Source organism: Arthrobacter sp. ISL-72 (genome assembly GCF_018613755.1).
GTDB lineage: Bacteria > Actinomycetota > Actinomycetes > Actinomycetales > Micrococcaceae > Arthrobacter.
In genome coordinates this window covers 1-56,056 of record NZ_JAGGPP010000008.1, presented here as the reverse complement: position 1 = coordinate 56,056, position 56,056 = coordinate 1, and the positions used below count along the sequence as shown (strand labels likewise).

Below are 56,056 nucleotides of genomic sequence, written 5' to 3'. Positions count from 1 at the left end.
GTGGACCCCAAGCGCGTGGAACTCACGGCGTACGAAGGTGTCCCGCACCTGATCACGCCCATCATCACCAACCCCAAGAAAGCCGCCGAGGCCCTGCAGTGGGTGGTCCGCGAAATGGACGCCCGCTATGACGACCTCGCCAACTACGGCTTCAAGCACATTGACGACTTCAACAAAGCGGTCCGGGCCGGCAAGGTCCACCCGCCCGTTGATTCGAAGCGTGTCATCCGTCCGTACCCGTACCTGCTGGTGATCGTAGACGAACTCGCCGACCTCATGATGGTGGCGCCCCGCGACGTCGAAGATTCCATTGTCCGGATCACGCAGCTCGCCCGTGCCGCCGGCATCCACCTGGTCCTGGCCACCCAGCGGCCGTCCGTGGACGTTGTCACCGGCCTGATCAAGGCCAACGTCCCGTCCCGCATGGCCTTCGCGACCTCCTCGGTCACCGACTCCCGCGTGGTCCTGGACCAGCCCGGCGCCGAAAAGCTCATCGGCCAGGGTGACGCCCTCTTCCTGCCCATGGGCGCGTCCAAGGCCATGCGTGTCCAGGGTGCCTGGGTCACGGAATCGGAAATCCACAAGGTCGTCGAGCACGTCAAGGGCCAGCTGAAGGCCGTCTACCGCGACGACGTCGCCGCTGAGGCGCCGAAGAAGCAGATCGACGACGACATCGGGGACGACCTCGAAGTCCTCCTGCAGGCCACCGAACTCGTGGTCACCACACAGTTCGGCTCCACGTCGATGCTGCAGCGCAAGCTGCGGGTCGGGTTCGCCAAGGCCGGCCGCCTCATGGACCTGCTCGAATCCAGGGGAGTGGTGGGCCCGTCCGAGGGTTCGAAGGCGCGCGACGTCCTGGTGAAGCCGGACGACCTTGCCACGGTCCTCGCCGCCATGAAGGGCCAGGAAGCTCCGGCGTCGGCGGATTCGCAGACCGCCGCGCTGAGTGACAACGCCAACGCCAACATCGCCCAGGGCGGCTATGCCGAGGACCTGGTCGCCGCAGACCTGGACAACCGCGCGCAGAAGGCCGAATACTACGACGGCGCCGACGGCGGCTCCGGAGGCTACGGTGATGACGACGACGGCTCCGAGGACGCCTGGTCGCTCACCGGACGGTAGCCTAGGAGGGTGACTAGCACTGAAGCCAACAGCTCAGGCTCCGCCTCCGGGATCTGGAACCTTCCGAACATCCTGACAATGCTGCGGATTGTTATGGTGCCGTTCTTCGTCTGGTTCCTCCTGGCCGACGCCCCGGGCCTGGACAGCCAAAACGGCATCTGGCGCTGGGCCGCTGCCTTGACGTTCGCCGTCGCGATCTATACGGACAAGCTCGACGGCGACATCGCCCGCAGCAGAGGGCTCATCACCAACTTCGGCAAGATCGCCGATCCCATCGCGGACAAACTGCTGACCGGCTCCGCCTTGGTCATGCTCTCCCTCCTCAGCGAGCTGCCCTGGTGGATCACCCTCCTGATCCTGGTCCGGGAATGGGGCATCACGGCACTGCGGTTCTTCGTCATCCGCTATGGCGTCATCCCGGCGTCGCGGGGCGGGAAACTAAAGACCGTGGTGCAGACCGTGGCGATCATGCTGTACGTGGTCCCGCTCGCATCGCTGGCCCCGTGGCTTGGGGTGCTGGCCTTCGTGGTGATGCTGGCCGCCGTGGCCATTACCGTCTGGACCGGCGTCGAGTATGTAGTTGAAGCACTCAAACTGCGGGCGAGCGGACGTCGTGCCGCCAGCCAGCGTGTCCAGGGAGAAATGCCGTGAGCAATCTGCACCGCATCGCCGAACAGGCAGTTGCCGGCGCCATTTCGCGCGGACTGACCGTCGCCACCGCTGAGTCGCTGACAGCGGGCATGGTGACGGCCGTGCTTGCCGACACGCCCGGTGCCTCGGGGATGCTCCAGGGCGGCGTGGTTTCCTACCAGAACTCAGTCAAGGCAGACGTCCTGGACGTGCCCCGCGAACTGCTCGACGCCGTCGGATCGGTCGATGCGGACGTCGCCGCAGCCATGGCGGCGGGAGCACGGCGGGTCTGCGGGGCAGACATCGGGGTGGCCACCACCGGCGTCGCCGGACCGGAACCGCACGACGGCAAACCCGTGGGAACAGTCTTCGTCGGCCTCGCCACCGCGGAGGGCACGACGTCGTTCGGTTACGTTTTCGAGGGGAACCGCGCCGACATCCGTGGCCAGGCCTGCGCGGCCGCTTTGGAGCGGCTGCTGGAAGCCCTATCTTTCGAGGCTTACCCGGCGTAAAGTTGCCGGGAACAAAATTTGATTCCTAATAGTTGTTACATTGTGTCGCTTCCGAATCATGGAGGCGCCTAGGATGAGTAAATAATTATGGTTCGCCTGAATGAAGGCGCACCTGACGTACGAGGGAGCAAGGCGATACAGATGGTAAAGCAGCCCGTATCCGTAAACGGCGTTGTCCGCTGGAAGGATGTGGGCCTCGCCGATCAGGCAAAGAGCGAACAGAAGGAGCGCAAGATGGTAGTACTTCGTCACGAAATCGGTGATGTTCTGCGCGACGTTCGCCAGCGTCAAGGCCGAACCCTCCGCGAAGTTTCACACAGTGCCAGGGTTTCCCTGGGTTACCTCAGTGAAGTGGAGCGCGGCCAGAAGGAAGCCTCTTCGGAGCTGCTGTCTTCGATCTGCTCGGCCCTGGACGTTCCGTTGTCCAGCATGCTCCGCGAAGTCAGCGACCGCGTTGCCGTCGCTGAGGGCGTTGCTGTTCCGGACACCGTTCCGCAGGAATTCTCGCAGCGCTACGGCCGCGACCTTGACCGCGAACTCAATACTGAACTGTCTGACGAACTGACCAAGGGGATGCTCTCGGGCGCCCGCTGACCAACGTACGTCAGGACTACTGGGCTTTTCCAGACCCAAGCGAAGGGCCGCCGGCTACGCCGGCGGCCCTTCGTCGTTCCACGCTCAGGCCCTATTTGAGTTCGTCCTTTGGAAAGCCGTCCCGTTCGTAGGTCGCATTGAGCTTGGCCATGTAGGTGGCAAGGGTCTGCAGTTCCTCCACCGGCCATTCGCCCAGCCGCTCCCGGAAGACTTCGCGGCGGGCGTCCTGCACCTGGTGCATCTTCTCCTCGCCTTTGGCAGTCAGCCGGATGGTCTGGGCACGGCCGTCAAGGGGGTCGGCTTCCTTCGACACCAGGCCGATGCTCTCGAGGAAAGCAATCTGCCGGCTGACCGAGGGCTTGCCGACGCCGATGCAGGACGCCAGCTCCGTAAGCCTGATGGGGCCTTCCCGGCGGATGACTGTCAGGAGCCCGTAGGCGGCGGGCTCCATGTCAGGGTGGACTTCCCGCGACAGCTGCTGGGAAAGGGAGCGGCCGCGGCGCCAGAACAGACTGATCTGGTGCTCCACGGTCCTCAGGGCCGCGTCGACGCTGTTTTCGGTGGACCCGGAAGGATCGGGTTCCACAGTGGGGTTGCTCATGGCAACCATTCTATTGGCCGCAGGCGTGAGAGACTTTATCGGTGAGAATCAGCGACTTTTGGCGGCTAATGGACGATGAGTTCGGCGCGGGCTACTCCCGCGTCCTCAGCAGTTCTCTGGTGCTGGCAGGCGTCGGCGGCCGGACCGCGGACCAGGCGCTGGCAGCAGGAGTTCCGCCGCGGCAGGTCTGGCTGGCAGTGTGCGACGTGCAGGATGTCCCGGCGGAGCGCCGGCTGGGCAAGGACGTCAAGCCCACGCGAAACTGAACCGGCCTGCGGAACTTGCGCCGGCATCTGACACGCCGAGCGATTGTTCGAATATCTGTTCGGGTCGGGCTATGCTTTTTCCAGGCAGTTTTCCACATGCGCAATGTCATCCGGCAGGAATGTCGGTGGGTGCCGTTAGCGTCGGTGATGACAGATAAAGGGCCGCTGAGGCCACTCCACAGCGAGAAAATTAGAGGTGTGAACCATGGCGGCAGCCCCGGATCGTGAAAAAGCGCTGGAAGCAGCGCTTGCGCAGATTGACAAGCAGTTCGGCAAAGGCTCCGTTATGCGGCTGGGCGATGAAGTACGTGCGCCCATCGAAGTAATCCCGACAGGCTCCATCGCACTGGATGTCGCGCTCGGAATTGGCGGCCTGCCGCGTGGCCGCATAGTGGAAATCTACGGCCCGGAATCGTCGGGTAAGACCACCGTTGCGCTGCATGCCGTCGCAAACGCCCAGCGCCAAGGCGGCATTGCCGCCTTCATCGACGCCGAGCACGCCTTGGATCCGGAATACGCGGCCAAGCTGGGTGTCGATACCGACGCGCTGCTGGTGTCCCAGCCGGACACCGGCGAGCAGGCGCTGGAAATCATGGACATGCTGATCGGCTCGGGGTCCCTCGATGTCATCGTTATTGACTCCGTGGCAGCCCTTGTTCCCCGCGCTGAAATCGAAGGCGACATGGGCGACAGCCACGTTGGCCTTCAGGCCCGCCTGATGAGCCAGGCGCTGCGAAAGATCACCGGACGCCTGAGCCAGACCAAGACGACGGCCATCTTCATCAACCAGCTCCGCGAGAAGATCGGTGTGTTCTTCGGCTCACCCGAAACCACCACCGGTGGTAAGGCCCTGAAGTTCTACGCCTCCGTCCGCATTGACGTCCGCCGCATCCAGACGCTGAAGGAAGGCGCTGACTCGGTAGGCAACCGGACCAAGGCCAAGATCGTCAAGAACAAGATGGCCCCGCCCTTCAAGATCGCCGAATTCGACATCATCTACGGCCAAGGCATCTCCCGCGAGGGTGGCATCATCGACATGGGCGTGGAGCATGGCCTGATCAAGAAGTCCGGGTCGTGGTTCACCTACGACGGTGACCAGCTTGGCCAGGGCATGGAGAATTCCCGCCGGTTCCTGCGCGACAACCCGGAGCTGGCGGCCGAACTCGAACGCCTCATCAAGGAGAAGCTCGGCGTTGGCGTCAAGCCTGCCGCAGAAACCGAGGCATCGCCGAAGCTCAAGGCCGTTGACGGTTTCTAGGGGATCCCAGCGGCGGGGGCCAGGATTCCAGTCCCGGAATCCTGGCCCGCCTGCGTTCGGCGGCAGCGAGGAGGCCGTGGCCATTCCGGCCGGGGCCGCGTTTACCCCGCATCGGCAGACGGAACAGGACGCTGAACCGGATCCGGCCTCGGTGGCCCGGAGCATCGTTCTCCGGCAGCTGACCAGTTCGCCCAAAAGCAGGCTGCAGCTGGCCCGCAAGCTCGCCGAACGCAACGTCCCGGAGGAGGTGGCGGAGACCGTGCTGGACCGCTTCGAAGAAGTCCGGCTCGTGGATGACGCCGAGTTCGCCGACATGTGGGTGCGAAGCCGGTCGCAGAACCGGAAGCTCGCCAAGGGCGCGCTGCGGCGCGAGCTTGCGGACAAGGGCATCCAACCGGAAGTTGCCGCCAAGGCCCTGGAGCAGCTCAGTGACGAAGCGGAGGAATCCGCGGCCCGTGAGCTCGTCCAGCGCAAGCTAAAAGGCACAGTGGACCTCACCGACCGCGCCGAGCGGGACAAAGTCACCCGCAGGCTCGCGTCCATGCTGGCCCGGAAGGGATACCAGCCGTCACAGGCCTTCCGGATTGTGGGGGAGGTCCTCGAAAGCGCAACCGGGGAACGGGCGGAAGAATTCCTGTGAACCGGTACCCTTAACAGGTGAGTTTGACCATCCCCTCCCCAGAGTCCGGCCCTGATTCTTCCGCCAGCACGGACCCCGTGCCCGGTGCTGTGCCTGCAGCCGCAGAGCGCCGCACCTACCAGGTGCGGACCTTCGGCTGCCAGATGAACGTGCACGATTCCGAGCGCATGGCCGGCATGCTGGAAGGCGCCGGCTACGTCCCGGCTGCAGGCGAGCACGCCGACGTCGTGGTGTTCAACACCTGCGCTGTGCGTGAGAACGCCGACAACAAGCTCTATGGCAACCTCGGAATGCTGGCGCCGGTCAAGGCAGCGAACCCCGGCATGCAGATCGCTGTGGGCGGCTGCCTAGCCCAGAAGGACCGCGAAACCATCCTGAAAAAGGCGCCCTGGGTCGATGCGGTCTTTGGCACCCACAACGTTGGAGCGCTGCCGGCCCTCCTCGACCGGGCCCGGCACAACAACGAGGCCCAGCTGGAGATCCTCGAGTCCCTGGATGTGTTCCCGTCCACCCTTCCCACGAAGCGCGATTCCGTGTATTCGGGCTGGGTGTCGATTTCGGTGGGCTGCAACAACACCTGCACGTTCTGCATCGTTCCTGCCCTGCGCGGCAAGGAGAAGGACCGCCGGCCCGGCGACATCCTCGCCGAAATCCAGGCACTGGTAGACGACGGCGCCATCGAAGTGACCCTCCTGGGCCAGAACGTGAACTCCTACGGCGTCGAATTCGGCGACCGTCAGGCGTTCTCCAAGCTGCTGCGCGCCTGCGGAGAAATCGAAGGACTGGAGCGGGTCCGGTTCACCAGCCCGCACCCTGCAGCCTTTACTGACGACGTCATCGATGCCATGGCCGAAACCCCGAACGTGATGCCGCAGCTCCACATGCCGCTGCAATCGGGGTCGGACAAGGTCCTGAAGGACATGAGGCGCTCCTACCGCTCCACCAAGTTCCTCGGCATCCTGGACAAGGTCCGGGAGCGGATTCCGCACGCCGCCATCTCCACGGACATCATCGTCGGCTTCCCCGGCGAAACCGAAGAGGACTTCCAAGCCACCCTGGACGTCGTCGAGAAATCCCGCTTCGCCACGGCCTTCACCTTCCAGTACTCCAAACGCCCCGGCACCCCGGCGGCGGACCTGCCCGACCAGCTCCCGAAAGCCGTAGTCCAGGAACGCTTTGAGCGGCTGACTGCCCTGCAGGACCGGATCGCAGCGGAGGAGAACGCCCGTCAGCTGGGCCGCCGCGTTGAAGTCATGGTCACGGCCCAGTCGGGACGCAAAGCGGAAGAAACACACCGGCTGTCGGGCCGCTCGCAGGACCAGCGCCTGGTGCATTTCTCGGTCCCGGAGGGCGCGGAAACGCCCCGTCCCGGCGACCTTGTGACGGTCACCATCACCGAAGCCGCGGCGTTCCACCTGGTTGCCGACCCTGCCACTGCGGCCGACTACGTCCTGCGCCGCTCGCGTGCCGGAGACGCCTGGGACAGGTCCCAGGCGGACTCCTGCGGTGCACCGGGGCCGGGCACCACCGCCGGTAAGAGCGGGAGCGGAGTGTCCCTGGGCATGCCCGCACTCCCCGTCCGCCGCAGCTAGGCAATGCGCGACCCCCAGGGCAGCGGGCAGGAAAGCTCGCCCGAAAGCGGGCAGGAAAGCAGGCAGGACGACCGGCTGCCAACCGCCCGCGGAGCTGACGTTGGTCAGCCTCCCGTCATCGCCGTGGTTGGACCCACCGGGTCCGGCAAGTCGGACCTCGCCGTGGCCCTGGCGCTGGAACTCGACGGCGAAGTGATCAACGCAGATGCCATGCAGTTCTACCGGGGCATGGACATCGGTACGGCCAAGATCACCGCGGGGGAGCGCAGGGGAGTTCCGCATCACCTGCTGGACACCCTTGATGTCACCGAAGAAGCCAGCGTTTCCGATTTCCAACGGGAGGCACGGGCGGCCGTCGCGGAAATCCACGCCCGCGATAAGCGCGCCATCCTCGTTGGCGGCTCCGGACTGTACGTCCGGGCTGCCCTCGACGTTTTGGAGTTTCCCGGGACGGATCCCGAGATCCGCCGCCGCCTCGAAGCCGAGCTTGAGAAGGCCGGACTGGCCCCGCTGCGGGCAAGGCTCGAGGCCGAGGACCCGGTATCCGCCGCCCGCCTGGGTGACGCCCGCAGGGTCATCCGCGCGCTGGAGGTGTTCGAGCTGACGGGCCGCCCGTTCAGCTCCTTCATGCCGGTCAGGGAGTACTTCCAGCCGGCTGTGCAGATAGGGCTCGAGGTGGACCGCGAGCTCCTCAAGGACAGGCTGGCGCAGCGCGTCCACAGCATGGTCGCCCACGGCCTCCAGGAGGAAGTGCAGCGGCTGGACGCCACAGGCCTGCGTCAGGGCAAAACGGCGTCCCGGGCGCTGGGCTACTCCCAGTTCCTCAAAGTCCTCGACGGCGAGTGGGACGTTCAGCAAGCCGCGGAAGACACCATCGCCGCCACGCGGAAATTCGCCAGGCGGCAGCTCACGTGGTTCCGGGCGGATCCTCGCATCACCTGGCTGGACTGGCAGGATCCCGGACTCGTGGCCAAAGCCGTGGCACTCTGCCGCTGATCCACGTTTGCTGAGCCCGCCTGCGTGAACCAGCAGGCGGGGAGAACATCCCGCGGGGAGAACGCCCGCGGTTTTCCAGCCCGTCCTGCCATGACGGTAACCTTGGAGCATGGAAGAAACCCTTGCCCCGACCCCGGGCCACACACTCCAGAGTCTGAGCGGTCTGGCCTTCTCCAAGGGCCACGGCACCGGCAACGACTTTGTGCTCGTCGCGGACCCGTCGGGCGAATGGCCGATTGCCCCGGAGCAAGTCGCTGAACTCTGCGACCGACACCGGGGCATCGGCGGGGACGGACTCATCCGTGCCGTACCTTCGCGCTATCTCCCCGAAGGGCGGGAACTGCAGGCCGTCCATCCCGGCGCGGAGTGGTTCATGGACTACCGCAACGGCGACGGCTCGCTGTCCGAAATGTGCGGCAACGGGGTGCGCGTGTTCGTGCACTTCCTTATATCCGAAGGCCTGGTCCGGCTCGGCGCCGGCGAGTCATTGGTCATTGGCACCCGGGGCGGCGTCAAAACTGTGGTGCGGACCGAGACCGGCTACGCCGTGGACATGGGACCCTGGGAATTCATCTTCCCCGGTGAGGCCACCGCCCGGGCCATGGACTCGCTGGTGACCGTTGACGGCCTGGAAGTACCGCGCCCGGCGCTGTCCGTCAGCATGGGAAACCCGCACACGGTAGTGGCACTGGCAGAGCTGGCCGAGCTTGAGGCAACCCAGCTTTTCAAGGCGCCCCACGTGGACCCGAAGCCCGCCAACGGCACCAACGTGGAGTTCGTCGTCCCGTCCGAGCCGCTGGTTCACGCCGGCGTCGGAACGATTACCATGCGCGTCCACGAACGCGGCGTGGGGGAGACCCAGTCCTGCGGCACCGGTGCCTGCGCGGCGGCCGTAGCGATCCGTCACTGGGCCGGCCAGGGCGCGCCGGACACCTGGAACGTCAAGGTGCCCGGCGGCGTCGTCGGCGTGAAGTTTTTCGCGGGGCCGGAAGGCCACGAACATGTGGAGCTCAGCGGGCCGGCCGTGATCGTGGCTAGTGGGACGCTTTCCTGACGCGAAGGATCCTGAACGACTTCGACGTGCTCTCGCGGGTCACCGTAAAACTGCTGTCCAGTCCGGTCCCCAGCCAGCGCTGGAGGGAATCCGAACCCAGGTTTTTTTGAACCACCAGCCAGGCGGACCCGCCGGGGGCCAGGCGGGGCAGCCACAGGAGCAGCAGGGAGTGTAGCTCGTCCTTGCCGATCCGGATGGGGGGATTGGACCAGATCGTGTCGAACCGGAGGTCCGGGTCGACATCCTCGGGCCGGCGGGCCGTGACGTTCTTCAGCCCCAGCAGTACGGCGTTTTCGTTGGTCAGCGTCACGCACCGTTCGTTCACATCCACCGCGTAGACATGCGCGTGGGGCGCCCGGAGCGCCATCGTCAGGGCGATCGGGCCCCAGCCGCAGCCAATGTCCAGCAGGTTGCCCTGCGGTGAAGGGGCCGGGACGTCGGCCAGCAGCACGGCCGTTCCCTTGTCAATGCCGTCCGGGCTGAAGATGCCGGAGGAGGTCTGCAGCCGTCGGGTTTCACCGGCAAGTTCCACGGTAAGCGGCTTGCGGGTGAACGGCCCGGCAGGCTGGGCGCTGAAATAGTGTGCAGACTCCATAACTCGCCAGACTAGTTGCCCCGGGCACGGATGGGAAACGGGGTTGCGGACGGGAGCTTGCGACCGGTCTGCTACGATTTAATCCATGTTCTTGATCTTCGAGTAGCCGGCACGGGCCGTAGCCCGTCCCGCAGCGACGCAGGTATTCACCTTCCGCTCAGTGCGCCGTCCCGCCGTGATTGTCCGGCCGACGTGCCGCCCGTACTACTTGGAGTCCAGCAATGCTGATCATCTGAACCCTGTCATCCAAACCCGTGTCGTCTTGACCATGCCCGCCGTGGAATCTGCTCACACCAGTACCGCCGCCCGCTGCCCGGCAGCCGCCGGCACCCCAGGAGCCCGAATGACCAATAGTCGTCAGCCCAGCGCGAATACCGCCCCGCAGACAAGCAATCAGCATTATTCTGAAAGTGTCGAATCTTCAAAGGAGAACATGACCAACCAGCCCAATACCGGATCAGATTCAGCCTCCCAGGACATGAGCCCTGAGGAAATCCAGGCTGTCATCGACCGGATTCTGTCCAAGGATGTACCGGCCCGCCCCGTCAAATCAGCCTCCGAGGATTCGCGGGGAGTTTTGGGTTCGGCCCAGGCGATTTCACGCCAGGACAGCGAACACAGCATCTTCGACGGCGACCAGCAGGACCTCGAAGAACGCCGGGCCCTGCGCCGCACGGCAGGCCTCTCCACCGAACTTGAAGACGTCACCGAAGTTGAATACCGCCAGTTGCGCCTTGAGCGCGTGGTCCTGGCCGGTCTTTGGTCCGAAGGGACCCTGGCGGACGCCGAGAACTCGCTTCGTGAACTCGCCGCCCTTGCCGAAACGGCCGGCTCGGAAGTTCTCGACGGCCTGGTCCAGCGCCGGGCCAAGCCCGACCCCGGAACATTCCTCGGTGCCGGCAAGGCCTTGGAGCTCAAGGACATCGTGATGTCCACCGGGGCCGATACCGTGGTGGTGGATGCGGAACTGGCACCGTCACAGCGGCGTGGCCTGGAAGACATCGTGAAGGTCAAGGTTATTGACCGCACGGCCCTGATCCTGGACATCTTCGCCCAGCATGCCAAGAGCCGCGAGGGCAAGGCACAGGTTGAGCTGGCGCAGCTCGAGTACCTGCTTCCGCGACTGCGTGGCTGGGGCGAATCCATGTCCCGCCAGGCCGGTGGCCAGGTCGGCGGTGCCGGTGCCGGCATGGGTTCCCGTGGCCCCGGTGAAACCAAGATCGAACTGGACCGGCGCCGGATCCGGACCCGGATGGCCAAACTGCGGCGGGAAATCGCCGCGATGAAGCCGGCGCGGGAAACCAAACGGGCCAACCGCCGTCGTAATTCCGTGCCTTCGGTTGCCATTGCCGGGTACACCAACGCCGGAAAGTCCTCGCTGCTGAACCGGCTGACCGATGCGGGGGTCCTGGTGGAGAACGCCCTGTTCGCAACGCTGGACCCCACCGTCCGCAAGGCGGAAACCGCGGACGGCCTGGGCTACACCCTGGCCGACACCGTCGGCTTTGTCCGCTCCCTGCCCACCCAGCTGGTGGAAGCCTTCCGTTCCACCCTGGAGGAAGTGGCAGATTCGGACCTGATCCTGCACGTGGTGGACGTTTCGCATCCCGATCCGGAGGGCCAGATCGCCGCTGTCCGTTCCGTGTTCAGCGAAGTGGATGCACGCAAGGTGCCGGAAATCATCGTGCTGAACAAGGCCGACGCCGCCGACCCCTTCGTGGTGGAGCGCCTGAAGCAGCGCGAACCCCGCCACGTGGTGGTTTCTGCGCGGACTGGCCAGGGTATTGCTGAGCTCCTGAAAGCGATCAGCGATTCCATCCCGCGGCCGAGCGTCAAGATGGAACTGCTGATCCCGTACAACCGCGGAGACCTGATCAGCAAACTCCACGAAGCGGACGCCGAGATCCTTCGCCTGGAACATGAGGAGGAAGGCACCCGTGCCCTCGTCATGGTGCGCGAGGGGCTCGCCGCTGAACTGGAATCCTTCATCAGCGATGTCTAAATCCGGGGCTGGAGAGACCATCGGCTCGTCCGGCGAGCAGTTTGTCATCGAACTGCTCGACCGGGCAGTGTCCGGCATGGGCGGACAGAGCCGCAGTGGCCAGCACGAGATGGCCCGGCAGGTGGCGCGCGCTATTGACAGCGGCGACCACCTGCTGGTCCAGGCCGGAACCGGCACTGGAAAGTCCCTGGCGTACCTGATTCCGCTGATCGCGCATTCCCTGGTCAGCGACAAACCCACCCTGGTGTCGACCGCCACGTTGGCCTTGCAGACCCAGATCGTGGGCAGGGACCTCCCCAGGCTCCTGGAGACCATCACGCCGGCGCTGGACCGCCCCGTCAAGGTCGCCTTGGTGAAGGGCAGGGCCAACTACGTCTGCCGCCACAAGCTGGAAGGCGGCTTTCCTTCGGAGGAACCCTCGGAGGGCCAGCTCTTTTCCCTCGGCGAGGACACCAGCGTCCCGCATTTTGCCGCGTCATTGGGCGGCCCGGCGTCGCAGCTGGGCAAGGAAGTGGTCCGGCTCCGCGAGTGGGCAGAGAAGACGGCCACCGGGGACCGGGACGAGCTTATGCCGGGGGTGACGGACCGTGCCTGGCGGCAGGTCTCGGTCACCTCCATGGAATGCCTGGGCGCGCAAAAATGCCCCATGGCCGCGGAATGCTTCAGCGAACTCGCCCGGCATGACGCCGCAGAGGCCGATGTTGTGGTGACCAACCACGCCATGCTCGCCGTCAGTGCCTTCGAAGGACTGGCAGTCCTGCCGGAATACGACGTTGTGGTGGTGGACGAGGCCCACGAGCTTCAGGACAGGGTGACCGGAGCAGTCTCCGGCCAGCTGTCAGTCGCCATGGTCCACGCCGCCGCGTCGGGCGCACGCAAACACACGGGGATCACCGTTGATGCACTCACCAACGCCGCAGCGAACCTTGAACTGGCCATCGCCGGTGTCCCCAGCGGGCTGTTGCCGAATGGACTGAATGACGAACAGCTCGACTGTGTGGACCAGCTCCGCGAAGCCTGCCGTGCGGCATTGTCGGACTCCAAGGGGGACAGTTCGGGAACGGCCGACGGCGGCAGGCAGCTTGCGAGGTCGCGCCTCCTGGTCATCCTGGAGCTGTGTGAACGGCTCATCGCGGCACGGGACAACCGGGAAGTGGTCTGGTTCTCCCGCAACAGCACCTTTGATCCGCAGCAGGGCTACTCGCAGCCGGACGACGGGGCACCTGCACTGATCAACATCGCCCCGCTCAGCGTCGCCGGCAAACTCCGCGACGGACTTTTTGCCGGGCATACCGTGGTGCTTACCTCGGCAACGCTCGCAATAGGTTCCGCCTTCGAACCGGCCGCGGGAGGCCTGGGGCTGGTGGGGCCGGGTGCGCCCAGCTGGACGGGCGTGGACGTCGGATCCCCGTTCGACTATCCGAAGCAGGGGATCCTCTACGTAGCCAGCCACCTGCCGAAACCAGGCCGCGGGACATCCCCGCAAGCTCTGGACGAGCTGGAGAAACTTATTCGGGCATCGGGCGGCGGGGCACTGTGCCTCTTCTCCTCGCGGCGGGCCGCGGAGGAGGCGGCAGAGGCCATGCGGCCGCGCCTGGACGTGAACATTCTGTGCCAGGGTGAATCCACCATGACCGCCCTGGTGCGCCAGTTTGCGGACGAACCGGACACCTGCCTGTTCGGCACCATGTCCCTTTGGCAGGGCGTCGATGTTCCCGGCGGCTCATGCAGGCTGGTGGTGATCGACCGGATTCCGTTCCCCAGGCCGGATGATCCCCTGATGACTGCACGCTCCCGGGCCGTTGCCCAGGCGGGGGGCAACGGATTCATGTCGGTGTCGGCGACCCATGCCGCGATCCGGCTGGCCCAGGGTGCCGGGCGGCTGATCCGTTCCACGGCGGACAAGGGCGTTGTTGCGGTCCTAGACTCGCGGCTGTCCACGGAACGCTATGGAGGCTTCCTGCGGGCCGCCCTCCCGCCATTTTGGCCCACCACGGATCCTGCGATCGCGGTGGCGGCGCTGGCACGGTTGGCCAAGGAACCGGCGAAAGCTGCCGGCTGACGCTGACGCGTTTTCCGGCGGGCTTTCTGTGCCGGCGGGTATTAGAGTGAGCGCAGGACCGAAACGACCTTGCCCATGATGGTGGCATGATCGCCCAGGATGGGCTCGTACTGTGTGTTCTGCGGCAGCAGCCAGGTGTGGCCGTCCCGCTGACGGAACGTCTTAACCGTGGCTTCATCATCGAGCAGCGCCGCCACGATGTCGCCGTTGACGGCATCGTTCTGCCGGCGGACCACTACCCAGTCGCCGTCGCAGATCGCGGCGTCGATCATGGAATCGCCGTTGACCTTCAGCATAAACAGCTCGCCATGGCCAACGAGCTGCCGCGGCAGGGGCATGACGTCTTCCACCATCTGGTCGGCCAGGATGGGGCCGCCTGCCGCGATCCGGCCGACGAGGGGGACCATGGCCGTATCTGTGGCTGTGGCCAGTTCGGAAACAGCCAGGCCGCCCATGGAGCGCAGCCGGGCCGGCTTCTCGACGCCGGAGATCTTGGCTGTTCCCTCGTCCAGGGTCAGCGGCATAAGCACTTCCATCGCTCGGGGGCGCTTGGGATCGCGCCGAAGATAACCGAGCTTCTCAAGCTGCGAGAGCTGATGGGTGACGCTGGAGAGGCTGGCCAGGCCCACGGTGTCGCCAATTTCGCGCATGGACGGCGGATAGCCGTTGTCGTTGACGGACCGCTGGATGGTTTCCAGAATCTTCTTCTGCCGCACCGTGAGGCCCTTGGGCTTCCCTGGTGACTGCTGGCTCCGCTGCGTAGCCCTGCCGCCGGTGGCTTGTGCTGCCATGTTCGCCAACGCCTTTCCGTTCCACCCGGCCGCCGTGGCTGCAGTTGCCGGGAACTTCCGGCCTGAAAATGTCAGACCCTGCTGATCAACTGCAGAAGTGGTTGTTCTGTAGCTCCAACGTAGGCCAGCCACACACCTTTTTCAAACATTTGTTCTAGTGAGTCTCGACAATATTCGTTAATAAGTGCTAGAACAGAATCAGCAAAGTTCGAATATGTGTTCTAGTCATCAACCCCATTCGGCCCTATGTTCGAACGCCGAAGCTGGCGGATGATCGGCTCCAGAACACCCGGGCGGCACAGTCAGGTCCAGGAGGGCTCAGTTCATGTCAGCAGCAAGCGCTAGTCACGGTTCGGAAAGCCAGCGTTCCACCAACCAGGGTTGGGTGGGCAAGGGCGCGGGAATGCAGGGGTTTAACTGGGAGGAGCGTCCCGCCAGGAAAGCCAAGGCCGTCCAGCCGCCGCTCCGCCTGACTCGCCGCGGGCGCATTGTCCTGGTGGGGATCCCGCTCATCCTGTTGTCCGCGGTGCTCATCACGCTGGCCGGTTTCCTGAATTCTCCGGCTAAAGCCGCCGAGACCGCCACGGAGCTGTCAGTCACTCCCACTGTTTCCGTCACGGTCCAGCCGGGGGAATCCCTCTGGGGTATTGCCGCCGCCGTCGACCCCGGCCGCGATCCCCGGGATGTGGTGGCGGACATCGTCCAGTTGAACAACCTCGACGGCGGCCGGGTCATGCCGGGCCAGCAGATCTTTGTCCCGTCGAAGTAGAAGTCGAAGTAGAACCGGCAGCGCGCTAACTAGCCCGCAGTGCGTCACGGATTCGGCGCCCCGGCCCGCCTCACTTAAACTGGGGAAGTGACTGACCAGTTAGAGCGCCTCAACCGACTTCCCCTCCGGACCAATCTGCGCGGGCTCACCCCGTACGGTGCGCCGCAGCTGGATGTTCCCATCCTGCTCAACGTCAATGAGAACACCCATGGCGTTCCGGCGGATGTCCTTGCGGCCATCTCCGAAGCCGTTACGGCTGCCGCTGCAGGTTTGAACCGCTATCCGGACCGGGAGTTCACCGAACTGAGGGGGCGCCTGGCGGAGTACCTTGGCCACGGGCTGGGCGCGGAGAACATCTGGGCCGCCAACGGGTCCAACGAAGTGCTCCAGCAGATCCTTCAGGCATTCGGCGGACCGGGACGCTCCGCGCTCGGCTTCCCGCCCACGTACTCCATGTACCCCCTGCTTGCGAGCGGCACGGACACGGAATACATCCGCGGCCAGCGTGCGGACGACTACGGCCTCAGCGCCGAATCCGCTGCCCGGCAGGTCAGGGAGCTCCAGCCCAATGTCGTCTTTCTGTGCTCGCCCAACAATCCGACCGGCACCGGCCTGGGGCTCGATGTCGTCGAAGCCGTCTATGCGGCCGGCGAGGCCAGCCAGACCATCGTGATCGTCGATGAGGCCTACCACGAGTTTGCCCACGACGGCACCCCGAGTGCACTGACCCTCCTGCCCGGCCGTGAGCGATTGATCGTAACCCGCACCATGAGCAAGGCCTTTGCCCTCGCCGGCGCGCGCCTCGGTTACATGGCAGCCGCTCCGGAGGTGACGGACGCCCTGCGCCTGGTGCGGCTGCCGTACCACCTGTCAGCTGTCACTCAGGCCACCGCCCTGGCCGCCCTGACCCACCGTGAAGCACTTATGGCGGACGTCGAGGACATCAAGCGGCAGCGGGACCGGATCGTGTCGGAGCTCATCCGGATGGGCCTCAAACCTGCCGCGTCGGACTCCAACTACGTGTTCTTCGGCGGCCTGGAGAATCCCCACGAGGTCTGGCAGGGTCTGCTCGACGCGGGCGTCCTCATCCGGGACGTGGGAATCCCAGGCCACCTTAGGGTGACCGCAGGCACTGAGACGGAAACCACAGCGTTCCTGGAAGCCCTCGAGCTGATCCTGACCAGGCAGCCCAGCGCCCCGGCCTAAACTGGAGTCCGGACCAGTACTCACGCAGGCCGAGTACTTTCAAGAACCCGTACCCCGGAACGGGTACGCAGACAGCATTTCTCCTTCATCTAAAGGACACAACACATGAGCACCACCGGATCCATTGCTGCCGAGGCCCGGACTGCCCGCATGGAGCGTGCCACGAGCGAATCGTCAGTGCTTGTCGAGATCAACCTTGACGGCACGGGCGTCTCGGACATCAGCACCTCGGTTCCGTTCTACGACCACATGCTGACTGCCTTGTGCAAGCACTCGCTGATCGACATGACGGTCAAGGCCACCGGCGACATCCACATCGACGTCCACCACACAGTGGAGGACGTCGCCATCACCTTTGGTGAGGTGCTGCGGACGGCCCTAGGGAACAAGGCCGGGATCCGCCGCTTCGGCGAAGCAACGGTGCCCCTCGACGAAGCGCTGGCCCACGCCGTCGTCGATGTCTCCGGCCGCCCGTACCTGGTGCACGGCGGCGAGCCGGCAGGACAGGAATACCACCTGATCGGCGGTCACTTCACCGGGTCCCTGACCCGTCACGTCTTCGAAGCAATCACGCTGCACGCCGGCATCTGCCTGCACATGAACGTGATGGCAGGCCGGGACCCGCACCACATTGTGGAGGCCCAGTTCAAGGCCTTTGCACGTGCACTCCGCGCGGCCGTCGAGCCCGACCCCCGCGTCGAAGGCATCCCCTCCACCAAGGGCGCCCTGTGACCGGCCCGGTCATCCAGGACGGGGCCATCGTGGATCCCGCCGCGAGCGCGAAGCCTGCTTCGCCTGAGGGCAAACCCACCGTCACGGTATTGGATTACGGCTCCGGCAACGTCCGTTCGGCCGTCCGCGCCCTGGAGCGTGCAGGCGCCGAAGTAACTCTAAGCGCCAAGCCCGAGGATGTCCTCAATGCCGACGGGCTGCTGGTACCGGGCGTCGGAGCCTTCGAAACCGTTATGCGCGAACTTAAGGCCGTAGACGGTATCAGGATGATCGGCCGGCGTGTTGCAGGCGGGCGTCCCGTCCTCGGCATCTGCGTGGGCCTCCAGGTGCTGTTCGAAGCAGGAGTCGAACACGGCACGGAGGCCGAGGGCATAGGGGAGTGGCCCGGCAAGGTCGAGCTGCTGCCCGCCGAAGTGGTGCCGCATATGGGCTGGAACACCGTCAAGGTGCCCGAAGGCTCGAAACTGTTCGACGGCGTCGAAAGCGAGCGCTTCTACTTCGTGCACTCCTACGGCGTGCAGCACTGGGACTTCGACGTCATCCAGCCGCGCATGGCTGCGCCGCTGGTCACGTGGTCCGAGCACGGAGCACCGTTCATTGCCGCCGTCGAAAACGGGCCCCTGTGTGCCACCCAGTTCCACCCCGAAAAGTCCGGCGACGCCGGCGCCAGGCTGCTCCGCAACTGGGTCAACAGCCTGCGCCACGGCACCGCCAAAGCGACTGCCAACACCACTGCCATTCCAGGGCCGGCCACCTAGATGTGGTCGATTGTCCTAATGGGCCTCGCCGGCCTGCTGGTCGGCGGGGCGCTGTCCTTCAGGCAGCAGCACCGGCCGCTCTGGACCCAGATCGTGTTCTATGTGCTGGCCGGCATGTCGCTGCTGGCCGCCTACCTGCTGACCCTGCCGGCGAACTAGCCGCGCCGCGACCCCTACCAACGCAGCTTCACTACAACCTGAGGACCCGAGATGACCACCGAAACGCCGCTGCCCGTACTGGAACTGCTGCCCGCCGTCGACGTCGTGAACGGCCAGGCCGTCCGCCTGGTCCAGGGCGAAGCCGGCAGCGAGACGAGCTACGGCACGCCGCTGGACGCTGCGCTCAACTGGCAGGAACAGGGCGCCGAGTGGGTACATCTGGTGGACCTGGATGCGGCTTTCGGCCGCGGTTCCAACGCGGAACTGCTCCGCGAAGTGGTGGGCCGGCTGGACATCAAGGTGGAGCTCTCCGGGGGCTTGCGCGATGACGAATCACTTGAAAAAGCCCTGGACCTGGGCGTGACCCGGGTGAACCTGGGCACTGCGGCGCTCGAAAACCCGGACTGGACAGCGCGCGCCATCGACCGCTTCGGTGACAAGATCGCCGTCGGCCTCGACGTGCGCGGAACAACGCTCGCGGGCCGTGGCTGGACCAAGGAAGGCGGCGATCTGTGGGACGTGCTGGCACGGCTCGAGGATGCCGGCTGCGCCCGCTACGTGGTCACGGATGTCACCAAGGACGGCACCCTGCAGGGACCCAACGTCGAACTTCTCCGCCAGATGGTGGAGAAGACCGGCAAGCCCGTGGTTGCTTCCGGCGGCATCTCCAGCCTTGAGGACCTCAAGGTCCTGCGCTCCCTTGTGCCGCTGGGCGTCGAAGGGGCCATCGTGGGCAAGGCGCTGTACGCCGGTGCGTTTACGCTGCCGGAAGCGCTGGACGTAGCCGGCCGCCGCTAAGCCGGGCACCATGGACCAGCACTCCCCACGCCCGTCCCGGGAGCTCCCGGGCCATATCGCGGCAGCACTCGCCGGATCCGGCGGAGCCACGGATTCGGCGGGGCAGCCCTGGGCGGGCCGCAGCCTGGCCGGCGAGGACGCGAAGATCCACAATTTCGAGGACGACGACGGCACGGCCGACGCCGGTTACCTCGCCGCCGTCACGGCCCTCCGCTCGTCAGCAGGCGACGAAGCTGCGGTGGTGGCGTCCCTGGCCACTGCCAGGGTGTTCGTTCCCATCGTGGCCCAGTTGGCGGAAGAAGCCGATGGCGCGGCAGCGCCGCAGAGCGACAGGCCGCAGACCGACAGACCGCACGGTGACAGCCTGGGCGACAAGCTGCACGGGGACAAGCAGGCGGACATGGCTCTCGTCACGCTGAAAGCGCCTGACGGGCGGACCGCGATGCCGGTGTTCACGTCGGCCGCGTCCCTCAAGGCTTGGCATCCGGAGGCCCGTCCCGTGGCCGTGTATGCGGCGCGGGCAGCCCTGTCCGCAGTGGCCGATGGTGCGGAGCTCCTGGTCGTGGATCCAGGCTCCGACTACACGTTCGTTGTCCGCCGTCCCGCCGTCTGGGCTCTTGCGCAGCAGCGTACGTGGGTTCCGTCCTATGCCGATCCGGAGCTGGCGCAAGCCATGGGGGAGACGACGGGCGGATATCCTCCGGTCAGGCGGGTGGAGCTCCAGCCCGGCGGCGGTGTGGCTTCGGCGACAGAGGCCGGTGACTTTGTTCCGGGCGGCGGTCCGGGACCCGAACTCCGCGTGGTGCTGTTTCTGGAAGACGGCCTGGATGCTGCCGGTGTCCAGGCGATCGTAGCGGGACTCAATTCCGACTGGTCCCGGAATGCGGTCTTCGCCGAGCGCGTTGATTCGATCGAGGTAAAGCTGCAGCGTGCGGCAGAATAGCTGACGGCAGGCGGGGCGTATCCCGGCCCTGCCGCCGGCAGGATGAAGGACGTAGCCCGTGAATTTCGCTCTCTACAAGGAGCTTCTTGCAGTCAGGCCCATCAGGCGGCTGCTGATCGTTGGAATGATAGCTCGCGTACCACACTCGGCGGCCGGCGTCCTGCTGACGCTGCATATCGTGCTGACGCTCGGACAGGGGTATGCCGCCGCGGGGGCAGCCGCAGCGGTGATGACAATCGGCATTGCATTGGGTGCTCCCTGGCGCGGACGCCGCGTGGACACGGCCGGGCTTCGCAAGGCCCTGATCCCGTCGGTTGTTTCCGAGGCCGTCATCTGGTCAATCGTCCCGCACGTTTCCTACCAGTGGCTGTTGGCCCTCGTATTCGTCGGAGGCCTCCTGACGCTCCCCATCTTCAGCGTGGTGCGCCAGTCGCTGGGGGTGCTGGCCGCAGGCGAGCAGCGGCGGACCGCCTTCGCACTGGATTCGATCACCACGGAACTTGTCTTCATGGTCGGCCCGGCTGGGGGCGCCGTCGCGGCCACCACCGGGAATTCGGTCATCGGACTGACGGTGGTGGGACTGTCCACATCGGTGGCCGGGCTCTTCCTCATGTGGTTCAACCCTCCCGTTCGCAGCGTGCTGCCGGACGAGGACTACGACGCTGCCCAGCAAGAGGGCGCGGAGGTGGCGGTTGTCGCAGCGGCTCCGGCGCACTTGAAGGAAGCCGCCGCTGAACTCCCCCCGGTCGCGGCGGGCGCGCTCAATCGTTCCGGGCTGCGGCGCAAAGTGGCGCACAATTTCGTCTGGTTCACTGCAGCCGTGGCTGCAGTCTTTGCCGTGGCAGCGGGGGCCGGCATGGTGCTCAGCGGCACTGACGTGGGAATTGTCGCGGCGTTGGAAATCAGCGGGCACCAGGGCGAGATCGGCCTGGTCTTTGTCTTCTGGTGCGCTGCTTCGGTGGCCGGCGGACTCATCTACGGCGCAATGCACCGGCCGGTCTCGCCGATCCTCCTGCTGCTCGGCATGGCCGCCCTCACCATTCCGATGGGTTTCGCCCATGACACCCTGACGTTGTGCCTGCTTTCGCTCCTTCCGGGGCTGTTATGCGCACCGGTCCTGTCCGCTGCGTCGGAAAAGGTGGCCGACCTCGTGGAGGAGAGCCGGCGCGGTGAAGCCATGGGCTGGTACGGGTCCGCGCTCACGGCAGGGGTTGCCCTGGGGGCGCCTTTGACCGGTATATTCATCGACCGCATCGGCCCGTCCGCCGGCTTTGTCTCGGTGGGCGCAGCGGGCGTGGTGCTCTGCCTCCTCGGCCTGCTGCTGCAGTACCGGCGCCGTCAGCGCACCATGGCGGCCTGACGGCTGGCAGCCTGACGGCACCCTCCGGAAGGGCTTAGCGGCCGCAAACGACGACGGCGGGCGGACCGGATTGGTCCTCCCGCCGCCGCGCCATTTCGATGAACAGCCTAATTGACAGGCCCGGTGTACTTTTCGCCCGGACCCTTGCCGGGAGCGTCCGGGATCAGGGACTCTTCCCGGAACGCCAGCTGCAGGGAGCGGAGCCCGTCGCGCAAAGGACCGGCGTGCTGCGAGCCGATCTCCGGAGCGGCCGCAGTCACGAGTCCGGCCAGTGCCGTAATCAGCTTGCGGGCCTCATCGAGGTCCTTGAGCTCTTCGGCATTTTCCTCCGCAGCAAGGCCAAGTTTTACGGCTGAGGCGCTCATGAGGTGAACAGCAGCGGTGGTGATGACCTCGATCGCAGGGACTTCCGAGATGTCTCGGATCTGCTGCGACACCTGTTCCTGGCCGCTTCCCTGGGGGGCGGCCGGCTCGAAAACGTATGAATTACTGTCTGAAGTGCTCATACTGGTAAGCTTGTCACAGACCGACTGAATGTCGTTATTTTGCTATGTGAAACCTTGGCTGTGAATGTGCAGTATCCGGGCTTCTGTCTGTAGAATTGATTTTCAGTTTGCAAGCGGAGTTCTCTCCCACCCGCGTCGGCCGTTTTCCCCAGGAAGCAGTTCCCAAGGAAGCAAGGTTGCCGGGTACCTGGTCGGGCATTTCATGGCGGCACAAGCCACATGGAACGCGCACAGCCTCCTGTATGGAAGCGCGTGCATCCGATCTTCGAGGCCTTCGATTGCTCCGGCAATTGGGGGCCTTCTCTATTTGCCGGTGGAATACTCACCTCAACCACAGGAGTTCTAACATTAGCGAGCCAAGAATCAATGAGCGTATCCGCGTCCCCGAGGTGCGGCTGGTCGGCCCTGCAGGCGAACAAGTAGGAATTGTCCGTATTGAGGATGCCCTGCGTTTGGCTGCCGAGTCCGACCTTGATCTCGTTGAAGTTGCACCGCAGGCCAAGCCTCCGGTGTGCAAGCTGATGGACTTCGGCAAGTACAAGTACGAAGCCGCGGTCAAGGCACGCGAGGCCCGGAAGAACCAGACCAACACGGTTCTGAAGGAAATCCGTTTCCGGCTGAAGATCGACACCCACGACTACGAGACCAAGCGCGGCCACGCCCTCCGCTTCCTCGGCGCCGGGGACAAGGTCAAGGCCATGATCCAGTTCCGCGGCCGTGAGCAGCAGCGTCCGGAAATGGGCATCCGCCTGCTCCAGCGCTTCGCCGACGACGTCGCCGAAGTGGGCGTTGTCGAGTCCAGCCCCCGCATCGACGGCCGCAACATGGTCATGGTGGTGGGCCCGCTGAAGAACAAGGCTGAGGCCAAGGCGGAAGCACGCCGTGCGACGCAGCGTGCTGAGGCTAAGGCCCAGAACGAAGCCAAGTCCAGCGGCCGGGTGGACGTCAGCCGCGATCAGCCCACCATGACGCAGTCCCTGGCGGACCTGCTTCCTGAGGGTTTCTCTGTTTCTACTGAAGAAGCGGCGCCGGAGGCAGACACCGAGGCCGCTGCAGCGTCAGCCGGCGTTGAAGCGCCTGCCGAGACGGTTGCAGCTCCGGAAGCTGAAGCCCCGGCAACGGAAGCTCCTATGGAAGCCCCGGCAACGGAAGCTCCTATGGAAGCCCCGGCCACGGAGGCTCCCAAGCAGGAGGCTCCCAAGCAGGAAGTTCCGAAGCAGGAGGCTCCCAAGCAGGAAGCTCCGGTTGAGGACGTTCCCCAGGCAGCAAAGCAGGCAGCGCCGAAGCGTGAAGCCCCCAAGGCCGAAGCTGCGCCGCGTCCTGCAGTGAGCAAGCCGGCGGCCAAGGCGCCTGAAGCTCCTAAGCCTGCGGCGGCTGTTCCCTCGGCGCCCAAACCGGCCGGAATTCCCGCGCCGCCCAAGCCGGTTGCACGGCCCGCAGCGCCCAAGCCTGCTGCACGGCCGGCCGCTCCCAAGCCGGGCAGCAAGAAGACTAACTAGTTCAAAGCTGCGCGAAGTATCGGCTTCGCGCAGCAAGCAACCAGCACGCCGCCCGCAGGGGTGGCTGCACGAAAGACTGCAGACTTGTCTGCGGATACGTAAGGAGATCGGTTCCCATGCCGAAGATGAAGACCCACAGTGGTGCTAAGAAGCGCTTCAAGCTGACCGGCAGCGGCAAGCTGCGCCGCCAGCAGGCCAACCGCCGCCACTACCTCGAGCACAAGTCCTCCCGGCTGACCCGTCGCCTTGCCGGCGACAAGATCGTCTTCAAGGGCGACGCCAAGGTCATCCGGAAGATGCTCGGCATCTAAGTTCCAAGTTCTCTGACTGCTTGCCACCTGGCAGCGGTCAACTACCAAAAAGGCTTCTCAGGCCAGCCGGTGTTCCGGCAGTAGACGCTTGGGATCAGAATTCTGAAGGAGTACGCACGTGGCACGTGTGAAGCGGGCGGTAAACGCCCACAAGAAGCGCCGGGTTATCCTCGAACGCGCAAAAGGTTACCGTGGACAGCGCTCACGCCTGTACCGCAAGGCTAAAGAACAGCTGCTGCACTCGTTTGTGTACAGCTACGGCGACCGCAAGAAGAAGAAGGGCGACTTCCGCCGTCTCTGGATCCAGCGCATCAACGCTGCATCGCGCGCCAACGGCCTGACCTACAACCGCCTGATCCAGGGCCTCAAGGCCGCTGAGGTCGAGGTTGACCGCCGCATGCTGGCCGAACTGGCCGTCTCTGACGCCAACGCCTTCGCAGCACTGGTGCAGGTTGCCAAGGACTCGCTGCCGGCTGACACTTCCGCGCCGGCCGTCGCAGCAGACGCCGCTCCGGCAAAGGCCCCCAAGGCCAAGGCTGCCAAGAAGCCGGCCGTCGAAGCCGCTGCCAACTAGCATCCCCGCGTTCAAGGACCGGCGGCAATAGCCACTAAAGTTCTTATATGAACGAAACCGGGCGCCCGCAAGACTTTCCACTCTCCAACCCCCGAGCTGATCGGGTGAGGGACGTGGCCAAGCTTGCAGGGCGCCCGGCCCGTTTAAAGCGCGGGCAGTTCCTGGCCGAAGGGCCGCAGGCTGTCCGTGAGGCCCTGGTGCTCCACCGCAAAAGGATTGCTGCGGGGGAGCCCGGGCTGGTCCACGACGTCTTCGCCAGCGAGGCCTGCCTGGATCGCCATCCGGAATTCGAGGAGTTGGCTGCCGGTGTCAACGCCCGGCTTGCCACCGACGAGGTACTGTCCGCCATGGCGGACACCGTCAATCCCCAGGGCATCATCGCCGTCTGCGCTTTCGTGGACGTGGACCTTGAGGCCGTGCTCGACGCCGGTCCCCGGCTCATCGCAGTGCTGTGCCAGGTGCGGGACCCGGGCAATGCGGGCACCGTCCTGCGGGCGGCCGACGCCGCCGGTGCAGACGCCGTGGTCCTGACCTCGTCCAGCGTTGATATCTACAATCCCAAGGCTGTCCGCTCAACGGCCGGATCCCTGTTCCATCTTCCGGTGGTCCTCGGAGCCGACCTGGTTGGACTGGCCGCCGCCTGCCGGGAACGCGGCATCGGCATCCTGGCTGCGGACGGATACGGGCAGCTGGACCTGGACCAACTGCAGGACGAAAACGCGGCCCGAAGGCTCGGTATATCCGGCACCGCCTCCGTCTATGCCCTTGAGCAGCCCACCGCTTGGCTGTTCGGCAACGAGGCCCAGGGCCTGACCGACGCCGAGCTCTCCCTGGCGGACCACCGCGTGGCCGTTCCTGTCTACGGGGCTGCGGAAAGCCTGAACGTCGGCACCGCCGCAACGGTGTGCCTCTACGCAAGTGCACGGTCCCAGAAACGGGCCTGACGGGCTTGCCGGCCGGAAACGCAGGGCGGGGGCCCACCTAAGGTGGGCCCCCGCCGTCGTAATTTTCACCAGTGGGCACCTGCGTGCCTCAAGCAGTGGTGAGTGTAGTTATGTGGTCCGGTTCCGGCCGGTGACGAAGCCGTAGATTCCGGCTACGACCAGGCCGCCGACAATGGCGAGCAGCCAGGAACCGAGGTTCCAGAATTCCATCCGGCCACCGCCGAACAGAAGGTCGCCGATCCAGCCGCCGACGATGGCGCCGACAACACCAAGCACGAGGCTGGTGACCCAGCCGCCGCCAACGGTGCCAGGCATGACTGCCTTGACGATTGCTCCTACAATGAGTCCGAGAATGATCCAGCCTAGAAAGCCCATGTCTCCTCCTACATTTTGTCGGAACTCACTACGGGTCCCGATTATGGCTTCAAGCTAACACACGGTGTGTTTGGTTGTCAGTAGGCTTAGTTCCAGTGTTTTTGCTGTCACCCGCAGTGGCGCGTGGTGCGTCAGGCCGCGACAGGCGGGTACGGTATTCCTTGCGGGCATCAACATTGTGCGGTGATCGCACCTGCAAATTTTCCAGCAATCCCTGAAGAGGTGAAGCTCACTTGGCTGCAAATGGCGGTACCAAGGCGATCGTCGCGGCTCTGGCTGCAAACCTGACCATCGCTGTACTGAAGTTCGTCGCTTTCATCCTGACCCTGTCGTCGTCCATGCTGGCAGAGGCCATCCACTCTGTCGCTGACTCCGGCAACCAGATCCTCTTGTTGGTGGGCGGCAAGCGCGCCCAGCGTGCCGCGAGCCCGCAACACCCCTTTGGCTACGGACGCGAGCGCTACATTTACGCGTTCATCGTCTCGATTGTGCTGTTCAGCGTCGGCGGCCTGTTTGCGCTGTTCGAGGCGTGGGAGAAGCTGCAGCATCCCCACGCCATCGAAGGCGACTTCTGGTGGGTTCCCCTGGCTGTGCTGATTGGGGCCATCATCGCCGAATCGTTCTCGTTCCGGACCGCGATCATCGAGTCCAACCACATCCGCGGCAAGCAGGGCTGGGTGCACTTCGTCCGCAATGCCAAGCAGCCCGAGCTGCCCGTAATCCTGCTGGAGGACCTCGGTGCACTGCTGGGCCTCGTGTTCGCACTGTTCGGCGTTGGCCTCACACTGATAACCGGCAACGGCACCTGGGATGCGCTCGGCACGGCGATGATCGGCTTCCTGCTGGTGGCCATCGCCATCGTGCTTGCCATGGAGACCAAATCGCTGCTGCTTGGTGAATCCGCTACCAAGGCGGACGTTGACCGGATCAGCACTGCGCTGGAGGCCGACGGAACCAAAATCATCCACCTGAAGACCCTGCACCTTGGCCCGGAAGAGCTGCTGGTGGCCGCCAAGATCAGCGTCGGCCCCGCCGCCACGGGTGCCCAGATCGCCACGGCGATCGACGACGCCGAAAGCCGGATCCGCGAAGCTGTACCCATTGCGCGGGTCATCTACCTGGAACCGGACGTGGAGCGCGCGCACGTCTGATCCCCGGCTCAGGGCCCGCCCGGCCCCTGAACGGCCGCTGGACCGAAACCTGTGTGACGCAGGCTAGGAAACCAGCGGCCTTTTGCGTTCCATCAGGCCGCTGATGACGGCAACGCCCAGGCCCAGAATTGCGAGGACTGCACCGACCAGCGCGGGCGCAACATAACCCCAGCCCCAGGCTATGACCAGCCCGCCCAGGAAGGCGCCCAGGGCGTTTGCCACGTTCAGGGCTGCGTGGTTGAGCGAGGAAGCAAGGGACGGGGCATCGGGGGAGGCATCCAGCAGCCGCGTCTGCAGGGCCGGCACCAGCAGCGAGCCCGCGCCGCCGACAACGAACACCATAACGAAGGCCGACCAGGGCCAGTGCACGGCCACCGCATAGACCACCAGGGCCACGGCGATTCCTGGCAGGACAAGGTAGATGGTCCCCATCACCGACTTGTCGGCAATCCGGCCGCCGACGATGTTTCCGGCCACCATGCCCAGGCCGTAGAGGGCCACCACCAACGGGAGGAAGGCCGGAGGGATGCCTGCCACGGAAGTCATGGTGTGCGCGATGTACGTGTACGTGGCGAAGAATCCGCCAAAACCGACGATGCCGATGAGGATGGCAAGCCAGACCTGCAGCCGCTTCAAGGCGCCGAGCTCCCGGCGGATGCTGGCGTCCGGGTGCGCTTCCTGGAACGGGACGAACTTCCAGAGCATCGCCAGCGTCACCAGCCCGATCAGGCCGACGAGCACAAACAGCAGGCGCCAGCCAAAAGCCTGGCCCAGCCAGGTGGCAAACGGAACCCCGATCACGTTCGAGATCGTCAGTCCGGCCATCACCATGGAGATGGCCCAGCCCCGTTTGGTCGGGGCCACCAGCGAAGCCGCGATCACGGCTGCCACACCGAAGAAAGCTCCGTGGGGCAGCCCGGCCGCGAACCTGGACAGGAGCATGGTGCCGTAATCCGGCGCGATGAAGGACGTGAGGTTGGCCAGGCTGAAGAACAGCATCAGCCCCAGGGCAAGATGCTTGCGTGGAAGCTTGGCGCCGACGGCGGCCAGGAGCGGCGCCCCGATAACCACGCCGAGTGCATAGGCGGAGATCAGGTGGCCCGCCTCCGGAGTGCCGATGCCCAGGCCCTGTTCCACCTCCTTGAGCAAGCCCATCATGGCGAACTCGGTGACGCCGATGCCGAAACCGCCCATCGCAAGGGACACGATGGCCAAGGCCAGGTGCTGGGTTCCCGCCTTAGGTTTGGTAGGGGTGAGGGTGGGCGTGGAAGTCATGGGCCTGCTTTTCGAAAGTTCCGTATAAATCTGATTACTGCAACGTAGGGGGAGCGGCCGGTATTCCGGTGAGCTGCTGGCTGAGGGTCCTGATGTGCCGGTGTCTGCTGTCGCGGCGCCAGGGGTGCCGGCGGGAGCGGCCTCAACCATTGTCCCCCATAGACTGTTGCGGTGACTGGACTCATCAATGTTGTTGGCGGAGCTGTTGTGGATTCGCTGAGTGCCCCTGCCCGGCTGCTGGTGGCTCGCCGCACTGCGCCGCCCCAGTTCGCCGGGATGTGGGAATTCCCGGGCGGGAAAGTGGAGCCCCTGGAGTCAGCGGAAGATGCCCTGCACCGCGAACTCCGCGAAGAACTCGGCATTAACGTACGGCTGGGCGCCGAACTGCCGGCGGAAACCGCAGCCGGATGGCCGCTGAATGCCAGGGCCTCCATGCGCGTATGGTTTGTCGAAATTGCCGACGGCGAACCCCGTCCCCTGGAAGACCACGATGAACTGCGCTGGCTGGACCTGTTGGGAAGTGACGAAGCCCTCACTCTTCCGTGGATACCTGCGGACTTCCCGATAGTCCGGGCCCTGCTCGCTGCCGTTGCCGGTTCGGGGCGCGTCTCACTGGAAACGTGAGCATGCCGGACGTGCCTGGCCGCCCGGCCCCTGCCTGCTCCGCTCCTGTCGGCCCGGCCCCTGCCTGCTCCGCTCCTGTCGGCCCGGCCCCTGTCTGCTCCGCTCCTGCCTGCGGCACAGCCGGAGCTGGCGCCGCTTAAGCATCGGTGCTCAGCGCACAACTGGCTAGAAGAGCGTTGGCTGTGCGGGGTCCTTCGTTGTATTGCCGCCGGCACTCCCGCCGGTGCCCTCAGTTCTGGCGCCGGCGGTCCCGGCCCCGCCCGGGCCACGGTGCTGCTTTTGGCCTCCGGCGGGGCGAGCTCCTGGTTCCGGAATGCTGCCCGCCGGATACTGGGCTTCTTCTTCCCGGGGGTCGTTAGCCAGGTCGCGGTGGCTGAAGCCGTGCGAACCCGTGAAGCCGTGCCGGGCCTTGAAGCAGCGGATCCGCCCCGCCAGCCACTGACGGTACTCCTTGGGCGCATAGGAGCCGGTGCCGTACAGCCGGCGGTAGCGGCCGGCGAGTTCGGGGTGGCGGGCGGCAATCCACTGCATGAACCATTCGCGCGTTCCGGGCTTCAGGTAGAGGGCTCCCGCAGTAACCCCGGTGGCACCGGCCGCAGCCAGTGAGCCGAACAGTGCGTCCAGGGCTTCGTCGCTGTCGGAGAGCCACGGCAGGATGGGCATGGCCATGACTCCGCATGGCAGGCCGGCTTCCCGCAACCTCGAGATGAGCTTGAGCCGCGCCCTAGGACCGGGAGTGCCCGGCTCGATCGCCTCGGACAGGTGTTCGTCGGTCATTGCCAGTGATATCCCGATTCCAACGGGTACCTGGGCTGCCGCGTGCTTGAGCAGCGGAATGTCCCTGGCCAGCAGGGTCCCCTTCGTGAGGATGGACAGGGGAGTTCCCGAGTCGGCCAGCGCGCGGATGATGCCGGGCATGAGCTGGTACCGGCCCTCGGCACGCTGGTACGGATCGGTGTTCGTGCCCAGCGCCACATGGTGATGGCCCCAGGACGGCTTCGCCAGTTCCTTGCGCAGGACCTCGGCGGCATTGATCTTGACCACCACCTGGCTGTCAAAGTCCAGGCCTGGGTCGAAGTCCAGGTAGGTGTGGCTTTTGCGGGCGAAGCAGTAGACGCAGGCATGGCTGCAGCCGCGGTAGGGGTTGATGGTCCATTCAAAAGGCATGCGCGAACCGGCCGGCACTTTGTTGAGCACTGACTTGGCGGTGACCTCATGGAAAGTGACGCCGGCAAACTCGGGGGTCGAAACGGAACGCACGAGCCCGGCCAGCGGCAGCAATGCCTGAACGGCCGGGGCGGCCGCCGGTGCGCTGCCAGGGCTGCTGTCTGCCCGTGCCGGCTGGAGTGCTTGTGCGTCCCATCTCATGGGTTCTATTCGAAGGTATGTTCTAATCAATGTCAAGGGGCTTTCTGCCGGGCCATGATTGCCGCCAGGGCCTGAACCTCCGGTTGTTACGCTGGGGCCATGATTCTGCTCACCGGATTTGAACCGTTTGGCGGCGAAACAATCAACCCGTCGTGGGTTGCAGCGGAAGCCGCCTCTGCAACCCTGCGCGCGGACGGCCACGCTGCCGCCGCCGTTGAGTTGCCGTGCGTGTTCGGACAATCCGTTGTGGTGCTGCGGGAGGCACTGCAGCACCACAAGCCGGAGCTTGTGATCTGTGTCGGGCAGGCAGGCGGGCGGCCGCGCATCTCCCTGGAACGCGTCGCCATAAACTGCGACGACGCCCGCATTCCGGACAACGCCGGAAACCGTCCCGTGGACGAAGAAGTCATCCCCGGCGGACCGGCAGCCTATTTCAGCTCATTGCCGGTGAAAGCTTCGCTCGCGGCGTTGCGTTCCGCGGGGATACCCGCGGAAGTCTCGCAAAGCGCCGGTACGTACGTCTGCAACCACGTCTTTTACGCCCTCATGCACGCGATAAACACCGCGCAAGAGCAAAGCGGGTCGGCTAACAGTGATTCGGAAGCAATCGCCACGCCCGCAACGCGGGGCGGCTTCATCCACGTCCCTTACGAGACGCAACAAGTGCCCAAAGGCAGCGGTACCCCGTCACTGCCTGCCGCCGTCATGGCGGAGGCGCTCGCCGTCGTCGTCCGTACCGCCCTGGCCACCACGGCGGACATCAGGCTCGCCGCGGGGAGCGTGCACTAGCCGGCTTTACCGCAGCTCCCACACAACACCCACCGTGGCAGACACACTCGACTGCCCCACCTCAATCCCCACGGAGTCCGTGGCCATCGCACGTTGCATTTTTGCCATCGGAATCGGGGGCTGGGGGCCGGGCTGCTGCGTCACTGAGACGACGGGGCCCAGCTCCATGCCGGCTAGCGCTGCGAACTGCCGGGCAGTGTCAAGGGCATCCTGCCAAGCGGCCTTGCGTGCCTGGGCGGCCACCGCGGCCGGGTCCGCAAAACCAAGGTCGAGCCCGTTCAACCTGACGTCATTGCCACCGGCCGCCACGGCGCCGGCGATGATGCCCGAGGAACCGGCAACATCCCGCAGCCGCACGGCAAGGACGCTCGATGCCACGTAGCCCGCCACGGTTTGGCCCTCGCCTTCCTTCCACACCACATCGGCGCGGACGTTCAGGCCCGCCGTGCTGATGTCCTGGTCAGCCACGCCGTGCTCGCGCAGTACCGCCGAGATTCCCGCGGCCGCCCTGCCGGCAGCGGAATACGCGGCGCCCACGTCCTCCCGGCGGCACTCCACGCCGATGGAAACCGTCAGCAGGTCCGGTACTGCTTCGGCGGTACCGGAGCCGGTGACCGTGACGGTCCTCGCGGTTTCGGTCATGTCATGCCTCGATTCCATCGGGCCGGCGGCCTTTTCGACCGGCTTTTCGGCCGTTTTGTTGACCGCCGCGTTTTCGGACTTTGTTGTTCGGGCCCTTGCTGTTCCGGACGTTGTCCTTTTCACGGCGGTGCGGACCCAGGTAACCGCCGGCCTCCAGGCCCGCGAGGCGCTCAAAGACGTTGGCGGATCCCGGGTTTCCCGTCCGGAGCAGCGACCACCCGGCCGCAAGGAAGTACAGCGGCAGGAAGGGCAGGCCCAGGCACCAGGCGTACTGGCTGCTGTGCCGTTCCTCATGCGCCAGCAGCACGGGATTGGACAGTGCCTCCGGTGCCTGCGCCCGGAACAGTACGACGTTCCCCACGGTGAACGCCTGGGCAAAGGGAAGGGGCCACCGGTAACCGGTGGCGATCAGCAGCCCACGCGGTCCGGGGCGGACTGCCGTGCGGGCGCATCGGGCCAGCAACAAGCCCAGCAGAGTCGTCGCATTCAGCACGTTGGCGATCTGCCGCAGCCGCTGTCCGGAGGTCATGAGGCCATGGTAGCGGGGGCCCGCAATCCGTGCTCCTGCCTCCCGGCGCTCCCGGCGCTCCTGGAAGGGCTGTCACCCCGGCTGCCGTGGCACGTTCAGCCGGGCGCATTCAACTAGACTGGGGGAGAGTGGCCGCCGGACGAATTCCGGCGAGCCCTGCCCTTTGTCACTTCACGCGGCCGCTGATAACGGCCGCGCGGATAGACAAGCCAGTGACGGACACGCTGCCGGTGCACCCGAACGCAGCTGGACGGTTCGCTGGCGATACCCGACTCGTAGCTAAGAACAGTAGATGACTGAAACTTTGCCGGGCGCTGCCATCCCGAACCCTCTGGATGAAGCCGCCATCACTGCCGCCGTAGACCACGCCGTCGCCGCCATTGCCGCCGCCTCCACCCTTGATGAGCTCAAGGCCGTGCGGCTTGCACACACCGGGGAGAAGTCGCCGCTGAGCCTTGCCAACCGCGAAATCGGCGGCCTGGCGAAGGACCAGAAGGCCGCTGCCGGAAAACTCATGGGGGCCTCCCGGGGACGCGTCAACAAGGCGCTCGCGGACCGCACCGCCGAGCTGGAAGCCGAAAATGATGCACGGATCCTCGTCGAGGAGACCGTGGACGTGACAGCCGCACCGCGCCGCCGCCGTGCCGGTGCACGCCACCCGCTGTCCACGCTGCAGGACCGCGTGGCGGACATCTTCGTCGGCATGGGCTGGGAAATCGCCGAAGGTCCAGAGGTCGAATCCGAGTGGTTCAATTTTGACGCTTTGAACTTCAAGCCGGACCACCCGGCCCGGGAAATGCAGGACACCTTCTTCGTGGAGCCCCCGGAAGCGCACCTGCTGATGCGCACGCATACCTCCCCGGTCCAGGTGCGCTCCATGCTGGAACGCGAAGTGCCGATCTACGTGCTGTGCCCGGGCAAGGTGTTCCGCACCGACGAACTGGACGCCACGCACACCCCCGTGTTCCACCAGTTCGAGGGCCTGGCCATCGACAAGAAGCTGAGCATGGCGGACCTCCGCGGAACGCTGGAGCACTTCGCCCGGCAGATGTTCGGTGACGAGGCCCAGATCCGGCTGCGCCCGAACTACTTCCCGTTCACCGAGCCGTCCGCAGAGCTGGACATCTGGCACCCCGGCGCCAAGGGCGGCCCGCGCTGGATCGAATGGGGCGGCTGCGGCATGGTCAACCCCAACGTCCTCCGCGCAGCCGGCATCGATCCGGACGTCTATTCAGGTTTTGCCTTCGGCATGGGCATCGAGCGCACGCTGATGTTCCGCAACGAGGTGGGCGACATGCGCGACATGATCGAAGGCGATGTACGTTTCAGCGAGCACTTCGGGATGGAGATCTAACAGTGCGTATCCCACTTTCCTGGCTGCGTGAATTCGCGCAGGTTCCGGCCCATGCAACGGCCGAAGATGTCATGGCAGAACTGGTCAAGGTCGGTTTTGAAGAAGAAGCGGTGCACCGCCCCACCGATACCCTCCGCGGTCCGGTCGTGGTGGGCCAGGTGCTGAGCCTGGTCAAGGAGCCGCAGAGCAACGGCAAGACCATCAACTGGTGCCAGGTCCGCGTGGTCCCCGAGGGCCAGGAGCAGACCCTCACCGGCAAGGGCATTGATCCTTCCGGTGTGCAGGGCATTGTCTGCGGCGCCCACAACTTCGTGGAGGGCGACAAAGTGGTGGTCACCCTGCCGGGCGCCGTGCTGCCCGGCGACTTCCACATCTCCGCCCGGAAGACCTACGGCCACCTCTCCGCCGGCATGATCGCCTCGGTGCGGGAACTGGGCATCGGCGAGGACCACGACGGCATCCTCGTGCTTTCCCGGATCGGGCTCGATCCGGAAATCGGCACGGACGCCATGGAACTCCTGGGCCTCTACGACCAGGCAGCCGAGATCAACGTGACGCCGGACCGCGGCTACGCGTTCTCCATCCGCGGCGTTGCCCGCGAGTACGCGCACGCCACCGGGACCTCCTTCACGGATCCCGCGTCAAAGGTGCAGGCACCGGCTGAACTGGCCGGCGGTTACGGCGTGAAGCTCAACGACGACGCTCCCATCTACGGCAAGCCCGGCTGCGACCGTTTCGTGGCCCGCACGGTCCGCGGCGTCAACGCCACCCGGCCGACGCCGCCGTGGATGGTTTCCCGCCTGCGGCTGGCCGGCATCCGCTCCATCTCCCTGCCGGTGGACATCTCGAACTACGTCATGCTGGAACTCGGCCAGCCCACGCACTGCTACGACCTGGACAAGCTGTCCGGCGACATCGTGGTCCGGCGCGCCGTGGCGGGGGAGAAGATCACCACCCTGGACGACAAGGAACGCAAGCTCGACGTCGAGGACCTCCTCATCACCGACGGCTCCGGTGCGATCGGCATCGCCGGGGTCATGGGCGGCGCCGCCACGGAAGTGAGCGATTCGACGTCGAACGTGCTGGTCGAGGCTGCGCACTTCGATGAAGTGTCGATCGCCAGGTCGCGCCGGCGCCACAAGCTGCCCTCCGAGGCGTCCAAGCGGTTCGAACGCGGTGTTGACTGGCACGTCGCGGGCATCGCGGCCCAGCGGGTGGTTGACCTCCTGGTGGAGCTGGCCGGCGGCACCGCGGACAAGGCGGGCACAGACGTCGGCACCGCCCCGGACGCCGTAAGCATCGAACTGCCGGGGGCGTTCGCCGCAGCGCGGATCGGCATTGATTTCACCGAGGAGCAGATCGTCACCTCGCTCGAGGACCTCGGCGCTGCCGTGGTGAAGAACGACGGCGGGTGGACGGTGACCGCCCCCAGCTGGCGGAACGACCTCGAAACCAAGGAAGACCTCTCCGAGGAAATCGCCCGGCTGGTGGGCTACGACAACATCCCCGCGACGCTGCCTGTGGCGCCCCCCGGACGCGGGCTTACGCGTGTTCAGCAGCAGCGCCGGCGGCTGGTCCAGGCCCTAGCCGACGCAGGGCTCACCGAGGTCCTGGCCTACCCGTTCGTGTCCAAGGCCGCGAACGACACCTTCGGCGTGGCCGAGCAGGGTGCCCCCCGCAAGGCTGTGAAACTGGCTAACCCGATCAGCGAGGAACAGGGCTACCTGCGGACGTCCATCCTGCCGGGCCTGATCGAAGTGGCCAAGCGCAACCACTCCCGCGGCTTCCGCGACCTGGCGGTCTTCGAGGCCGGCCTGGTGTTCCTGCCGGGCGAAACGGTGGGGACCCCCTCGATCCCGCCGCTCGGCGTCAAGCCCTCTGATGAGGTGCTGGACGCGCTGTACGACGGCGTTCCGGACCAGCCGCTGCACGTCGCAGCGGTGCTGACCGGCCATGATTCGCCCGCGGCTGCCTCCCACACGCCCCGCCACTGGGACTGGGCCGACGCCGTTGACGTCGCCCGCCTCGCCGGCGACGTCCTGGGCGTCGAAATCGTGGTCAGCCAGGGCCTCCACCAGGCGTTCCACCCGGGTCGCGCTGCGCAGCTGGCCCTGCGGTCCGGCGATGTCATCGGCTACGCCGGCGAACTGCACCCCAAGCTGCTGGCCGCGCACGACATGCCGGCACGCTCGGTGGCGCTCGAGTTCAACGCCGACGCCCTGTTCGAAGCTGCCGCGGATGTCATCGTGGCGAAGCACATCTCCGGCTTCCCGGTGGCCACCCAGGATGTGGCCCTGGTGGTTCCGCAGGAGATCCCGGCCGACGACGTCCTGGCCGCCCTCCGGGAAGGTGCCGGCGAGCTGCTGGAAGACGTGGCTCTCTTCGACGTGTACGCAGGCAAGAGCATCGAGGACGGCAAGAAGTCGCTGGCCTTCGGCCTCCGTTTCCGCGCCGCGGACCGGACGCTCACCGCGGACGAGGCCTCGGCCGCACGCGAAAGCGCCGTTGCGCTAGCCGCGGAGCGTTTCGGAGCCGTTCAGCGCTAGCCCGGCTGGCGCAGTAAGCGGAAGGGCGGGCAGGTGTCATCACAGCTTGTGGTGAGCGCCTGCCCGCCCTTTCGCGTACCCGGGCCGGATCCGGCCCGGGCTGCCGCAGTGCTGGAACGGGCGGCCACGGCCGCTCATGGATGTGCCTGGGTGAATACGGGTCAGGGGATCAGGATGAGCTTTCCCGTGGTGCGGCGCTGTTCCAGGTCGTCGTGGGCCTGGGCAGCCTTCGCCAGGTCATAGCGGCCGCCGATCCGTACCTTGAGGCTGCCGTTGGCGGCTGCCGCGAAGATCTCATCGGAACGCCAGCGGCGTTCCTGGGCGTTGCGCAGGAAATGGTTTATGGTCGGCCGGGTCAGGTACAGGGAGCCGCCGGCATTGAGTCGCTGCGGATCGAACGGCGGTACCGGACCGGACGCAGCGCCGAAGAGAACCAGCGTGCCGCGGACCCGCAGGGCGCTGAGGGAACCGTCGAAAGTGTCTTTCCCGACGCCGTCGTACACTGCGTCCGCGCCGGTTCCGTCGGTCAGTTCCCGGACGCGTGTTGAGAAACCTTCGTAGCGAAGCACGTGGTCGGCGCCGGCCTCGCGGGCCAGTTTTTCCTTGTCGTCGCTGGAGACGGTGGTGACGACCCGTGCCCCCTTGGCCTTGAGCAGTTGGATCATCAGCAGGCCCACGCCGCCGGCCCCGGCATGGACCAATATTGTGTGGCCCGGCTCCACCCGGAAGGAGGAGTTGATGAGGTAGTGCGCGGTGATCCCTTGGAGGGGAAGCGCGGCTGCGGTGAAATCGTCCACGCCCCGGGGGACGGGCAGCGCCTTGTCCTCGTCGACGAGGATGTAGCCTGCGTAGCAGTTGACGCCTTCAGCCGTGGCCACCCGGTCGCCGGGGGAGTACACCGTCACCGCGTCGCCGACTTCCTCCACGGTGCCGGCTGCCTCGGAACCCGGGGTAAAGGGATAGGCCACCTTGTAGGTGCCGCTGCGCTTGTAGGTGTCAATGAAGTTCACGCCGGTTGCGGAGACCCTGACCAGAAGCTGGCGGGGACCGGGCACCGGACGCTCCACCCGGGTCAGTTCCAGAACATCAGGCCCGCCTGCCTGTCGGGCGACAACTGCATGCATCATGTGGCTCCTTCCCTGGGCTGGGATTTCCAGGCCCGGATACTGGAACCATCCTAGGGACAGGGCCGTCAACGACGAAGTGACGGCCGGTAACCGGCCGTCACTTCGGGCGGACGTGTGCTGCGGGGCCCGTTTAGAAGCGGCGCGTAACAGTGGCCATGGGGCATTCGAAGTGCCGCCCCGCGGAGAGCCCTACGTCATTGAGGTAGCGGACGATGATGCCGTACGACTGCAGCAGGGTGGTCTCCGTATAGGGAACCTGGTGCTTCGCGCAGAACTCCCGGACGATCACAGCGGCCTTGTCCAGTTGCGGCCTGGCCATGTCGGGGAAGAGGTGGTGCTCGGCCTGGCGGTTGAGCCCGCCCAGCAGGATGTCCATAAAGCGGCCGCCGGAGATGTTCCGTGACGTCAGGACCTGGCGGCTGAAGAAATCCACGCGGCTGTCTGCGGGCAGCACCGGCATGCCCTTGTGGTTCGGGGCAAACGAGGCGCCCATGTAGAAACCGAAGACGGCGAGCTGGACGCCGATGAATGCCAGGGCCATCCCCCACGGCAGGAACGTGAAGGCAAGGACGGGCAGGCTGCCGAGGCGGACGAACAGGATGGGAAGCTCTACCCAGCGGTGCGTGACCTTGGCCCGGCGGAGGACGAACCTTACCGAATCGATCTGCAGGCCGAGGCCCACCAGGAACAGCAGCGGGAAGAAGAACCAGCCCTGCCTGCGCGTCAGGAAAGCGAACCGGCCCCGGCGGGCGGCCACGGCTTCGGTATGGAAGGCGATGGGACCAGGTGCGATGTCCGGGTCCTTGGAAATCACGTTCGGGTGGTTGTGGTGCGCGCCGTGCTTTTGCTCCCACCAGGAGTAGCTCATGCCAGCTACAGAGGTTGCGAGCAGCCGCGCGGCCCAGTCGTTGGCACGGCGGGAGGCGAAAATCTGGCGGTGTCCGGCCTCATGGGCCAGGAAACTCAGCTGCGTGCAAAGGATGCCTACTGCGGCTGCGATGAGGAGCTGGAACCAGCTGTCGCCGATGAGTGCGAAGCCGAACCACGTGGCGGTCATCAGGAGCACCAGGCTGGCGAAGAGCGTGACGTAGAAGCCGACGCGGCGTTCGAGCAGGCCCGCGGCCTTGACGCTTTTGAGAAGCTCTGAATAGCTCAGCACAACGGCGTTCGGCTGCCGGACGCGCGGCTGCGGGCGCTCTGAAGTGATGGTGGGGGTCATGAAACGTCTGCCTCGTAACTGTCACGGGCAACATTGCTTCCGACATTCGGACTGCACGGTCAGGATCACCCTTCATCCAGCATACGGTGCCGGGAAAAAACAGAGGCACGGCGGACTCCGACGGGCAGGCAAGATCGTATGCATAAATATCGGGCTCTATGCATAGTCTTGCTGTATAGTCGACACCATGACTATTTCTGTTGCCGTATCCGGCGCGAGCGGCTACGCCGGCGGCGAGGTCCTCCGGCTGCTGGCCGGTCACCCCGACGTCACCATCGGCGCCATCACAGCCCACAGCAACGCCGGTTCCAGACTAGGCGAATTGCAGCCGCATCTCCATGGACTGGCCAGCCGGATCCTTGAGGACACCACGGTGGAGAACCTCTCCGGCCACGACGTGGTGTTCCTGGCGCTTCCGCACGGTGCCTCGGCAGAGATCGCAGCCCAGCTGCCCGAAGGCACCCTCGTGATCGACGCGGGCGCGGACCACCGCCTGGAAGACTCCGCCGCCTGGGAAAAGTTCTACGGCTCGGCCCACGCCGGAACCTGGCCCTACGGGCTGCCCGAACTCCCCGGCCAGCGGGAAAAACTGAAGGGAGCCAAGAGGATCGCCGTGCCGGGCTGCTACCCGACGTCGGCCCTGCTGGCGCTCACGCCCGGGTTCGCCGGCAGCCTCCTCCAGCCCGACGACGTCGTGATTGTCTCTGCGTCGGGCACCTCGGGTGCCGGTAAAGCAGCGAAAGTGAACCTCATCGGCTCCGAGGTCATGGGATCGATGAGCCCCTACGGCGTGGGCGGCGGCCACCGGCACACCCCTGAGATCGAACAGGGGCTTGGCAACGCCGCGGGTGAGCCCGTGAGCGTATCCTTCACGCCCACCCTCGCACCCATGGGCCGCGGCATCCTCACCACGGCAACAGCCCGGGTGAAGCCCGGCGTCACGGCAGCAGAGCTCCGCCGGGCCTGGGAAGAGGCGTACGACGACGAGCCGTTCGTGCACCTGCTCCCGGAGGGCCAGTGGCCCGTCACCAAGGCCGTGCAGGGCTCCAACCACGCCGTGATGCAGCTGGCCTTCGACGCCCACACCGGGCGCGTCATCGTCACGTGCGTCATCGACAACCTGACCAAGGGGACTGCCGGCGGCGCCGTCCAGTCCATGAATATCGCCCTTGGCCTGGCGGAAACCGCCGGCCTCAACCTGCAGGGAGTTGCCCCGTGACCGTTACCGCCCCGAAAGGATTCCGGGCCGCCGGCGTCAAAGCCGGCCTGAAGGCGTCCGGAAACCCTGACCTCGCCCTCGTGGTCAACGACGGCCCCGCCAAAGCGGCAGCGGCAGTCTTCACCTCGAATCGAGTGGCGGCGGCGCCCGTGCACTGGTCCCGCCAGGTCGTGAAGGACGGCCGCGTTGACGCCGTCATCCTCAACTCCGGCGGAGCCAACGCCTGTACCGGACCCCAGGGCTTCCAGAACACCCACGCCACCGCCGAAAAGACCGCCGAAGCGCTGGGCGTGTCCGCCACGGACGTCCTGGTCTGTTCCACCGGCCTGATCGGTGAGCAACTGCCCATGGACAAGGTCATTCCGGGCATCGGCGCGGCCACAGCGGCCCTCAGTGCCGACGGCGGCGCCTCGGCCGCCACGGCGATCATGACCACGGATTCCGTGTCCAAGGAAGCGGTATTCACCGGCAGGGACGCCGAAGGCAACGAATACACCATCGGCGGCATGGCCAAAGGTGCAGGCATGCTTGCCCCGGGACTGGCCACCATGCTGGTGGTCATCACCACCGACGCGGACATCCAGCCGGAAATGCTCGACGTCGTGCTCCGCGACGCTACCCGGGTCACCTTTGACCGGGCGGACTCGGACGGCTGCATGTCCACCAACGACACCGTGGTGCTGCTGTCCTCTGGCGCCTCCGGCGCCGTGCCCTCTGCCGAGGAGTTCGGTCCGGGACTGACGCAGGTCTGCGCCGAACTGGCCCGCAAACTGATCGGTGACGCCGAGGGCGCCAGCCACGACATCGCAATCCGCACGTTCAACGCAGCCAGCGAAAAGGAAGCCGAAATCGTCAGCAGGGCGGTGGCCCGTTCCAACCTCTTCAAGGCGGCAATCTTCGGCAAGGACCCCAACTGGGGCCGCGTGTTGTCGGCGGTCGGCACCACCGACGCAGCGTTCGAACCGGACCAGCTGAACGTTTCCATGAACGGCGTCCAGATCTGCCGGAACGGAAGCATCGGCGAGGACCGCAGCCTGGTGGACCTGGAGCCGCGCGAGGTCCTGGTGGAGATCGACCTGCAGGCCGGGGAGGCCGAAGCCACGATCTGGACCAACGACCTGACGCACGACTACGTCCACGAAAACAGCGCCTACTCCAGCTAAGCCCTTCCCGGAAGGACGAGCAGCATGAACACCCAGACACGCGAGAACACCTCCATGTTGGATGCCCAGGACAAGGCGGGCACCCTGATTGAGGCCCTGCCGTGGATCCAGCGCTTCGCCGGCACCACCATGGTGATCAAGTACGGCGGCAACGCCATGGTCAACGATGAACTCCGCCGTGCCTTCGCCGAGGACGTGGTCTTCCTGCACCATGTGGGCATCCACCCCGTGGTGGTGCACGGCGGCGGTCCCCAGATCAACGCCATGCTCGGGCGGCTGGGCATCGAGTCCGAATTCAAGGGCGGTCTGCGCGTCACCACCCCGGAGGCAATGGACGTGGTCCGCATGGTGCTGACCGGCCAGGTGGGCCGCGAGCTCGTGGGCCTGATCAATTCCCACGGACCGTACGCCGTCGGCATGTCCGGTGAGGACGGCGGCCTGCTCCGCGCCGTCCGCACCGGCACGGTGGTGGACGGCGAGGAAGTGGACCTGGGCCTCGTTGGCGAAGTGGTGGGCGTCAATCCGGAAGGCGTCGTGGACATCCTCGCAGCCGGCCGGATCCCGGTGATCTCGACTGTTGCCCCGGAAATCGCGGGCGACGGAAACACCACCGGGCAGGTGCTCAACGTCAACGCGGACACCGCGGCGGCCGCCGTCGCCTCCGCCCTGGGCGCGTCCAAGCTGGTTATCCTGACCGACGTCGAGGGCCTCTACGCCAACTGGCCGGACAAATCATCGCTGATCTCGTCCCTGACCGCTTCCGAGCTGCGGGAGATGCTGCCGCGGCTGGAGTCCGGGATGATCCCCAAAATGGCCGCCTGCCTTAAGGCGGTTGATGACGGCGTGGAGCGCGCGCACATTGTGGACGGGCGCCTGCCCCACTCCATGCTGCTGGAAACTTTCACTACCGCGGGCATCGGCACGCAGGTGGTACCGGACGAGGAAACGAACGCATGAGCCAGATTGAAAAGTCCCCGGTGGTCGAACTGGTGGAGACCCGCGGCCACACCACCGGAGCCGAGTGGCTGAACCGCTACTCCTCCTCGCTCATGGGCGTCTTTGGCACTCCGCAGCGGGTCCTGGTCCGCGGGGCCGGGTGCCTGGTCTGGGACGCCGACGGGAAGGAATACCTGGACCTGCTTGGGGGCATCGCCGTGAACGCCATGGGCCACGCCCATCCCTTCGTGACGTCGGTGATCGCCAGCCAGCTGGCCACCCTGGGCCATGTCTCCAACTTCTTCACCAGCCCCACGCAGATCGCGCTGGCCGAAAAGCTGCTCGAACTGACCAAGGCGCCGGCAGGTTCCAAAGTGTTCTTCGCGAACTCCGGCACCGAAGCGGTCGAAGCCGCGTTCAAGCTCGCGCGCCGCAACTCCGGCGCAGGCGTGTCGGCTGAACCTAAAAGCCGGACCAAGGTCATCGCCCTCGAAGGTGCCTTCCACGGACGGACCATGGGCGCCCTGGCCCTGACCGCCAAGGAAGCGTACCGTGCACCCTTCGAACCGCTGCCCGGCGGCGTTGTCCACATCCCGTTCGGGGACGTCGACGCCCTGCTGGCCGCCATCGATGAAACCACCGCGGCCGTGTTCCTCGAACCGATCCAGGGCGAAGCCGGTGTCCGGCCCCTGCCCGCCGGCTACCTGCAGGCCGCACGCGAGGCCACCACGAAAGCCGGCGCACTGCTGATCCTCGACGAAGTCCAGACCGGCATCGGCCGCACGGGCAAATGGCTGGCCAGCGAAGACGCCGGCATCGTCCCGGACGCAGTGACCCTCGCCAAGGGCCTCGGCGGCGGTTTCCCGATCGGAGCGCTGGTCACCTTCGGACCTGAAACCTCCTCGCTCCTCACCGCAGGCCAGCACGGCACCACCTTCGGCGGGAATCCCGTGGCCACGGCCGCCGCACTGGCGACGCTGCACGCGATTGAAAGCCAGCGCGTCCTGGACAACGTCCGCACCGTGGGTGAGCGCCTGCGCTCAAAGCTGGCCGCGGTCGACGGCGTCACGGAAGTCCGGGGCGAAGGCCTCCTGATCGGCTTTGACCTGGATGCGGACATCGGGCCCTCCGTGGTCAGTGCAGGGCTGGACGCCGGATTCATCGTCAATAGCCCCGGTCCGCGCACCATCCGCCTCGCCCCGCCCCTTATCCTTACCGCCGAACAGGCCGACAGCTTCGTCCAGGCGCTGCCCGCGCTCCTCCAGACTGCAAAGGATGCCCAGTGACCAGCTCCGCAACCACCCGCCACTTCCTCAAGGACACGGACCTCACCCCGGCCGAACAGGCCGAGGTTCTGGACCTCGCCGTGCGCATGAAGGCCTCGCCCTACAGCATCCAGCCGTTTGCGGCCGACGGCAGCGGACGCAAGACCGTGGCCGTCATCTTCGACAAGACGTCCACCAGGACCCGCGTCTCCTTCGCCACCGGCGTGGCGGACATGGGCGGAAACGCCCTCATCATCAACCCGGGTGAGGCGCAGATCGGGCACAAGGAATCGGTGGAGGACACCGCCAAGGTCCTGGAGCGCATGGTCTCCACCATCGTCTGGCGCACCGGCGCGCACGCCGGGCTGGTGGCGATGGCCGAGAACTCCAAGGTCCCCGTCATCAACGCACTGTGCGACGACTACCACCCCTGCCAGCTGCTGGCCGACCTGCTGGCCGTCAAGGAACACAAGGGTGAGCTCAAGGGCCTCACCATGAGCTACCTCGGGGACTCCGCCAACAACATGGCGAACTCGTATCTGCTGGCCGGCGTGACAGCCGGGATGCATGTCCGCATCGCCGGTCCGGACGGCTACCTGCCGGCAGCGGACATCGTCGCAGCGGCGGAGGAGCGGGCCGCGGAGACAGGCGGCTCGGTGCTGATCACCACGGACGCCGCGGAAGCCCTCAAGGGCGCCGACGTCGTCGCCACCGACACCTGGGTGTCCATGGGCCAGGAAGCCGAAAAGGAAGCCCGGCTCCAGCTGTTCCGCGACTATTCCGTCGACGAAGCGGCGATGCAGCTCGCGGCGCCGGACGCCGTCGTGCTTCACTGCCTGCCGGCTTACCGGGGCTATGAGATCTCCGCAGGCGTCATTGACGGACCGCAGTCGATCGTCTGGGATGAGGCGGAAAACCGCCTGCACGCCCAGAAAGCGCTGATGGCCTGGCTCATGCACCGCTCCGGACTTGCATTCGTCGACGGTCTTGCTCCTGTTGAAGGCACCGGGGAGAGCACGTTCTAGTGTCCACCAACCCGTCGGCGGCGCAAGGCGCCAGCCCGGCCACCAAAACGGCCAGGCTGGCGCGGATTACGGCGATCCTGACCGGTGAATCCGTCCGCTCGCAGGCGGAACTGGCAGCGCTGCTGGCGGACGACGGCGTCCAGGTCACCCAGGCCACCCTGTCCCGCGACCTCGTGGAACTCGGCGCCGTCCGGGTCCGCGGCAAGGACGGCGTCCTCGTGTACGCCGTCCCCGGGGAGGGCGGGGAGCGTGCCGCCAAGGCCGGCGTCACCCAGGAAATCCTGGACGCCCGGCTTGCCCGGCTGTGCGGAGAGCTGCTCGTGACGGCGGAAGCCTCGGCCAACATCGTGGTGCTCAGGACGCCGCCGGGAGCGGCGAACTTCCTGGCACTTGCGATCGACCATTCCGTCATGCCGTCCATCCTGGGGACCATTGCCGGGGACGACACCGTGCTGCTGGTCACCCGCGAGCCGCTGGGCGGCGCGGACGTAGCCGCCCGCTTCCTGCAGTTCGCCGAGGAAGCCGGCCAATAAGCTTGAAGACGACAAGAACCAACAACTAAGGAGCATTTTCTGTGACTGAGCGTATTGTTCTGGCTTACTCCGGTGGCCTCGATACTTCCGTGGCCATCGGCTGGATCGGCGAAGCCACCGGCGCCGAGGTCATCGCAGTGGCGGTTGACGTGGGACAGGGCGGCGAATCGCTGGAGACCATCCGCCAGCGCGCCCTCGGCTGCGGCGCCGTGGAAGCCTACGTGGCGGACGCGAGCGACGAGTTCGCCAACGAATACTGCGTGCCCACCCTGAAGGCCAATGCCCTCTACCAGGGCCACTACCCGCTGGTTTCCGCCATCTCCCGCCCGGTGATCGTCAAGCACCTGGTCAAGGCCGCCCGCGAATTCGGCGCCACCACGGTTGCGCACGGCTGCACTGGCAAGGGCAACGACCAGGTCCGCTTCGAAGTCGGCATCCAGACCCTCGGCCCGGACCTGAAGTGCATCGCCCCGGTCCGCGACCTCGCCCTCACCCGCGACAAGGCCATCGCCTTCGCCGAGGAAAAGGGCCTGCCGATCGAGACCACCAAGAAGAACCCGTACTCCATCGACCAGAACGTCTGGGGCCGCGCCGTGGAAACCGGCTACCTCGAAGACATCTGGAACGCCCCCACCAAGGACATCTACGACTACACGGCAGCCCCGGAATTCCCGCCGGCACCCGATGAGGTCACCATCTCCTTCGAGGCCGGCGTTCCCGTGGCGATCGACGGCGTCAAGGTCACCCCGCTGCAGGCCATCAGGGAACTCAACCGCCGCGCAGGCGCACAGGGCGTCGGCCGGATCGACGTCGTCGAAGACCGCCTCGTCGGCATCAAGTCCCGGGAAATCTACGAAGCCCCGGGTGCCATGGCGCTGATCACCGCGCACAAGCACCTCGAGGACATCACCATCGAGCGCGAACAGGCACGCTTCAAGGCCACCGTCGGCCAGCGCTGGGCCGAACTCGTGTACGACGGCCAGTGGTTCTCCCCGCTCAAGCGCTCCCTGGACGCCTTCATCGAAGACACCCAGAAGTACGTCTCCGGCGACATCCGCATGGTGCTGCACGGAGGCCAGGCGATCGTCAACGGACGCCGCTCCGAGACCTCGCTCTACGACTTCGACCTCGCCACCTACGACACCGGCGACACCTTCGACCAGTCCATGGCCCGCGGCTTCATCGAGCTGTGGGGCATGTCCGCCAAGGTTGCCTCCGGCCGCGACATCCGCGTCGCAGGAAAGTAGCCCCTGTGGCTGAGCAGGAAACCACATCCGGGGCGCGCTCGGGGACCAACACCGGTGCGTTGTGGGGCGGCCGCTTTGCCGGCGGCCCCGCGGACGCCCTCGCGGCGCTGAGCAAGTCCACCCACTTTGACTGGCGGCTGGCACGCTACGACATCGCCGGGTCCAAGGCGCACGCCCGCGTGCTGCACAAGGCTGGTCTGCTGGACGACGCCGAGCTCGAAGGCATGCTTGCTGCCCTCACGCAGCTGGATGACGACGTCGCTTCAGGCGCCTACCTGCCCGCGGAGTCCGATGAGGACGTCCACGGCTCGCTGGAACGCGGACTGATCGAGCGTGCAGGGACCCAGCTGGGCGGCAAGCTCCGCGCCGGGCGTTCGCGCAATGACCAGGTGGCCACGCTCGGCCGCATGTTCCTTCGCGACCACGCCCGCATCATCGCCCGGGGCGTCCTGGCCACCATCGAGGCACTGGTGGACCAGGCGAAGGCGCACCAGGGTGTGGCCATGCCCGGCCGCACCCACCTGCAGCACGCGCAGCCGGTCCTGCTCAGCCACCACCTGCTGGCCCACGCCTGGGCGCTGCTGCGCGATGTGCAGCGGTTCCAGGACTGGGACAAGCGCGCCGGCGTTTCGCCCTACGGTTCGGGTGCCCTCGCGGGCTCCTCACTCGGCCTGGACCCGGAGGCCGTGGCCGCGGACCTGGGCTTCTTCTCGGCGGCCCACAACTCGATCGACGGCACCGCATCCCGCGACGTCTTCGCCGAGTTCGCTTGGGTCTGCTCCATGATCGGCGTGGACCTGTCCAGGATCTCGGAGGAAGTGATTTTCTGGGCCACGAAGGAGTTCTCCTTCGTCACGCTGCACGATTCGTACTCCACCGGTTCCTCGATCATGCCGCAGAAGAAGAACCCGGACGTGGCAGAGCTTGCCCGCGGCAAGGCCGGACGCCTGATCGGCAATCTGACCGGGCTGCTGGCCACGCTCAAGGGCCTGCCCCTGGCATACAACCGGGACCTGCAGGAGGACAAGGAGCCGGTGTTCGACGCCGCCGACACCCTGGAGCTGCTGCTCCCGGCAGTCTCGGGCATGATCGCCACGCTGAAGTTCAACACCGAACGGATGGAATCGCTGGCACCCCAAGGCTTCGCGCTGGCCACGGACATTGCCGAATGGCTGGTCCGCCAGGGCGTGCCGTTCCGCGAGGCGCACGAGCTCTCCGGCGCCGCCGTACAGCAGGCCGAAAGCCGCGGCGTCGAGCTGTGGGACCTGACGGACGAGGAATATGCCGCCATCTCGGAGCACCTGACGCCGGAGGTCCGCACGGTCCTCAGCACGGAAGGTTCGCTCAACAGCCGGAACTCCCAGGGCGGCACCGCACCGGCCGCCGTCGAACGCCAGCTCGTGGCGCTCGAAACCGAGCTGGCGGGCGTCCGAGGGTACGCGGGCTAACAGCCGCACGCTCTCTCAATTTTTGCAGCGTTTCCGTCGACCCTCCTGCACCACCTGCAGGAGGGTCGGCGGATTTCCCGCGAAAGGTGAGAGAGCGTTGTGCGTTTACCGCCCGGGAACCCCGCTAACATGGCGCGATGAGCGAATCCTTCCGCCGATACCTCAGGGCCCTGCCGGATTTCCCCGAGGATCTTCCGGACTTTGACGCAGCAGCGGCGCCGGTCGACCCCGCCGAGCTGTTCTGGCAGTGGCTCGCGGTGGCTCTGGCCGCCGGGGAACCCCAGCCGCACGCCTGCAGCGTGGCCACGGCGGGGGAAGGCGGCCAGCCGTCGGCCCGAATGCTGATCCTGAAAGACATCGACGACGACGGCTGGCACATCGCGACGTCCCGCACCACCGTTATGACCGGGGTTCGGCGCGCGGCCTGCGTTAGGGGCAATTAGCTGTCCGCTACGATGGCGGGTATGACCGCAATCGCACCCGACGCGCTGCTCACCGAACTTCATAAAGCCGCCGACGCCGTTGCCGCCCAGGCAGCCAAACTCGCCGAAGAAGACGTCGCGGCACCCTCAGCCCTGCCGGGCTGGACGCGGGGGCACGTCCTCGCGCACATCGCCGGAATCTCAAACGCCATGGCCCGGCAACTCGAATACGCTGGCCGCGGGGAGACAGTGGAGCTGTACGACGGCGGCTACGAAGGCCGCACGAAAGCGATCGAAATGGCCGCCGGCCACACCTTGGCGCAGCACCGCGAAGATCTGGACCGGGCGCTGGAACGGGTTCTGCGGGCGTTCGACGCACTGGACGCGGACGCTTGGCAGGTTCCGATCTCCTATCGCAGCGGAGTGGTGCTGGACGGCGGTTTCGCCCTCTGGCGCGAGCTGGTGATCCACGGCTCGGACCTCAACACGGGGCGCGGGCCTGAAACCTGGAGCCGCGGTTTCTGCGAGCATCTGTTCGATTTCCTGGCGGCCCGGGTGCCGGAGGGGCAGCGGTTCGTGCTGCAGCCCCTCGGCCTTCCGCCGGTGACCCTAGGCATCGGAAACCGGTCCATTGTCATCAACGGAATGCTGACGGACATTGCTGCGTGGTTGGCGGGACGGGAGGCTTCACTCAGCAGCCTGCGCGCCTCGGCTGCTGCCGACGATGTTGAGCTTCCCGAACTGCTGCCCTGGCCGTCGGGCGTTCCGGCCGCCCAGTAGGAAGCAGCGTTTCCGCCCGGGGTCAGCGCCTTTCCCGGCCCAGCAGGCTTTCCTTGACGGTCAGCCCCCACCTGAAACCGCCCAGTGTCCCGTCCGTCCGCACCACGCGGTGGCACGGCACGAACAGGGCCGCCGCGTTCAAGGCGCAGGCACTCGCAGCGGCCCGAACGGCTTTCGGGTTCCCGGACAACTCCGCGTATTCCGTGTAGGTGACCGGCCGCCCCGGGCTGACCGTACGGAGGACGTCCCAGGCATGGCTGCGGAACGGCCCAGACTTTTGCAGCACCCGCACCCGCATGGCAGGTTCCGGATCCCCGGCGTAAAAGGCATCAACGGCATCCGAAATGTCGCCAAGCTCCTGGACCGGGACGAATTCATCCGGCAACAGTTCGGGATGGATCTGGCCCGTCAGTTCCGCAGTCTCAGCAGTCCAGCCGGACGCCAGGACGGCACCGTCGCGGGCAATGATGGTGAACGGACCGTCCGGGGTGGACATGGTCAGCAACTCGGCTTTCATGGTTTTCGCTTTCTAGCGTTAATCCGCCGGAACGGCGGACAGGGCTGGTTGCCGGGACTGCAGCTGGGGTCCCGGGTGCGTTTCCGGCTGGAGCTTGGGATTTGCTTTGGGCTTGGAACGCAGGGCGGCCGCCCGCCAGAGGTGCATCGTGGCGTAGGAACGCCACGGGCTCACTTCGTTGAAATCCGGTGCATGTCCGCCTTGCTGCCGGCCGCCCGCCTGCACCCCGGCCACTTGGGTGCCTGCCCCCTGCATGCCTGCATCGAGGGCGAGGATGCCGTTGCGGACGGCCGCGTCGTTGGCCAGGAACACATCCGGGGCGCCGATCACCCGCATGGCCACGTATCCCACGGTCCAGGGTCCCACCCCCGGCAGCGGCAGGAGCTTGGACTGCAGTCCGGCAAGGTCATCGCCGTAGCCGAACTCCAAATCCCCGGAGGCCATGGCTGCGGCGGCAGCACGGACAGAGTCGATCCGCCGCTGCGGACCGCGAAGTAGGCCGAAACCCGGGTCCGTGATCTGGGCGGCCGTGGGAAACAGCCGGTGGAGTCCGTCCGCGGGCACCAGGCTCTCGCTTCCGCAGGCGGACAGCTGCGTCAGGGCGGTCCGGGCCGCCGCGACGGTAATTTGCTGCCCGATCATCGCCCGGATCAATAACTCCTGCGGGTCCACCGCCCCGGGCATCCGCATGCCGGGGAAGGCTTTCACGGTTGGTGCCAGGCGGGCGTCTGCTTCCAGGGCGCCGTCGATGGCCACCGGGTCGGCGTCGAGATCCAGGAGCCGCCGGACCCGGCTCAGGAGTGACGGCAGGTCCCGCAGGTCCACCGCGCCGATGGTGAGGATCAGGGGCCGCCCCGGCGCGCCGCCGTCGTACTTCACGCTGAAGCGGGCATCGGCGTGGGGGAGCCGCAGGGTCCGCGCGTAGGAGGTTGCGGTGCCGGACTCGATCCCGGGAAGGGAACGCACGGCCAGGAATTCGAAGATGCCCGGATCGAACGGTTCGCGGTACGGCAGGTTGAGCGTCAGCGCCGTTGTGGCGGCCGCTGTCCGATGGTGCCGGCCGGTGCCCCTCAGGGCGGTCGGCGTCATGTCGAAGACCTCGCCGATGGTGTCGTTGAACTGGCGGACGCTGCTGAAGCCGGCGGCAAAAGCTACGTCAGCGAGTTTCATCCGGGTGGACACGAGCAGGGTCCGGGCGGTCTGGGCCCGGCTGGCCCGTGCCAGTGAGAGCGGGCCGGCGCCCAGTTCGTGGGTCAGGATCCGGTTGAGCTGCCGTGAGGAGTAACCCAGCCGGGAGGCGAGGCCCTCCACGCCGTCGCGGTTGATCACGCCGTCGTTTATGAGGCGCATGGCACGGCCGGCGATGTCGGAGCGGAGGTTCCAGGCCGGCGTGCCCGGGACGGCTTCGGGAAGGCAGCGCTTGCAGGCACGGTACCCCGCGTCATGGGCGGCAGCGGAGGTTTCGTAGAACGTGACGTTCTCCGCCTTCGGCGTCCGGGCCGGGCACGAAGGCCGGCAATAGATGCCGGTGGTCCGGACAGCGGTGTAGAACTGCCCGTCGAAACGGGTGTCCCGGGCATCGATTGCCCGGTAGCGCTGCCAGAAGTCCATGGCTCCATCCTGTCAGCTGCCGGCACCCGGTGCTAGCGGAAATCGGACACGGCCGTAGCGGACCTTTGTTAAAGTCGATGCATGAGCAGCAGCCCGCCGCGATCAGGCCACGAACACGCCGTGCGGCAGTTGCTGTCCGGGGATGCCCGGCATGTGGCGCCCCTGCTGCTCGGCGCCGTACTCACCCATGACAGTCCGGAGGGGACGGTTTCCGTTCGGATCACCGAGGTGGAGGCCTACATGGGTCCGCACGACTCGCAGCACCCGGACCCCGGTTCCCACACCTTTCGCGGCCAGACTGGACGCAACAAGCCCATGTTTGGACCCGCCGGGCACCTGTACGTCTATTTCACGTACGGCATGCACTATTGCGCCAACATTGTCTGCGGGCCACCCGGAGTGGCGTCGGCCCTGCTCCTGCGCGGCGGGGAAATAGTGGCCGGTGAAGAGCTCGCGCGTGCCAGGCGTCCGGCGTCGAAGTCCGCCAAGGACCTGGCCAGCGGACCCGCCCGGCTGGCAACGGCACTGGGAGTGACAACCGCTGACAGCGGCCGGGACGCGCTGAGTGAACCCTTCAGGCTGGAGCTGCCGGTGGCAAAGGCGCGTGACATCAGCACGGGTCCGCGTGTGGGGGTTTCGGGAGCCGGCGGCAGCCATGCCTATCCGTGGCGGTACTGGCTGACCGGGGATCCGACGGTTTCACGCTACAAGGCGGCGAAGGCCCGGCCGGATCGTGAAGATTGGCCGCCATCGGCATAGGGTGGATGCGTGAATCAAAGCGAGCCGGGCCAGGCCAGAAGAAGTGTACCCGTGGACCAGCTGATCAACAGCCTCTGCGCCACGGTGCCGGACTATCCCAAACCCGGATTCATCTTCAAGGACCTGACTCCTGTCTTTGCCAACGGTGCAGCGCTGCACGCCGTCGTGAACGCTTTGGTCGAGCCATTCAAGGGCCAGTTCGACGCCGTCGCCGGAGTGGAAGCCCGCGGCTTCCTGCTGGCGGCTGCGGCGGCGTACGCCGCCGACACCGGCGTTGTGACGGTCCGCAAGGCCGGCAAACTCCCGCGGAAAGTCGTCTCGGAGGATTACGCCCTGGAATACGGCACCGCCACACTTGAACTGCACACCACCGACCTGCCGGCCGGAAGCCGTGTGCTGATCCTCGACGACGTGCTTGCCACCGGAGGCACGCTCGGTGCCGCGACGCGGCTGTTTGAACGCTGCGGCGTCCACGTTTCAGGTGTGGGCGTGGTCATGGAACTCGGCGAACTCCGCGGACGGTCCGCGCTGAGCGGCCACCGTGTCCGGTCGCTCATAAGGATCTAGCGCGGATCGCTGGGGGAGCAAGTGAATGTTTCAGGCACGTTCGTGGAAAAGGTTGTAGAATGGACGGTCTGTCTTTTGCGATAGGGGAAAGTCTCGATGCTCGACGCTGATTTGGCCCATGAACGGGACTATGTTGCCGGACTGTATGCCCGCCTTGATGAACTGCGCGCCGAAAAGCGCGCCCAGCTGGCCCAGGTCCGCCGTGCCGGAGCCGTGGGCACCATGCAGAATGTCTCCGAACGGGACGCGTTCGCGGCCCTTTATGAGGACCGCCTGGCGCAGCTTGACGCGGTCGATGACCGCCTGGTCTTCGGCCGTCTCGACCTGGACTCGGGGGAAGCCCAGTACATCGGCCGTATCGGCCTGACAACTGACGACCTCCAGCGGCTCATGGTCGACTGGCGGGCACCCGAGGCCGGCCACTTCTACCAGGCCACCGCCTTCGACCGCCAGGGCGTGCGCCGCCGCCGCCACCTGATCCTGCAGGGCCGCGAGGTCAAAGCCATCGAAGACGACGTCCTCGACGCCGACATGCTTGCCGACAACGAATCCCTGCAGGGCGAGGGCGCGCTCCTGGCCGCCCTGAACTCCAAGCGCACAGGACGCATGTCGGACATCGTCGGCACCATCCAGTCCGAGCAGGACAGGATCATCCGGTCTTCGATCTCAGGGGCCGTCGTCGTCCAGGGCGGTCCGGGAACGGGCAAGACCGCCGTCGCACTGCACCGCGCCGCCTACCTCCTGTACACCCACCGCGACCGGCTCAAGACTGCCGGCGTGCTCCTGGTGGGACCGTCGTCGTCGTTCATGAAGTACATTGAGCGCGTCCTGCCGTCCCTCGGCGAGACCGGCGTTGTGATGGCGAGCCTCGGCCGGCTGATGCCCGGCGTCAATGCCGTACCCGAACAGGAAGCGGATGTCGCTGCCATCAAGGGCAGGCTGGACATGGCCGAGGTCGTCGCCAACGCCGTGGCAAACCGGCAGCGGCTTCCCGCCGAGAACCGCATCCTTGAGGTGGACGGACGCAAACTGGTCCTGACTCCGCGCCAGGTGCGCCGGGCACGGGAAAAGGCCCGCGCCACCCACAAGCCGCACAACGAGGCGCGCCTGACGTTCGTGAAGATCCTGCTCCGCGAACTGACCGAGCAGATGACCGAACTCGTGGAAGCCGGCAGCATCGGCAACAACGCCGACCGTTCCTATCTCGCGGAGGACGTCCGAACCGCGCGCGATGTCCGGATCGCATTGAATCTCTGTTGGATGCCGATGACGCCGGAAAAGCTCATCTCCGAGCTGTTCAGCAAACCGGCCATCCTGGAAGCCTGCACGCCCAACCTCACCGATGCCGAGCGCGCACTGCTGGCCCGCCCGACGGACAGCCCCTGGACCGAAGCGGACGTGCCGTTGCTGGACGAAGCCGCCGAGCTGCTCGGCGAGCTTGATCCCGCGGCGGGCCGCGGCCTGGCACAGCAGGAGCACGACCGCGCCCGGGACATCGCCAACGCCAAGCAGACGCTGGTGAACATGGAAACCGCGGGCGTGGACGTGCTGATGACGGCCGAAGAACTGGTCGAGCAGAACCAGGAACGCGAAGCGCGCCTCACGGCTGCGGAGCGTGCCACCAGCGACCGCACCTGGGCCTTCGGGCACATTGTGGTTGATGAGGCCCAGGAACTGTCACCGATGCAGTGGCGACTGTTGGTGCGGCGCTGCCCGCTGAAGTCGTTCACGATCGTCGGCGACATTGCCCAGACTAGTTCCGTGGCCGGTGCCAATTCCTGGCAGGGCGCCCTTGAGCCGATGTTCGGGGACCGCTGGCAGCTGGAGGAACTCACCGTCAACTACCGGACGCCGTCGCAGATCGCGGAAGCGGCCGCCAGGATGGCCACCGCGGCCGGACTGGTGGTTTCGGCTCCCAAGGCCGTTCGCGAGGGCCGCTGGTCGCCGATCATTGACCGGGTGGATGACGGCACCGTTGTCAGCCGCCTCGTGGAGGTCCTCCCCTATGAGCTGGACGCACTCGACGGCGGCCTGCTTGCGGTGATAGCCGACGGCGAGCTGCTGCCGCAGGCCACGTCGGCCCTGCGTGCCGCCTACGGCAGGCGCGTCGGCACCGGCGCCGGCAGCTACGAGCAGGACATTGTTGTGATCAGTCCCCGGGAAGCAAAGGGTCTGGAGTTCGACGGCGTTGTGGTGCTGGAGCCGTCCATGATGCTCAACCATGAGCACGGACGCGTTGGCGATCTTTACGTTGCCATGACCCGGCCGACGCAGCGGCTGCGTCTGATAGCGGCCGCCCCGGTGCCTGCAGGCATCGAACGCTAGTCCCTGATTGGCAGGAGGTCCGGACGACACCGGCCTCCTGCCAATCCTGCTAACTTAGATCACGTGTCCCAACTAAATGATCTCGAGTCCCAGCAGAACGATCCGAGCTTTGCCAACATCTGGCAAGAGCTCAACTGGCGCGGCCTAGTCCACGTATCCACTGACGAAGTGGAACTGGAGAAGCTGCTCGCGGGGGACCCGATCACTTATTACTGCGGGTTTGATCCGACAGCCCCCAGCCTCCACCTGGGCAACCTCGTCCAGCTGCTCCTGATGCGCCGGATCCAGCTTGCCGGCCATAAGCCGCTGGGCCTGGTGGGCGGGTCGACGGGCCTGATCGGTGATCCGCGGCCCACGGCCGAACGCACCCTCAACACAAAGGACACTGTTTCCGAGTGGGTGGGGTACCTCCAGGCGCAGGTCCGCCGCTTCCTGAGCTTCGACGGCGAAAACGCCGCCAGGATGGTCAACAACCTGGACTGGACCGCTCCGCTGAGCGCCATCGACTTCCTGCGTGACATTGGAAAGCACTTCCGCGTCGGCACCATGCTTCGCAAGGACGCCGTTGCCTCCCGCCTCAGCTCCGATGAAGGCATCAGCTACACCGAATTCAGCTACCAGATCCTGCAGGGCATGGACTACCTTCAGCTCTTCCGCGACTACGGCTGCGTCCTGCAAACGGGAGGGTCGGACCAGTGGGGCAACCTCACCAGCGGCACCGAGCTCATCCGCAAGGTCGATGGCAAGCACGTGCACGCGCTGGGTACTCCGCTCATCACGAACGCGGACGGCACCAAGTTCGGCAAGAGCGAAGGCAACGCCATCTGGCTCGATCCGGAAATGTGCAGCCCGTATGCTTTCTACCAGTTCTGGCTCAACACCGCTGATGCCGACGTCGCTGCGAGGCTGAAGGTCTTCACCTTCCTCACCCGCGCGGAGATCGAAGCCCTCGAGGTCTCCACTGCAGAGCGTCCCTTTGCCCGGGAGGGCCAGCGGAAGCTTGCCTTCGAGGTGACGTCACTCGTCCACGGCGTGGAGGCAACGGAAAAGGTTATCGCCGCCTCGGCGGCACTGTTCGGCGGCGGGGATCTCGCGGCACTGGACGAGCGCACCCTTGTGGCTGCAACAGCCGAACTGCCGTCGGCCCGGATCGATGCCGACGAACTCGGCATCGTTGACCTGCTCGTGGCGTCCGGGCTCTCGGACAGCAAATCCGCTGCCCGCCGGACTATCAGTGAAGGCGGCGCCTACGTGAACAACTCCAAGGTGACCGATCCCGACGCCGTCATTCCAGGCAGCGAACTCCTGCACGGACGCTACCTGCTGCTGCGACGGGGCAAGAAGAACCTCGCCACCGTGGAAGTATCAGCGTCCTAGAAAACCCCGCTGCACGCTCCTTTCCGGCCGATTTGCACGGTCGGAGGGGAGCCTGTATTCTTTTCTGAGTCGCCGCCGCTGAGCGGTGACAAACCCCCTACAGATGAGAAGCAATTCTTCATGCGCTAGGCGCAGAGATGAAAAATTGCTTCACGTTTTGCTGGGCGGATTCACTCCACCAAGTGAATTTCCGGAGAATATGCGGATTTGCAAAGTGGAAATGAATGAAATAAGCTAGAAACATCGCAGCGAAGAAATGCTAACAAAAAATTTTTGGAATTCAAATATTTGTTTGAGAAGTATTCGAATGTGTCTGTTGTTTGAGAACTCAATAGTGTGCCAAGTTTGTTGATACCAATTTATTGTAATGGATTGGTTGAATTGACTGGATTATGCCACCCCGTGGTGTGGTCTGGTTGTTTTTCAGCTGGTTTCAAATTTTGTGCAGCCGTTTGTTCCCGTTTTCCCGGGTTCGGTGGTTGTGTCTGTTTTACTTCAACGGAGAGTTTGATCCTGGCTCAGGATGAACGCTGGCGGCGTGCTTAACACATGCAAGTCGAACGATGATCCCCAGCTTGCTGGGGGGATT

The 56,056-nt window shown here is 65.9% G+C and carries 56 protein-coding genes and 1 rRNA gene (1 of these 57 cut by a window edge); 44 read left to right on the top strand and 13 right to left on the bottom strand.

All coding sequences use genetic code 11. From position 1 onward, the window contains the following. From J7I92_RS08435 to J7I92_RS08420, 4 genes are all read left to right on the top strand, one after another. On the top strand, nt 1-1,122 hold the end of the coding sequence (locus tag J7I92_RS08435) for a DNA translocase FtsK (RefSeq protein WP_214839424.1). 1,818 nt of this gene lie to the left of the window's left edge; the window shows 1,122 of its 2,940 coding nt (coding positions 1,819-2,940); the start codon falls outside the window, past its left edge; its stop codon occupies nt 1,120-1,122. A gap of 9 nt (nt 1,123-1,131) precedes the next feature. After that, complete coding sequence (gene pgsA, locus J7I92_RS08430) at nt 1,132-1,773, top strand: CDP-diacylglycerol--glycerol-3-phosphate 3-phosphatidyltransferase (RefSeq protein WP_214839422.1); 642 nt, start codon at nt 1,132-1,134, stop codon at nt 1,771-1,773. Beyond that, nucleotides 1,770-2,264: a CinA family protein gene (locus J7I92_RS08425; protein WP_214839420.1), complete on the top strand. Its 495-nt coding sequence runs from the start codon at nt 1,770-1,772 to the stop codon at nt 2,262-2,264. Before pgsA ends, J7I92_RS08425 begins: the two co-directional genes overlap by 4 nt. A gap of 141 nt (nt 2,265-2,405) precedes the next feature. Continuing rightward, nucleotides 2,406-2,858 (top strand): helix-turn-helix domain-containing protein, encoded by a 453-nt coding sequence (locus J7I92_RS08420; protein WP_214839418.1) that lies wholly within the window; start codon nt 2,406-2,408, stop codon nt 2,856-2,858. A 91-nt stretch (nt 2,859-2,949) separates the two neighbouring features. On the opposite strand, the gene J7I92_RS08415 is transcribed toward J7I92_RS08420, so the two are convergent. Beyond that, nucleotides 2,950-3,459 (bottom strand): MarR family winged helix-turn-helix transcriptional regulator, encoded by a 510-nt coding sequence (locus tag J7I92_RS08415; protein WP_214839416.1) that lies wholly within the window; start codon nt 3,457-3,459, stop codon nt 2,950-2,952. A 41-nt stretch (nt 3,460-3,500) separates the two neighbouring features. On the opposite strand from J7I92_RS08415, the gene J7I92_RS08410 reads away from it, so the two are divergent. The 6 genes from J7I92_RS08410 to dapF all read left to right on the top strand — a co-directional run bounded on the left by J7I92_RS08410 (nt 3,501) and on the right by dapF (nt 9,265). Continuing rightward, nucleotides 3,501-3,725, top strand: a complete 225-nt coding sequence (locus tag J7I92_RS08410) for a DUF3046 domain-containing protein (protein WP_214839414.1) — start codon at nt 3,501-3,503, stop codon at nt 3,723-3,725. A 205-nt stretch (nt 3,726-3,930) separates the two neighbouring features. Then, nucleotides 3,931-4,983 (top strand): recombinase RecA, encoded by a 1,053-nt coding sequence (recA, locus tag J7I92_RS08405; RefSeq protein ID WP_214839412.1) that lies wholly within the window; start codon nt 3,931-3,933, stop codon nt 4,981-4,983. Between the two features lie 151 nt (nt 4,984-5,134). After that, nucleotides 5,135-5,623 (top strand): regulatory protein RecX, encoded by a 489-nt coding sequence (locus J7I92_RS08400; RefSeq protein ID WP_214840124.1) that lies wholly within the window; start codon nt 5,135-5,137, stop codon nt 5,621-5,623. 17 nt (nt 5,624-5,640) lie between these two features. After that, a complete protein-coding gene (miaB, locus tag J7I92_RS08395; protein ID WP_214839410.1) occupies nt 5,641-7,215 on the top strand; it encodes a tRNA (N6-isopentenyl adenosine(37)-C2)-methylthiotransferase MiaB in 1,575 nt (524 codons plus the stop codon). Nucleotides 7,216-7,218: 3 nt separating this feature from the next. Then, nucleotides 7,219-8,211, top strand: a complete 993-nt coding sequence (gene miaA, locus J7I92_RS08390) for a tRNA (adenosine(37)-N6)-dimethylallyltransferase MiaA (RefSeq protein WP_214839408.1) — start codon at nt 7,219-7,221, stop codon at nt 8,209-8,211. A 109-nt stretch (nt 8,212-8,320) separates the two neighbouring features. Then, on the top strand, nt 8,321-9,265 hold the full coding sequence (gene dapF, locus J7I92_RS08385; protein ID WP_214839406.1) for a diaminopimelate epimerase: 945 nt from the start codon (nt 8,321-8,323) through the stop codon (nt 9,263-9,265). Here dapF and J7I92_RS08380 read toward each other — a convergent pair. After that, entirely contained in the window at nt 9,246-9,860 is a 615-nt protein-coding gene (locus J7I92_RS08380) for a class I SAM-dependent methyltransferase (RefSeq protein WP_214839404.1), read from the bottom strand. The two genes, dapF and J7I92_RS08380, sit on opposite strands and share 20 nt — an antisense overlap. 433 nt (nt 9,861-10,293) lie before the next feature. Here J7I92_RS08380 and hflX point away from each other — a divergent pair, with 433 nt between their 5' ends. Both hflX and J7I92_RS08370 read left to right on the top strand, forming a co-directional pair. Beyond that, the gene (gene hflX / locus J7I92_RS08375) at nt 10,294-11,862 is read left to right on the top strand and encodes a GTPase HflX (protein WP_214839402.1); all 1,569 of its coding nucleotides are present in this window, start codon (nt 10,294-10,296) and stop codon (nt 11,860-11,862) included. After that, a complete protein-coding gene (locus J7I92_RS08370) occupies nt 11,855-13,924 on the top strand; it encodes an ATP-dependent DNA helicase (protein WP_214839400.1) in 2,070 nt (689 codons plus the stop codon). Before hflX ends, J7I92_RS08370 begins: the two co-directional genes overlap by 8 nt. Nucleotides 13,925-13,965: 41 nt before the next feature. Here the strand turns inward: J7I92_RS08370 and lexA are convergent, their stop codons facing one another. Beyond that, nucleotides 13,966-14,715 (bottom strand): transcriptional repressor LexA, encoded by a 750-nt coding sequence (gene lexA, locus J7I92_RS08365; protein ID WP_214839399.1) that lies wholly within the window; start codon nt 14,713-14,715, stop codon nt 13,966-13,968. 403 nt (nt 14,716-15,118) lie between these two features. Here lexA and J7I92_RS08360 point away from each other — a divergent pair, with 403 nt between their 5' ends. The 8 genes from J7I92_RS08360 (at nt 15,119) to J7I92_RS08325 (ending at nt 21,440) form a co-directional block, all read left to right on the top strand. After that, entirely contained in the window at nt 15,119-15,484 is a 366-nt protein-coding gene (locus tag J7I92_RS08360; protein ID WP_214840122.1) for a LysM peptidoglycan-binding domain-containing protein, read from the top strand. 87 nt (nt 15,485-15,571) lie between these two features. Further along, entirely contained in the window at nt 15,572-16,690 is a 1,119-nt protein-coding gene (locus J7I92_RS08355; RefSeq protein WP_214839394.1) for a histidinol-phosphate transaminase, read from the top strand. 105 nt (nt 16,691-16,795) lie between these two features. Continuing rightward, nucleotides 16,796-17,422 carry an imidazoleglycerol-phosphate dehydratase HisB gene (hisB, locus tag J7I92_RS08350; RefSeq protein WP_214839392.1) on the top strand — a complete coding sequence of 209 codons (627 nt, stop codon included), beginning with the start codon at nt 16,796-16,798 and terminating at the stop codon, nt 17,420-17,422. After that, the gene (gene hisH / locus J7I92_RS08345; protein ID WP_214839390.1) at nt 17,419-18,180 is read left to right on the top strand and encodes an imidazole glycerol phosphate synthase subunit HisH; all 762 of its coding nucleotides are present in this window, start codon (nt 17,419-17,421) and stop codon (nt 18,178-18,180) included. Before hisB ends, hisH begins: the two co-directional genes overlap by 4 nt. Then, nucleotides 18,181-18,339 (top strand): hypothetical protein, encoded by a 159-nt coding sequence (locus J7I92_RS08340; protein ID WP_214839388.1) that lies wholly within the window; start codon nt 18,181-18,183, stop codon nt 18,337-18,339. Nucleotides 18,340-18,390: 51 nt separating this feature from the next. Next, nucleotides 18,391-19,137, top strand: coding sequence for a bifunctional 1-(5-phosphoribosyl)-5-((5-phosphoribosylamino)methylideneamino)imidazole-4-carboxamide isomerase/phosphoribosylanthranilate isomerase PriA (gene priA / locus J7I92_RS08335; RefSeq protein WP_214839386.1), 747 nt, complete (start codon nt 18,391-18,393; stop codon nt 19,135-19,137). A 10-nt stretch (nt 19,138-19,147) separates the two neighbouring features. After that, nucleotides 19,148-20,080, top strand: a complete 933-nt coding sequence (locus J7I92_RS08330; RefSeq protein WP_214839384.1) for an SseB family protein — start codon at nt 19,148-19,150, stop codon at nt 20,078-20,080. 58 nt (nt 20,081-20,138) lie between these two features. Next, on the top strand, nt 20,139-21,440 hold the full coding sequence (locus J7I92_RS08325; protein ID WP_214839377.1) for an MFS transporter: 1,302 nt from the start codon (nt 20,139-20,141) through the stop codon (nt 21,438-21,440). A gap of 107 nt (nt 21,441-21,547) precedes the next feature. Here the strand turns inward: J7I92_RS08325 and J7I92_RS08320 are convergent, their stop codons facing one another. Continuing rightward, complete coding sequence (locus J7I92_RS08320) at nt 21,548-21,946, bottom strand: DUF1844 domain-containing protein (RefSeq protein WP_214839375.1); 399 nt, start codon at nt 21,944-21,946, stop codon at nt 21,548-21,550. Nucleotides 21,947-22,188: 242 nt separating this feature from the next. Here J7I92_RS08320 and infC point away from each other — a divergent pair, with 242 nt between their 5' ends. The 4 genes from infC (at nt 22,189) to J7I92_RS08300 (ending at nt 25,274) form a co-directional block, all read left to right on the top strand. Then, a complete protein-coding gene (gene infC, locus J7I92_RS08315; RefSeq protein ID WP_214839372.1) occupies nt 22,189-23,445 on the top strand; it encodes a translation initiation factor IF-3 in 1,257 nt (418 codons plus the stop codon). A gap of 116 nt (nt 23,446-23,561) precedes the next feature. Next, nucleotides 23,562-23,756 carry a 50S ribosomal protein L35 gene (gene rpmI / locus J7I92_RS08310; RefSeq protein WP_009358635.1) on the top strand — a complete coding sequence of 65 codons (195 nt, stop codon included), beginning with the start codon at nt 23,562-23,564 and terminating at the stop codon, nt 23,754-23,756. Between the two features lie 118 nt (nt 23,757-23,874). After that, nucleotides 23,875-24,330 carry a 50S ribosomal protein L20 gene (gene rplT, locus J7I92_RS08305; protein WP_214839363.1) on the top strand — a complete coding sequence of 152 codons (456 nt, stop codon included), beginning with the start codon at nt 23,875-23,877 and terminating at the stop codon, nt 24,328-24,330. 47 nt (nt 24,331-24,377) lie between these two features. After that, nucleotides 24,378-25,274 carry an RNA methyltransferase gene (locus J7I92_RS08300; RefSeq protein WP_214839362.1) on the top strand — a complete coding sequence of 299 codons (897 nt, stop codon included), beginning with the start codon at nt 24,378-24,380 and terminating at the stop codon, nt 25,272-25,274. 108 nt (nt 25,275-25,382) lie between these two features. On the opposite strand, the gene J7I92_RS08295 is transcribed toward J7I92_RS08300, so the two are convergent. Next, entirely contained in the window at nt 25,383-25,649 is a 267-nt protein-coding gene (locus J7I92_RS08295) for a GlsB/YeaQ/YmgE family stress response membrane protein (RefSeq protein ID WP_214839361.1), read from the bottom strand. Between the two features lie 233 nt (nt 25,650-25,882). On the opposite strand from J7I92_RS08295, the gene J7I92_RS08290 reads away from it, so the two are divergent. Further along, a complete protein-coding gene (locus J7I92_RS08290) occupies nt 25,883-26,800 on the top strand; it encodes a cation diffusion facilitator family transporter (protein ID WP_214839360.1) in 918 nt (305 codons plus the stop codon). A 63-nt stretch (nt 26,801-26,863) separates the two neighbouring features. Here the strand turns inward: J7I92_RS08290 and J7I92_RS08285 are convergent, their stop codons facing one another. Continuing rightward, entirely contained in the window at nt 26,864-28,075 is a 1,212-nt protein-coding gene (locus tag J7I92_RS08285) for an MFS transporter (protein ID WP_214839359.1), read from the bottom strand. A gap of 171 nt (nt 28,076-28,246) precedes the next feature. On the opposite strand from J7I92_RS08285, the gene J7I92_RS08280 reads away from it, so the two are divergent. Next, complete coding sequence (locus J7I92_RS08280) at nt 28,247-28,699, top strand: (deoxy)nucleoside triphosphate pyrophosphohydrolase (RefSeq protein WP_214839358.1); 453 nt, start codon at nt 28,247-28,249, stop codon at nt 28,697-28,699. Between the two features lie 165 nt (nt 28,700-28,864). Here the strand turns inward: J7I92_RS08280 and J7I92_RS08275 are convergent, their stop codons facing one another. Continuing rightward, on the bottom strand, nt 28,865-30,067 hold the full coding sequence (locus J7I92_RS08275; RefSeq protein ID WP_214839356.1) for an Rv2578c family radical SAM protein: 1,203 nt from the start codon (nt 30,065-30,067) through the stop codon (nt 28,865-28,867). A 99-nt stretch (nt 30,068-30,166) separates the two neighbouring features. Between J7I92_RS08275 and pcp the strand changes: the two genes are divergently transcribed. Beyond that, entirely contained in the window at nt 30,167-30,856 is a 690-nt protein-coding gene (gene pcp / locus J7I92_RS08270; RefSeq protein ID WP_214839353.1) for a pyroglutamyl-peptidase I, read from the top strand. Nucleotides 30,857-30,862: 6 nt separating this feature from the next. On the opposite strand, the gene J7I92_RS08265 is transcribed toward pcp, so the two are convergent. Both J7I92_RS08265 and J7I92_RS08260 read right to left on the bottom strand, forming a co-directional pair. Continuing rightward, on the bottom strand, nt 30,863-31,498 hold the full coding sequence (locus J7I92_RS08265) for an SIMPL domain-containing protein (protein WP_214839351.1): 636 nt from the start codon (nt 31,496-31,498) through the stop codon (nt 30,863-30,865). A 1-nt stretch (nt 31,499) separates the two neighbouring features. Further along, the gene (locus J7I92_RS08260) at nt 31,500-32,027 is read right to left on the bottom strand and encodes a DUF4157 domain-containing protein (RefSeq protein WP_214839346.1); all 528 of its coding nucleotides are present in this window, start codon (nt 32,025-32,027) and stop codon (nt 31,500-31,502) included. Nucleotides 32,028-32,319: 292 nt separating this feature from the next. On the opposite strand from J7I92_RS08260, the gene pheS reads away from it, so the two are divergent. Together pheS and pheT are read left to right on the top strand one after the other, a co-directional pair. Further along, nucleotides 32,320-33,381 (top strand): phenylalanine--tRNA ligase subunit alpha, encoded by a 1,062-nt coding sequence (gene pheS / locus J7I92_RS08255; RefSeq protein ID WP_214839345.1) that lies wholly within the window; start codon nt 32,320-32,322, stop codon nt 33,379-33,381. Nucleotides 33,382-33,383: 2 nt separating this feature from the next. After that, nucleotides 33,384-35,927, top strand: coding sequence for a phenylalanine--tRNA ligase subunit beta (gene pheT, locus J7I92_RS08250; protein WP_214839338.1), 2,544 nt, complete (start codon nt 33,384-33,386; stop codon nt 35,925-35,927). Nucleotides 35,928-36,088: 161 nt separating this feature from the next. Here the strand turns inward: pheT and J7I92_RS08245 are convergent, their stop codons facing one another. Both J7I92_RS08245 and J7I92_RS08240 read right to left on the bottom strand, forming a co-directional pair. Continuing rightward, nucleotides 36,089-37,054, bottom strand: a complete 966-nt coding sequence (locus tag J7I92_RS08245; RefSeq protein WP_214839336.1) for a quinone oxidoreductase — start codon at nt 37,052-37,054, stop codon at nt 36,089-36,091. A gap of 130 nt (nt 37,055-37,184) precedes the next feature. Then, the gene (locus J7I92_RS08240) at nt 37,185-38,273 is read right to left on the bottom strand and encodes an acyl-CoA desaturase (RefSeq protein ID WP_214839333.1); all 1,089 of its coding nucleotides are present in this window, start codon (nt 38,271-38,273) and stop codon (nt 37,185-37,187) included. Nucleotides 38,274-38,460: 187 nt separating this feature from the next. On the opposite strand from J7I92_RS08240, the gene argC reads away from it, so the two are divergent. The 10 genes from argC (at nt 38,461) to J7I92_RS08190 (ending at nt 48,311) form a co-directional block, all read left to right on the top strand. Continuing rightward, a complete protein-coding gene (gene argC / locus J7I92_RS08235) occupies nt 38,461-39,492 on the top strand; it encodes an N-acetyl-gamma-glutamyl-phosphate reductase (RefSeq protein ID WP_214839331.1) in 1,032 nt (343 codons plus the stop codon). After that, on the top strand, nt 39,489-40,655 hold the full coding sequence (gene argJ / locus J7I92_RS08230) for a bifunctional glutamate N-acetyltransferase/amino-acid acetyltransferase ArgJ (protein WP_214839330.1): 1,167 nt from the start codon (nt 39,489-39,491) through the stop codon (nt 40,653-40,655). Before argC ends, argJ begins: the two co-directional genes overlap by 4 nt. Nucleotides 40,656-40,679: 24 nt before the next feature. Further along, nucleotides 40,680-41,612: an acetylglutamate kinase gene (gene argB / locus J7I92_RS08225; RefSeq protein ID WP_214839329.1), complete on the top strand. Its 933-nt coding sequence runs from the start codon at nt 40,680-40,682 to the stop codon at nt 41,610-41,612. Continuing rightward, entirely contained in the window at nt 41,609-42,877 is a 1,269-nt protein-coding gene (locus tag J7I92_RS08220; protein ID WP_214839328.1) for an acetylornithine transaminase, read from the top strand. The genes argB and J7I92_RS08220 overlap by 4 nt, the downstream gene beginning before the upstream one ends. Next, nucleotides 42,874-43,881 carry an ornithine carbamoyltransferase gene (gene argF / locus J7I92_RS08215; RefSeq protein WP_214839327.1) on the top strand — a complete coding sequence of 336 codons (1,008 nt, stop codon included), beginning with the start codon at nt 42,874-42,876 and terminating at the stop codon, nt 43,879-43,881. Before J7I92_RS08220 ends, argF begins: the two co-directional genes overlap by 4 nt. Further along, nucleotides 43,881-44,414, top strand: a complete 534-nt coding sequence (locus J7I92_RS08210) for an arginine repressor (RefSeq protein ID WP_214839326.1) — start codon at nt 43,881-43,883, stop codon at nt 44,412-44,414. The genes argF and J7I92_RS08210 overlap by 1 nt, the downstream gene beginning before the upstream one ends. A 41-nt stretch (nt 44,415-44,455) precedes the next feature. Next, nucleotides 44,456-45,661 (top strand): argininosuccinate synthase, encoded by a 1,206-nt coding sequence (locus tag J7I92_RS08205; protein WP_214839323.1) that lies wholly within the window; start codon nt 44,456-44,458, stop codon nt 45,659-45,661. 5 nt (nt 45,662-45,666) lie between these two features. Beyond that, nucleotides 45,667-47,109, top strand: a complete 1,443-nt coding sequence (gene argH, locus J7I92_RS08200; RefSeq protein WP_214839322.1) for an argininosuccinate lyase — start codon at nt 45,667-45,669, stop codon at nt 47,107-47,109. A 137-nt stretch (nt 47,110-47,246) separates the two neighbouring features. Continuing rightward, nucleotides 47,247-47,552, top strand: a complete 306-nt coding sequence (locus J7I92_RS08195; protein WP_311380210.1) for a pyridoxamine 5'-phosphate oxidase family protein — start codon at nt 47,247-47,249, stop codon at nt 47,550-47,552. Nucleotides 47,553-47,573: 21 nt separating this feature from the next. Continuing rightward, complete coding sequence (locus tag J7I92_RS08190) at nt 47,574-48,311, top strand: maleylpyruvate isomerase family mycothiol-dependent enzyme (RefSeq protein WP_214839321.1); 738 nt, start codon at nt 47,574-47,576, stop codon at nt 48,309-48,311. Between the two features lie 22 nt (nt 48,312-48,333). Here the strand turns inward: J7I92_RS08190 and J7I92_RS08185 are convergent, their stop codons facing one another. Beyond that, nucleotides 48,334-48,828, bottom strand: a complete 495-nt coding sequence (locus J7I92_RS08185) for a methylated-DNA--[protein]-cysteine S-methyltransferase (RefSeq protein ID WP_214839320.1) — start codon at nt 48,826-48,828, stop codon at nt 48,334-48,336. Nucleotides 48,829-48,846: 18 nt separating this feature from the next. Next, nucleotides 48,847-50,439, bottom strand: coding sequence for a DNA-3-methyladenine glycosylase 2 family protein (locus tag J7I92_RS08180; RefSeq protein WP_214839318.1), 1,593 nt, complete (start codon nt 50,437-50,439; stop codon nt 48,847-48,849). An 81-nt stretch (nt 50,440-50,520) separates the two neighbouring features. On the opposite strand from J7I92_RS08180, the gene J7I92_RS08175 reads away from it, so the two are divergent. The 5 genes from J7I92_RS08175 to J7I92_RS08155 all read left to right on the top strand — a co-directional run. Next, a complete protein-coding gene (locus tag J7I92_RS08175) occupies nt 50,521-51,198 on the top strand; it encodes a DNA-3-methyladenine glycosylase (RefSeq protein ID WP_214839316.1) in 678 nt (225 codons plus the stop codon). Nucleotides 51,199-51,207: 9 nt separating this feature from the next. Then, a complete protein-coding gene (locus tag J7I92_RS08170; protein WP_214839314.1) occupies nt 51,208-51,765 on the top strand; it encodes an adenine phosphoribosyltransferase in 558 nt (185 codons plus the stop codon). A 96-nt stretch (nt 51,766-51,861) separates the two neighbouring features. Next, entirely contained in the window at nt 51,862-54,090 is a 2,229-nt protein-coding gene (locus J7I92_RS08165; RefSeq protein WP_214839312.1) for an AAA family ATPase, read from the top strand. Nucleotides 54,091-54,153: 63 nt separating this feature from the next. Continuing rightward, complete coding sequence (tyrS, locus tag J7I92_RS08160) at nt 54,154-55,467, top strand: tyrosine--tRNA ligase (protein ID WP_214839310.1); 1,314 nt, start codon at nt 54,154-54,156, stop codon at nt 55,465-55,467. 495 nt (nt 55,468-55,962) lie between these two features. Beyond that, nucleotides 55,963-56,056 (top strand): 16S ribosomal RNA (locus J7I92_RS08155); the annotation flags it as partial.

What these genes read in the sequence shown, in the direction of transcription:
- J7I92_RS08275 (WP_214839356.1), bottom strand. Translation starts at nt 30,067, where the DNA reads ATGAGATGGGACGCACAAGCACTCCAGCCGGCACGGGCAGACAGCAGC.
- J7I92_RS08420 (WP_214839418.1), top strand. Translation starts at nt 2,406, where the DNA reads ATGGTAAAGCAGCCCGTATCCGTAAACGGCGTTGTCCGCTGGAAGGAT.
- priA (WP_214839386.1), top strand. Translation starts at nt 18,391, where the DNA reads ATGACCACCGAAACGCCGCTGCCCGTACTGGAACTGCTGCCCGCCGTC.
- recA (WP_214839412.1), top strand. Translation starts at nt 3,931, where the DNA reads ATGGCGGCAGCCCCGGATCGTGAAAAAGCGCTGGAAGCAGCGCTTGCG.
- J7I92_RS08220 (WP_214839328.1), top strand. Translation starts at nt 41,609, where the DNA reads ATGAGCCAGATTGAAAAGTCCCCGGTGGTCGAACTGGTGGAGACCCGC.
- infC (WP_214839372.1), top strand. Translation starts at nt 22,189, where the DNA reads ATGGAAGCGCGTGCATCCGATCTTCGAGGCCTTCGATTGCTCCGGCAA.
- hisB (WP_214839392.1), top strand. Translation starts at nt 16,796, where the DNA reads ATGAGCACCACCGGATCCATTGCTGCCGAGGCCCGGACTGCCCGCATG.
- J7I92_RS08340 (WP_214839388.1), top strand. Translation starts at nt 18,181, where the DNA reads ATGTGGTCGATTGTCCTAATGGGCCTCGCCGGCCTGCTGGTCGGCGGG.
- argB (WP_214839329.1), top strand. Translation starts at nt 40,680, where the DNA reads ATGAACACCCAGACACGCGAGAACACCTCCATGTTGGATGCCCAGGAC.
- J7I92_RS08165 (WP_214839312.1), top strand. Translation starts at nt 51,862, where the DNA reads ATGCTCGACGCTGATTTGGCCCATGAACGGGACTATGTTGCCGGACTG.
- J7I92_RS08245 (WP_214839336.1), bottom strand. Translation starts at nt 37,054, where the DNA reads ATGATGCATGCAGTTGTCGCCCGACAGGCAGGCGGGCCTGATGTTCTG.
- pcp (WP_214839353.1), top strand. Translation starts at nt 30,167, where the DNA reads ATGATTCTGCTCACCGGATTTGAACCGTTTGGCGGCGAAACAATCAAC.
- J7I92_RS08175 (WP_214839316.1), top strand. Translation starts at nt 50,521, where the DNA reads ATGAGCAGCAGCCCGCCGCGATCAGGCCACGAACACGCCGTGCGGCAG.
- J7I92_RS08370 (WP_214839400.1), top strand. Translation starts at nt 11,855, where the DNA reads ATGTCTAAATCCGGGGCTGGAGAGACCATCGGCTCGTCCGGCGAGCAG.
- J7I92_RS08415 (WP_214839416.1), bottom strand. Translation starts at nt 3,459, where the DNA reads ATGAGCAACCCCACTGTGGAACCCGATCCTTCCGGGTCCACCGAAAAC.
- J7I92_RS08380 (WP_214839404.1), bottom strand. Translation starts at nt 9,860, where the DNA reads ATGGAGTCTGCACACTATTTCAGCGCCCAGCCTGCCGGGCCGTTCACC.
- dapF (WP_214839406.1), top strand. Translation starts at nt 8,321, where the DNA reads ATGGAAGAAACCCTTGCCCCGACCCCGGGCCACACACTCCAGAGTCTG.
- J7I92_RS08295 (WP_214839361.1), bottom strand. Translation starts at nt 25,649, where the DNA reads ATGGGCTTTCTAGGCTGGATCATTCTCGGACTCATTGTAGGAGCAATC.
- J7I92_RS08240 (WP_214839333.1), bottom strand. Translation starts at nt 38,273, where the DNA reads ATGACCCCCACCATCACTTCAGAGCGCCCGCAGCCGCGCGTCCGGCAG.
- lexA (WP_214839399.1), bottom strand. Translation starts at nt 14,715, where the DNA reads ATGGCAGCACAAGCCACCGGCGGCAGGGCTACGCAGCGGAGCCAGCAG.
- rpmI (WP_009358635.1), top strand. Translation starts at nt 23,562, where the DNA reads ATGCCGAAGATGAAGACCCACAGTGGTGCTAAGAAGCGCTTCAAGCTG.
- J7I92_RS08265 (WP_214839351.1), bottom strand. Translation starts at nt 31,498, where the DNA reads ATGACCGAAACCGCGAGGACCGTCACGGTCACCGGCTCCGGTACCGCC.
- J7I92_RS08260 (WP_214839346.1), bottom strand. Translation starts at nt 32,027, where the DNA reads ATGACCTCCGGACAGCGGCTGCGGCAGATCGCCAACGTGCTGAATGCG.
- J7I92_RS08185 (WP_214839320.1), bottom strand. Translation starts at nt 48,828, where the DNA reads ATGAAAGCCGAGTTGCTGACCATGTCCACCCCGGACGGTCCGTTCACC.
- J7I92_RS08320 (WP_214839375.1), bottom strand. Translation starts at nt 21,946, where the DNA reads ATGAGCACTTCAGACAGTAATTCATACGTTTTCGAGCCGGCCGCCCCC.
- J7I92_RS08330 (WP_214839384.1), top strand. Translation starts at nt 19,148, where the DNA reads ATGGACCAGCACTCCCCACGCCCGTCCCGGGAGCTCCCGGGCCATATC.
- argC (WP_214839331.1), top strand. Translation starts at nt 38,461, where the DNA reads ATGACTATTTCTGTTGCCGTATCCGGCGCGAGCGGCTACGCCGGCGGC.
- pheS (WP_214839345.1), top strand. Translation starts at nt 32,320, where the DNA reads ATGACTGAAACTTTGCCGGGCGCTGCCATCCCGAACCCTCTGGATGAA.
- J7I92_RS08360 (WP_214840122.1), top strand. Translation starts at nt 15,119, where the DNA reads ATGCAGGGGTTTAACTGGGAGGAGCGTCCCGCCAGGAAAGCCAAGGCC.
- J7I92_RS08285 (WP_214839359.1), bottom strand. Translation starts at nt 28,075, where the DNA reads ATGACTTCCACGCCCACCCTCACCCCTACCAAACCTAAGGCGGGAACC.
- J7I92_RS08300 (WP_214839362.1), top strand. Translation starts at nt 24,378, where the DNA reads ATGAACGAAACCGGGCGCCCGCAAGACTTTCCACTCTCCAACCCCCGA.
- J7I92_RS08180 (WP_214839318.1), bottom strand. Translation starts at nt 50,439, where the DNA reads ATGGACTTCTGGCAGCGCTACCGGGCAATCGATGCCCGGGACACCCGT.
- J7I92_RS08195 (WP_311380210.1), top strand. Translation starts at nt 47,247, where the DNA reads ATGAGCGAATCCTTCCGCCGATACCTCAGGGCCCTGCCGGATTTCCCC.
- miaA (WP_214839408.1), top strand. Translation starts at nt 7,219, where the DNA reads ATGCGCGACCCCCAGGGCAGCGGGCAGGAAAGCTCGCCCGAAAGCGGG.
- hflX (WP_214839402.1), top strand. Translation starts at nt 10,294, where the DNA reads ATGACCAACCAGCCCAATACCGGATCAGATTCAGCCTCCCAGGACATG.
- J7I92_RS08190 (WP_214839321.1), top strand. Translation starts at nt 47,574, where the DNA reads ATGACCGCAATCGCACCCGACGCGCTGCTCACCGAACTTCATAAAGCC.